The sequence below is a fragment of the Roseovarius sp. MMSF_3298 genome, from assembly GCF_030733705.1.
Classification (GTDB): domain Bacteria; phylum Pseudomonadota; class Alphaproteobacteria; order Rhodobacterales; family Rhodobacteraceae; genus Roseovarius; species Roseovarius confluentis.
The window spans coordinates 164,887-220,391 of the sequence record NZ_JASHIN010000002.1; the positions used below are offsets into that span (position 1 = coordinate 164,887).

At 65.1% G+C, this 55,505-nt stretch carries 58 protein-coding genes (2 of these 58 only partly in view); 30 read left to right on the forward strand and 28 right to left on the reverse strand.

The annotated features are described in order from the left end of the window. The 15 genes from RBB18_RS02855 to RBB18_RS02925 form a co-directional block, all read left to right on the forward strand. On the forward strand, window positions 1-257 hold the 3' portion of the coding sequence (locus RBB18_RS02855) for a hypothetical protein (RefSeq protein WP_103761519.1). Its footprint begins 97 nt before the window's first position; 257 of the gene's 354 nt are visible here — the last part of the coding sequence; its start codon lies off the left edge, out of view; it ends in the stop codon at window positions 255-257. Between the two features lie 121 nt (window positions 258-378). After that, on the forward strand, window positions 379-792 hold the full coding sequence (locus tag RBB18_RS02860; protein ID WP_103761518.1) for a DUF5333 domain-containing protein: 414 nt from the start codon (window positions 379-381) through the stop codon (window positions 790-792). Window positions 793-798: 6 nt separating this feature from the next. After that, a complete protein-coding gene (gene nuoG / locus RBB18_RS02865; protein ID WP_306110598.1) occupies window positions 799-2,808 on the forward strand; it encodes an NADH-quinone oxidoreductase subunit NuoG in 2,010 nt (669 codons plus the stop codon). After that, window positions 2,805-3,212: a hypothetical protein gene (locus RBB18_RS02870; RefSeq protein WP_371931576.1), complete on the forward strand. Its 408-nt coding sequence runs from the start codon at window positions 2,805-2,807 to the stop codon at window positions 3,210-3,212. Before nuoG ends, RBB18_RS02870 begins: the two co-directional genes overlap by 4 nt. Window positions 3,213-3,219: 7 nt before the next feature. Beyond that, window positions 3,220-4,257, forward strand: a complete 1,038-nt coding sequence (nuoH, locus tag RBB18_RS02875) for an NADH-quinone oxidoreductase subunit NuoH (RefSeq protein ID WP_306110597.1) — start codon at window positions 3,220-3,222, stop codon at window positions 4,255-4,257. Window positions 4,258-4,262: 5 nt separating this feature from the next. Beyond that, window positions 4,263-4,757 (forward strand): NADH-quinone oxidoreductase subunit NuoI, encoded by a 495-nt coding sequence (gene nuoI / locus RBB18_RS02880; protein ID WP_103761514.1) that lies wholly within the window; start codon window positions 4,263-4,265, stop codon window positions 4,755-4,757. Further along, window positions 4,754-5,167 (forward strand): carboxymuconolactone decarboxylase family protein, encoded by a 414-nt coding sequence (locus tag RBB18_RS02885; protein WP_103761513.1) that lies wholly within the window; start codon window positions 4,754-4,756, stop codon window positions 5,165-5,167. The genes nuoI and RBB18_RS02885 overlap by 4 nt, the downstream gene beginning before the upstream one ends. Beyond that, a complete protein-coding gene (locus RBB18_RS02890) occupies window positions 5,164-5,772 on the forward strand; it encodes an NADH-quinone oxidoreductase subunit J (RefSeq protein WP_103761512.1) in 609 nt (202 codons plus the stop codon). The genes RBB18_RS02885 and RBB18_RS02890 overlap by 4 nt, the downstream gene beginning before the upstream one ends. A 134-nt stretch (window positions 5,773-5,906) precedes the next feature. Beyond that, the gene (gene nuoK, locus RBB18_RS02895) at window positions 5,907-6,212 is read left to right on the forward strand and encodes an NADH-quinone oxidoreductase subunit NuoK (RefSeq protein ID WP_057789867.1); all 306 of its coding nucleotides are present in this window, start codon (window positions 5,907-5,909) and stop codon (window positions 6,210-6,212) included. A gap of 4 nt (window positions 6,213-6,216) precedes the next feature. Continuing rightward, on the forward strand, window positions 6,217-8,352 hold the full coding sequence (nuoL, locus tag RBB18_RS02900; protein ID WP_274592042.1) for an NADH-quinone oxidoreductase subunit L: 2,136 nt from the start codon (window positions 6,217-6,219) through the stop codon (window positions 8,350-8,352). Continuing rightward, window positions 8,352-9,899, forward strand: coding sequence for an NADH-quinone oxidoreductase subunit M (locus RBB18_RS02905; RefSeq protein ID WP_103761510.1), 1,548 nt, complete (start codon window positions 8,352-8,354; stop codon window positions 9,897-9,899). Before nuoL ends, RBB18_RS02905 begins: the two co-directional genes overlap by 1 nt. Window positions 9,900-9,903: 4 nt before the next feature. Then, on the forward strand, window positions 9,904-11,337 hold the full coding sequence (nuoN, locus tag RBB18_RS02910) for an NADH-quinone oxidoreductase subunit NuoN (protein ID WP_103761509.1): 1,434 nt from the start codon (window positions 9,904-9,906) through the stop codon (window positions 11,335-11,337). Between the two features lie 87 nt (window positions 11,338-11,424). After that, complete coding sequence (locus RBB18_RS02915) at window positions 11,425-12,177, forward strand: biotin--[acetyl-CoA-carboxylase] ligase (RefSeq protein ID WP_103761508.1); 753 nt, start codon at window positions 11,425-11,427, stop codon at window positions 12,175-12,177. A gap of 20 nt (window positions 12,178-12,197) precedes the next feature. Beyond that, entirely contained in the window at window positions 12,198-12,968 is a 771-nt protein-coding gene (locus tag RBB18_RS02920) for a type III pantothenate kinase (RefSeq protein ID WP_306110596.1), read from the forward strand. Window positions 12,969-12,974: 6 nt separating this feature from the next. Continuing rightward, window positions 12,975-14,642, forward strand: a complete 1,668-nt coding sequence (locus RBB18_RS02925) for a ribonuclease J (RefSeq protein ID WP_103761506.1) — start codon at window positions 12,975-12,977, stop codon at window positions 14,640-14,642. Window positions 14,643-14,736: 94 nt separating this feature from the next. On the opposite strand, the gene RBB18_RS02930 is transcribed toward RBB18_RS02925, so the two are convergent. From RBB18_RS02930 to RBB18_RS02950, 5 genes are all read right to left on the reverse strand, one after another. After that, the gene (locus RBB18_RS02930; protein WP_306110595.1) at window positions 14,737-16,209 is read right to left on the reverse strand and encodes a DEAD/DEAH box helicase; all 1,473 of its coding nucleotides are present in this window, start codon (window positions 16,207-16,209) and stop codon (window positions 14,737-14,739) included. Window positions 16,210-16,390: 181 nt separating this feature from the next. Beyond that, window positions 16,391-17,362, reverse strand: a complete 972-nt coding sequence (locus RBB18_RS02935) for a glycosyltransferase family 2 protein (RefSeq protein ID WP_306110594.1) — start codon at window positions 17,360-17,362, stop codon at window positions 16,391-16,393. 78 nt (window positions 17,363-17,440) lie between these two features. Beyond that, complete coding sequence (locus tag RBB18_RS02940) at window positions 17,441-18,058, reverse strand: hypothetical protein (protein WP_306110593.1); 618 nt, start codon at window positions 18,056-18,058, stop codon at window positions 17,441-17,443. Continuing rightward, window positions 18,055-18,807, reverse strand: coding sequence for a hypothetical protein (locus tag RBB18_RS02945; RefSeq protein WP_306110592.1), 753 nt, complete (start codon window positions 18,805-18,807; stop codon window positions 18,055-18,057). Before RBB18_RS02945 ends, RBB18_RS02940 begins: the two co-directional genes overlap by 4 nt. A gap of 27 nt (window positions 18,808-18,834) precedes the next feature. After that, window positions 18,835-20,442 (reverse strand): peptide chain release factor 3, encoded by a 1,608-nt coding sequence (locus tag RBB18_RS02950; protein WP_306110591.1) that lies wholly within the window; start codon window positions 20,440-20,442, stop codon window positions 18,835-18,837. A gap of 229 nt (window positions 20,443-20,671) precedes the next feature. Between RBB18_RS02950 and RBB18_RS02955 the strand changes: the two genes are divergently transcribed. Continuing rightward, the gene (locus RBB18_RS02955) at window positions 20,672-21,040 is read left to right on the forward strand and encodes a nuclear transport factor 2 family protein (protein ID WP_371931577.1); all 369 of its coding nucleotides are present in this window, start codon (window positions 20,672-20,674) and stop codon (window positions 21,038-21,040) included. A gap of 6 nt (window positions 21,041-21,046) precedes the next feature. On the opposite strand, the gene RBB18_RS02960 is transcribed toward RBB18_RS02955, so the two are convergent. Continuing rightward, the gene (locus RBB18_RS02960) at window positions 21,047-22,063 is read right to left on the reverse strand and encodes a Hint domain-containing protein (RefSeq protein WP_306110589.1); all 1,017 of its coding nucleotides are present in this window, start codon (window positions 22,061-22,063) and stop codon (window positions 21,047-21,049) included. 172 nt (window positions 22,064-22,235) lie between these two features. Between RBB18_RS02960 and RBB18_RS02965 the strand changes: the two genes are divergently transcribed. The 6 genes from RBB18_RS02965 (at window position 22,236) to RBB18_RS02990 (ending at window position 27,391) form a co-directional block, all read left to right on the forward strand. Continuing rightward, complete coding sequence (locus RBB18_RS02965) at window positions 22,236-23,015, forward strand: SDR family oxidoreductase (RefSeq protein WP_306110588.1); 780 nt, start codon at window positions 22,236-22,238, stop codon at window positions 23,013-23,015. 110 nt (window positions 23,016-23,125) lie between these two features. Further along, window positions 23,126-24,496, forward strand: coding sequence for a sodium:proline symporter (locus RBB18_RS02970; protein ID WP_306110587.1), 1,371 nt, complete (start codon window positions 23,126-23,128; stop codon window positions 24,494-24,496). 176 nt (window positions 24,497-24,672) lie between these two features. Continuing rightward, on the forward strand, window positions 24,673-24,903 hold the full coding sequence (locus RBB18_RS02975; RefSeq protein WP_103761497.1) for a twin-arginine translocase TatA/TatE family subunit: 231 nt from the start codon (window positions 24,673-24,675) through the stop codon (window positions 24,901-24,903). Window positions 24,904-24,912: 9 nt separating this feature from the next. Continuing rightward, window positions 24,913-25,545 carry a Sec-independent protein translocase protein TatB gene (gene tatB, locus RBB18_RS02980; RefSeq protein WP_274592031.1) on the forward strand — a complete coding sequence of 211 codons (633 nt, stop codon included), beginning with the start codon at window positions 24,913-24,915 and terminating at the stop codon, window positions 25,543-25,545. After that, window positions 25,542-26,555, forward strand: a complete 1,014-nt coding sequence (locus tag RBB18_RS02985) for a twin-arginine translocase subunit TatC (RefSeq protein ID WP_103761495.1) — start codon at window positions 25,542-25,544, stop codon at window positions 26,553-26,555. Before tatB ends, RBB18_RS02985 begins: the two co-directional genes overlap by 4 nt. Then, window positions 26,552-27,391, forward strand: a complete 840-nt coding sequence (locus tag RBB18_RS02990) for an ATP-binding protein (protein ID WP_103761494.1) — start codon at window positions 26,552-26,554, stop codon at window positions 27,389-27,391. The genes RBB18_RS02985 and RBB18_RS02990 overlap by 4 nt, the downstream gene beginning before the upstream one ends. Window positions 27,392-27,566: 175 nt before the next feature. Here the strand turns inward: RBB18_RS02990 and RBB18_RS02995 are convergent, their stop codons facing one another. The 5 genes from RBB18_RS02995 to RBB18_RS03015 all read right to left on the reverse strand — a co-directional run bounded on the left by RBB18_RS02995 (window position 27,567) and on the right by RBB18_RS03015 (window position 31,639). After that, window positions 27,567-28,727, reverse strand: a complete 1,161-nt coding sequence (locus tag RBB18_RS02995; protein WP_306110586.1) for a peptidoglycan DD-metalloendopeptidase family protein — start codon at window positions 28,725-28,727, stop codon at window positions 27,567-27,569. A 91-nt stretch (window positions 28,728-28,818) separates the two neighbouring features. Then, window positions 28,819-29,472: a protein-L-isoaspartate(D-aspartate) O-methyltransferase gene (locus tag RBB18_RS03000; protein WP_103761882.1), complete on the reverse strand. Its 654-nt coding sequence runs from the start codon at window positions 29,470-29,472 to the stop codon at window positions 28,819-28,821. 5 nt (window positions 29,473-29,477) lie between these two features. Next, the gene (surE, locus tag RBB18_RS03005) at window positions 29,478-30,260 is read right to left on the reverse strand and encodes a 5'/3'-nucleotidase SurE (protein WP_103761492.1); all 783 of its coding nucleotides are present in this window, start codon (window positions 30,258-30,260) and stop codon (window positions 29,478-29,480) included. Between the two features lie 349 nt (window positions 30,261-30,609). Beyond that, on the reverse strand, window positions 30,610-30,735 hold the full coding sequence (locus RBB18_RS03010) for a hypothetical protein (RefSeq protein ID WP_274592028.1): 126 nt from the start codon (window positions 30,733-30,735) through the stop codon (window positions 30,610-30,612). Window positions 30,736-30,985: 250 nt separating this feature from the next. After that, on the reverse strand, window positions 30,986-31,639 hold the full coding sequence (locus RBB18_RS03015; RefSeq protein ID WP_306110585.1) for an SDR family oxidoreductase: 654 nt from the start codon (window positions 31,637-31,639) through the stop codon (window positions 30,986-30,988). Between the two features lie 200 nt (window positions 31,640-31,839). Between RBB18_RS03015 and RBB18_RS03020 the strand changes: the two genes are divergently transcribed. Further along, on the forward strand, window positions 31,840-32,409 hold the full coding sequence (locus RBB18_RS03020; protein ID WP_103761490.1) for a biotin transporter BioY: 570 nt from the start codon (window positions 31,840-31,842) through the stop codon (window positions 32,407-32,409). A gap of 134 nt (window positions 32,410-32,543) precedes the next feature. Here the strand turns inward: RBB18_RS03020 and RBB18_RS03025 are convergent, their stop codons facing one another. From RBB18_RS03025 to RBB18_RS03095, 15 genes are all read right to left on the reverse strand, one after another. Then, on the reverse strand, window positions 32,544-33,002 hold the full coding sequence (locus RBB18_RS03025) for a DUF1284 domain-containing protein (protein ID WP_306110584.1): 459 nt from the start codon (window positions 33,000-33,002) through the stop codon (window positions 32,544-32,546). 3 nt (window positions 33,003-33,005) lie between these two features. Further along, window positions 33,006-33,269, reverse strand: a complete 264-nt coding sequence (locus RBB18_RS03030; RefSeq protein WP_103761488.1) for a hypothetical protein — start codon at window positions 33,267-33,269, stop codon at window positions 33,006-33,008. 153 nt (window positions 33,270-33,422) lie between these two features. Beyond that, complete coding sequence (purF, locus tag RBB18_RS03035; protein WP_103761487.1) at window positions 33,423-34,901, reverse strand: amidophosphoribosyltransferase; 1,479 nt, start codon at window positions 34,899-34,901, stop codon at window positions 33,423-33,425. A 218-nt stretch (window positions 34,902-35,119) separates the two neighbouring features. After that, window positions 35,120-35,566 (reverse strand): DMT family transporter, encoded by a 447-nt coding sequence (locus RBB18_RS03040; protein ID WP_245890370.1) that lies wholly within the window; start codon window positions 35,564-35,566, stop codon window positions 35,120-35,122. 7 nt (window positions 35,567-35,573) lie between these two features. Further along, window positions 35,574-36,170, reverse strand: coding sequence for a CvpA family protein (locus RBB18_RS03045; RefSeq protein ID WP_103761486.1), 597 nt, complete (start codon window positions 36,168-36,170; stop codon window positions 35,574-35,576). Window positions 36,171-36,203: 33 nt separating this feature from the next. After that, window positions 36,204-37,568, reverse strand: a complete 1,365-nt coding sequence (radA, locus tag RBB18_RS03050; RefSeq protein WP_103761485.1) for a DNA repair protein RadA — start codon at window positions 37,566-37,568, stop codon at window positions 36,204-36,206. A gap of 66 nt (window positions 37,569-37,634) precedes the next feature. After that, the gene (locus tag RBB18_RS03055; RefSeq protein WP_306110583.1) at window positions 37,635-38,399 is read right to left on the reverse strand and encodes a DNA repair protein; all 765 of its coding nucleotides are present in this window, start codon (window positions 38,397-38,399) and stop codon (window positions 37,635-37,637) included. A gap of 114 nt (window positions 38,400-38,513) precedes the next feature. Continuing rightward, on the reverse strand, window positions 38,514-38,987 hold the full coding sequence (locus RBB18_RS03060) for a paraquat-inducible protein A (RefSeq protein WP_274592025.1): 474 nt from the start codon (window positions 38,985-38,987) through the stop codon (window positions 38,514-38,516). Window positions 38,988-39,151: 164 nt separating this feature from the next. Beyond that, window positions 39,152-39,898, reverse strand: a complete 747-nt coding sequence (locus tag RBB18_RS03065) for an ABC transporter ATP-binding protein (protein WP_103761482.1) — start codon at window positions 39,896-39,898, stop codon at window positions 39,152-39,154. After that, entirely contained in the window at window positions 39,895-40,680 is a 786-nt protein-coding gene (locus RBB18_RS03070; RefSeq protein ID WP_211286102.1) for an ABC transporter permease, read from the reverse strand. The genes RBB18_RS03065 and RBB18_RS03070 overlap by 4 nt, the downstream gene beginning before the upstream one ends. Further along, complete coding sequence (alr, locus tag RBB18_RS03075) at window positions 40,677-41,717, reverse strand: alanine racemase (RefSeq protein WP_274592023.1); 1,041 nt, start codon at window positions 41,715-41,717, stop codon at window positions 40,677-40,679. The genes RBB18_RS03070 and alr overlap by 4 nt, the downstream gene beginning before the upstream one ends. Window positions 41,718-41,778: 61 nt before the next feature. Next, a complete protein-coding gene (locus RBB18_RS03080) occupies window positions 41,779-43,281 on the reverse strand; it encodes a replicative DNA helicase (protein WP_103761480.1) in 1,503 nt (500 codons plus the stop codon). 291 nt (window positions 43,282-43,572) lie between these two features. After that, window positions 43,573-44,247, reverse strand: a complete 675-nt coding sequence (locus RBB18_RS03085; protein ID WP_103761479.1) for an orotate phosphoribosyltransferase — start codon at window positions 44,245-44,247, stop codon at window positions 43,573-43,575. 64 nt (window positions 44,248-44,311) lie between these two features. Continuing rightward, the gene (gene pyrC / locus RBB18_RS03090; RefSeq protein ID WP_306110582.1) at window positions 44,312-45,349 is read right to left on the reverse strand and encodes a dihydroorotase; all 1,038 of its coding nucleotides are present in this window, start codon (window positions 45,347-45,349) and stop codon (window positions 44,312-44,314) included. 54 nt (window positions 45,350-45,403) lie between these two features. Beyond that, window positions 45,404-46,369, reverse strand: coding sequence for a phosphoadenosine phosphosulfate reductase (locus RBB18_RS03095; protein WP_306110581.1), 966 nt, complete (start codon window positions 46,367-46,369; stop codon window positions 45,404-45,406). 190 nt (window positions 46,370-46,559) lie between these two features. Here RBB18_RS03095 and RBB18_RS03100 point away from each other — a divergent pair, with 190 nt between their 5' ends. The 5 genes from RBB18_RS03100 to RBB18_RS03120 all read left to right on the forward strand — a co-directional run bounded on the left by RBB18_RS03100 (window position 46,560) and on the right by RBB18_RS03120 (window position 53,380). After that, window positions 46,560-47,468 carry a MoxR family ATPase gene (locus tag RBB18_RS03100; protein ID WP_103761476.1) on the forward strand — a complete coding sequence of 303 codons (909 nt, stop codon included), beginning with the start codon at window positions 46,560-46,562 and terminating at the stop codon, window positions 47,466-47,468. Between the two features lie 91 nt (window positions 47,469-47,559). After that, on the forward strand, window positions 47,560-48,813 hold the full coding sequence (locus RBB18_RS03105; protein ID WP_371931579.1) for a VWA domain-containing protein: 1,254 nt from the start codon (window positions 47,560-47,562) through the stop codon (window positions 48,811-48,813). Window positions 48,814-48,937: 124 nt separating this feature from the next. After that, on the forward strand, window positions 48,938-51,259 hold the full coding sequence (locus tag RBB18_RS03110; protein ID WP_306110579.1) for an OmpA family protein: 2,322 nt from the start codon (window positions 48,938-48,940) through the stop codon (window positions 51,257-51,259). Between the two features lie 160 nt (window positions 51,260-51,419). Beyond that, entirely contained in the window at window positions 51,420-52,388 is a 969-nt protein-coding gene (locus RBB18_RS03115; protein WP_306110578.1) for an XdhC family protein, read from the forward strand. Next, complete coding sequence (locus RBB18_RS03120; protein WP_306110577.1) at window positions 52,385-53,380, forward strand: molybdopterin-binding protein; 996 nt, start codon at window positions 52,385-52,387, stop codon at window positions 53,378-53,380. Before RBB18_RS03115 ends, RBB18_RS03120 begins: the two co-directional genes overlap by 4 nt. A gap of 39 nt (window positions 53,381-53,419) precedes the next feature. Here the strand turns inward: RBB18_RS03120 and RBB18_RS03125 are convergent, their stop codons facing one another. Continuing rightward, complete coding sequence (locus RBB18_RS03125; RefSeq protein WP_306110576.1) at window positions 53,420-53,851, reverse strand: SRPBCC domain-containing protein; 432 nt, start codon at window positions 53,849-53,851, stop codon at window positions 53,420-53,422. Then, window positions 53,848-54,189: a helix-turn-helix transcriptional regulator gene (locus tag RBB18_RS03130; RefSeq protein ID WP_103761471.1), complete on the reverse strand. Its 342-nt coding sequence runs from the start codon at window positions 54,187-54,189 to the stop codon at window positions 53,848-53,850. The genes RBB18_RS03125 and RBB18_RS03130 overlap by 4 nt, the downstream gene beginning before the upstream one ends. 201 nt (window positions 54,190-54,390) lie before the next feature. Here RBB18_RS03130 and RBB18_RS03135 point away from each other — a divergent pair, with 201 nt between their 5' ends. Together RBB18_RS03135 and RBB18_RS03140 are read left to right on the forward strand one after the other, a co-directional pair. Beyond that, entirely contained in the window at window positions 54,391-54,876 is a 486-nt protein-coding gene (locus tag RBB18_RS03135; RefSeq protein ID WP_306110575.1) for a (2Fe-2S)-binding protein, read from the forward strand. 48 nt (window positions 54,877-54,924) lie between these two features. Beyond that, window positions 54,925-55,505, forward strand: the beginning of a protein-coding gene (locus RBB18_RS03140; protein WP_306110574.1) for a xanthine dehydrogenase family protein molybdopterin-binding subunit. The gene runs 1,783 nt beyond the window's last position; 581 of the gene's 2,364 nt are visible here — the first part of the coding sequence; it begins with the start codon at window positions 54,925-54,927; the stop codon falls past the right edge of the window.

A 55,505-nucleotide genomic window follows, 5' to 3' on the forward strand; every position in this document is an offset into this window, starting at 1 on the left:
TCAACGGGGTGTTCTACAAGCAGAAGTCCAAGGCGGCCTCGCGTGACAACCGCGAGCGGTTCGTCGTGACCGTGCCGCGCGTCAACCGCGGCTATGACGGCGCGCTGGCGGCGGGGGCCTACGAGGGCAAACGGTACTGCGTGCAGAATTTCGGCACCTCGGAGGTGGAGTGGTACATCAGCCCGCTGGCGCCGCGCGGCACGGTACAACCCAATGGCAACAAGCTGACCTTCACGGGGAAATGTGTGCTGTGGTAATTTCCTCTTTCATATCAAAGGCATGGGGCGGCTGTTATTGCATAACAGCGCCGCTGGGGACCATCTGCGCAGCAGATGGCGCGGCGGATGGTCCGGGCGCCCTTGTGAGAGGAAGACAGATATGAAACGTGTATCGAGCAAGATCGTTGGTCTGGCCCTTGGCGCGGCCCTGACGGCGGCAGCACTGCCCGCACAGGCGGGACTGAAGGACGAGGCCGGGATCAACCAGGGGCTGCTCTATCTTGCGGCAGCCGACAAGATCCGCCGCGAGTGCGGCAGCATCGGCGGGCGGCTGTTCCGGGCGCAATCCTATGCCAGCGCGCTGAAGAAAGCGGCGGCGGAGCGCGGTTATAGCGAGGCCGAGATCGATGCGTATATCAACAACGACGCCAACAAGGCGGCCATGCGCGAGCGGCGCAACGCGTATTTCAAATCGAAAGGGGCCAGCAACCTTGACCCCGCCAGCCTGTGTGTTCTGGGCCAAGCCGAAATGGCGAATGGCAGCCAGATCGGGCAGCTACTGAGAGCAAAGTGAGAATTCATGTCTGACCTTCGCAAAATCATCATCGACGATCAGGAAGTGGAAGTGGACGGGGCGATGACCCTGATCCAGGCCTGCGAGCAGGTGGGGATCGAGATCCCGCGGTTCTGCTACCACGAGCGGTTGTCGATCGCGGGCAACTGCCGGATGTGTCTTGTGGAGGTTGTCGGCGGGCCGCCGAAACCGGCGGCCAGCTGCGCCATGCAGGTGCGCGACCTGCGGCCCGGCCCCGAAGGCCAGCCGCCGGTCGTGCGCACCAACAGCCCGATGGTCAAGAAGGCCCGGGAAGGCGTGATGGAGTTCCTGCTGATCAACCACCCGCTGGACTGCCCGATCTGCGACCAGGGCGGCGAGTGCGATTTGCAGGACCAGGCAATGGCTTATGGCGTGGACTTCAGCCGTTATCGCGAGCCGAAGCGGGCCACCGAGGACCTGAACCTGGGCCCGCTGGTGGAAACCCACATGACGCGCTGCATTTCCTGCACCCGCTGCGTGCGCTTCACCACCGAGGTGGCCGGTATCAACCAGATGGGCCAGACCGGCCGGGGCGAGGATGCCGAGATCACCGCCTACCTGGGCGAGACGCTGGACAGCAACATGCAAGGCAACATCATCGACCTGTGCCCGGTCGGGGCGTTGGTCAGCAAGCCTTATGCGTTCACTGCCCGTCCGTGGGAGCTGACCAAGACGGAAACCATCGACGTGATGGATGCGCTGGGGTCCAACATCCGGGTGGACACCAAGGGGCGCGAAGTGATGCGCATCCTGCCGCGCAACCATGACGGCGTGAACGAGGAATGGATCTCGGACAAGACGCGGTTCGTGTGGGACGGGCTGCGCCGTCAGCGGCTGGACAAGCCCTTTATCCGCGAGAACGGCAAGCTGCGTCCGGCCACCTGGCCCGAGGCGTTGGGCAAGGCCGCTGCGGCCATGAAAGGCAAGACCGTGGCCGGCCTCGTGGGCGACCTGGTGCCGATGGAGGCGGCGTTCGCGCTGCGCCAGCTGGTCGAAGGCCAGGGCGGGCGCGTGGAATGCCGCACCGACGGCGCGCACCTGGTGCCGGGCAACCGCTCGGCCTATGTGGGCACGGCGCGCATCGAGGAGATCGACACGGCGAGGAAGATCGTCCTGATCGGAACCGATCCGGGCGTTGAGGCGCCTGTGCTGAACGCGCGCATCCGCAAGGCGTGGCTGCGTGGGGCCGAGGTGGTGCATGCCGGGCAACCTGCGGAGCTGACCTTTGACGCGACCGAGCTGGGAGCGCGCAACCGGGTGCTGCCGCAACTTCTGTCCGAGGCCAAGGAGACCGAGGACGCGATCGTGATCATCGGGCAGGGCGCGTTGATCGGTGATGGCGGGCCTGCGGCGCTGAGCATGGCGATGCAACTGACCGAGAAAATGGGTGCCAAGATGCTGGTCCTGCACACCGCCGCCTCCCGCGTGGGCGCGATGGATGCGGGCTGTGTGACCGACGGCGGGATTACCGCCGCGCTGGACGGCGCTGACGTGATCTATAACCTGGGCGCAGACGAGATCGAGATCGCGGAGGGGCCGCTGGTCATCTACCAGGGCAGCCATGGCGACAGGGGCGCGCATCGCGCCGACATTATCCTGCCCGCCGCGGCCTATCCCGAGGAACAGGGCGTCTTCGTGAACACCGAAGGGCGTCCGCAGCTGGCGCTGCGCGCCGGGCACCCGCCGGGCGAGGCCAAGGAGAACTGGGCGATCCTGCGGGCGCTGTCGGGCGAGATGGGCGCGGTGCTGCCCTTTGACAGCCTGGCGCAGCTGCGCCGCGCGTTGATCGAGGAGGTGCCGCATGTCGCACAGATCGACGCGGTGCCCGAGAACGAATGGACCATGGTGGACAAGGTCGAGCCGTCGTCGGGCTCCATCGGGGCCGCACTGGGCAATCACTATCTGACAAACCCGATTGCCCGGGCCAGCGCGCTGATGGCAGAACTGAGCGCAAACGCCAAGGACCGCCGCGAAGAGCCGGTGGCCGCGGAATGACGCAAGCCGCGCTTGGCATATGGGCGCTGTCGGTCATGGCTTTCGCGGGCCTGGCCGCCTGTGCGGCGCCGGGCGCTGACCCCGAGGAGGCGTTCGACCCAGAGTATCGGGGCATCGAGACGCGCCTTCTGGACGGGGACCTGGTGAATTTCCGTGTGGAAATGGCCGGGGCGCGGACAGCCGAGGACGTCAGCCAATACGCCGAATGCGCGGCGGCGGAGTACACGCTGATCCGGGGATACGGATTTGCGCGCCACGTGCGCACGAATGTGGACGAACGGGGTGGCATCTGGACCGCAGATGCGGTTTACACCATCTCGCCGACGCTGCCCGGTGGCATCATAAGGATCGACGCGGAAGTCGTGGCCGCCAGTTGCGCAGAGAACGGGATACCGACGGTATGAGGGACGAATGGCTGAATTTCTGACAACCCCGCTTGGGACCTTTGTCCTGATCATGGCGCAGTGCCTTGCGGTGGTGGGCTTCGTGATGGTGTCGCTGCTGTTTCTGGTCTATGGCGACCGCAAGATCTGGGCCGCGGTGCAGATGCGGCGAGGGCCGAACGTGGTGGGGGTCTATGGCCTGTTGCAGACGGTGGCCGACGCGCTGAAATACGTGCTCAAGGAAGTCGTCGTGCCAGCGGGCGCGGACCGTACCGTGTTCATGATGGCGCCGATGGCGAGCTTCGTGCTGGCGGTGCTGGCCTGGGCGGTGATTCCGCTCAATGACGGCTGGGTCCTGTCGGATATCAACGTCGCGGTCCTCTTTGTCTTTGCCGTCTCGTCGCTGGAGGTTTACGGCGTGATCATGGGCGGCTGGGCCTCGAACTCGAAATACCCGTTCCTGGGCTCGTTGCGGTCTGCGGCACAGATGATTTCCTACGAGGTCAGCATCGGCCTGATCATCATCGGGGTGATCATCTCGACCGGCTCTTTGAGCTTCGGGTCCATCGTGGCGGCGCAGGACACGAATTTCGGCTTCTTCGGTTGGTACTGGCTGCCGCACCTGCCGATGGTGTTCCTGTTCTTCATCTCGTGCCTGGCGGAAACCAACCGCCCGCCGTTCGACCTGCCGGAGGCGGAATCGGAACTGGTGGCGGGCTACCAGGTGGAATATTCCAGCACACCCTTCCTGCTGTTCATGGCCGGGGAATACATCGCGATCTTCCTGATGTGCGCGCTGACGAGCCTGCTGTTCTTCGGCGGGTGGCTTTCGCCCATTCCGGGGCTGCCGGACGGGGTGTTCTGGATGGTCACGAAGATGGCGTTCTTCTTCTTTCTCTTCGCCATGGTGAAGGCGATCACGCCGCGTTATCGCTATGACCAGCTGATGCGGATCGGCTGGAAAGTGTTCCTGCCGCTGTCGCTCGCCTGGGTCGTGATCGTGTCCTTCCTGGCGAAATTCGAAGTCTTCGGGTCGTTCTGGGCCCGCTACGCAATGGGAGGCTGACGACCATGACGCAGATCGATTACGGACGCGCCGCGGGATACTTCCTGCTGAAGGATGTGTTCAACGGCTTCAAGCTGGGGTTCAAATATTTCTTCGCGCCCAAGGCGACGCTGAACTACCCGCATGAAAAGGGCCCGCTGAGCCCGCGGTTCCGGGGTGAGCACGCGCTGCGGCGCTATCCCAATGGCGAAGAGCGGTGCATTGCCTGCAAGCTGTGCGAGGCGATCTGCCCCGCGCAGGCGATCACCATCGACGCCGAGCCGCGCGACGACGGTAGCCGCCGCACGACGCGCTATGACATCGACATGACCAAGTGCATCTATTGCGGCTTCTGCCAGGAGGCCTGCCCGGTGGATGCCATCGTCGAGGGGCCGAATTTCGAGTTCGCCACCGAGACCCGCGAAGAGCTGTTCTATGACAAGCAGAAACTGCTGGAGAACGGCGAGCGGTGGGAAGCCGAGATCGCCCGCAACCTGGAAATGGACGCGCCTTACAGATGAGTAATCCGACGAACCCGTTCGAGGCCATGATGGCCCAGGCGCAGGAGATGGTGAAGACCATGAATCCGGCGCTTGAGTCGTTCTCGCCCAAGGGGTTCGAGGCGATGTGGCCCACCATGCCGAAGGAATTCATGGAGATGATGTTCGGCCGCGGCATCAGCAAGGACGGTCTGGACGCCAAGACGCGTCTGCTGATCACGCTTGCGGGGTTGACCATGCTGGGCGCGCAGAGCGATACGCAGATCAGGATGACCGTGCGCCACGCGCTGGAAGCGGGCGCCACGAAAGACGAGATTGCCGAGACCATCGCGATGATGGCGATGTTTGCCGGTATCCCGTCCATGAACCGGGCGATGGATTTCGCGCGCGAGGTCATGGACGAGGCCAAGGACGAGGATCAGGACACATGACCATTGCCGCGTTTTCCTTCTATCTCTTTGCGGTCTCGCTGTTGGCGGGGGGGCTGTTCACGGTGGTCAGCCGGAACCCGGTGCACTCGGTCCTGTGGCTGATCCTGGCGTTCCTGTCCGCGGCTGGCCTTTTCGTGCTTTTGGGCGCGGAGTTCGTGGCGATGCTCTTGATCATTGTCTATGTGGGCGCGGTCGCCGTGCTGTTCCTGTTCGTGGTGATGATGCTGGACGTGGATTTCGCCGAGCTGAAGGCGGAGATGGCGAAATACATGCCGCTGGCGCTGCTGATCGGGATCATATTGCTGATGCAATTCGGCGTCGCCTTCGGCAACTGGCAGATGGCCACGGATGCCGAGGGCGCGCGCGCGGCCGTCACGCCGACCGACCTGGAGAATACCAAGGCGCTGGGGATGCTGCTGTATGACCAGTATTTCCTGCTGTTCCAGCTGGCGGGTCTGATCCTGCTGGTGGCGATGATGGGCGCGATCGTGCTGACGCTGCGCCACCGCTCGGACGTCAAGCGGCAGGACGTGCTGGCGCAGATGTACCGCGATCCGGCCAAGGCGATGGAACTGAAGGACGTGAAACCGGGGCAGGGGTTGTAATCCTGCTGTTCGCGCCCCGGACCTGATCCGGGGCCTCCCGGACCGTCGGGCCCGGGCAAGAGACAATGAGGTCCCGGGTCAGGCCCGGGACGGGATGAAAAGACAAACGAACGGGCGCGGCCCGGAGGGACGACATGATTGGACTGGAGCATTACCTGACGGTGGCGGCGGCGCTGTTCGTCATCGGGATTTTCGGGCTTTTCCTGAACAGGAAAAACGTGATCATCCTGCTGATGTCGATCGAGTTGATGCTGCTGTCGGTCAACGTGAACCTCGTGGCATTTTCCAGCTTCCTGGGTGACATGGTGGGGCAGGTCTTTACCCTGTTCGTGCTGACCGTGGCCGCCGCGGAGGCCGCCATCGGGCTTGCCATTCTTGTCTGCTTCTTCCGCAACCGCGGCACGATCGCCGTGGAAGACGTCAACGTGATGAAGGGCTGAGGGCATGGAACAGATCATTCTATTCGGCCCGCTTCTGGGCGCCATCATCGCGGGCTTCGGCTGGCGCGTCATTGGGGACGCGGGCGCGCAGTGGGTGACCACGGGCCTGTTGTTCCTGTCGGCGCTCCTGAGCTGGATCGTGTTTTTCAGCTTCGACGGGACGACGCAGTACATCCACATCCTCGACTGGATCCAGTCGGGCGAACTGGACGTGGCGTGGTCGATCCGGCTGGACCGGCTGACGGCGATCATGCTGATCGTGATCACCACGGTGTCGGCGCTCGTGCACCTGTATTCGATGGGCTACATGGCCCATGACGAGAATTTCCGTGACGACGAGAGCTATCGCCCACGTTTCTTTGCCTATCTGAGCCTCTTTACCTTCGCCATGCTGATGCTGGTGACGGCGGACAACCTGGCGCAGATGTTCTTTGGCTGGGAGGGCGTGGGCCTGGCGTCTTACCTGCTGATCGGGTTCTATTTCCGCAAGCCAAGCGCCAACGCGGCGGCGATCAAGGCGTTCGTGGTGAACCGGGTGGGGGATTTCGGCTTTGCGCTGGGGATCTTTGCACTGTTCTTCCTGACAGGCTCGATCAATTTCGACGACGTGTTCGCGGCGGCGCCCGAGTTGGCGAATACGCAGCTGACGTTCCTCTGGACGGAGTGGAATGCGGCGAACCTGATCGCCTTCCTGCTGTTCGTCGGCGCGATGGGCAAATCGGCGCAGCTGTTCCTGCACACCTGGTTGCCGGACGCGATGGAAGGCCCGACGCCGGTGTCGGCGCTGATCCACGCGGCGACCATGGTGACGGCGGGGGTTTTCCTTGTCTGCCGGATGTCGCCGCTGATGGAGTTCGCGCCCGGCGCGCTGGCCTTCGTCACGGTGCTGGGCGGCATGACGGCGTTCTTTGCGGCCACGGTGGGGCTGGTGCAGAACGACATCAAGCGCGTCATCGCCTATTCGACCTGTTCGCAGCTGGGCTACATGTTCGTGGCCGCGGGTGTGGGGGCCTACAGCGTGGCAATGTTCCACCTGTTCACGCACGCGTTCTTCAAGGCGATGCTGTTCCTTGGCGCGGGCTCGGTCATCCACGGGATGCATCACGAGCAGGACATGCGGAACTATGGCGGGCTGCGCAAGAAGTTTCCCTATACGTTCTGGGCCATGCTGATCGGGACGCTGGCGATTACCGGCGTGGGCATCCCGCTGACCACGATCGGCTTTGCCGGCTTCCTGTCGAAGGACGCGATCATCGAGAGTGCCTATGCGGGCACCAGTGGTGGCTTTGCCTTCTGGGCGCTGGTCATCGCGGCGCTGTTCACCAGCTTCTACAGCTGGCGGCTGATGTTCCTGACCTTCTGGGGCGAGCCGCGCGGCGACAAGCACACGCATGAGCACGCGCACGAAAGCCCGATGGTGATGGTGGCGCCGCTGGGCGTGCTGGCGCTCGGGTCGATCTTTGCCGGCATGATCTGGTACAACAGCTTCTTCGGGCATACGGACACGGTGGCGAAGTTCTTTGGCGTGCCTTACGCGGAAGAGCAGCACCACGAAGAAGGCGCCGAGGAGCACGGTGAAGAGACCGCGGCGGCCGACGAGAGCCATGCCGAAGAGGGTGAGGCCCATGCCGAGACCGAAGAAGGCGGTTACGGCGAGGAGCATCACTATGTGTTCACCGGCGAGCCGGGCGAGGGCGCGATCTATGCCGCCGAGGGCAACACGATCCTGAACGACGCGCACGCGGTGCCGAAATGGGTCAAGGTCAGCCCCTTCGTGGCGATGATCGTCGGCTTCCTGACGGCGTTCTGGTTCTACATCCTGAACCCGTCGATCCCCGGACGGCTGGCCGAGAACCAGCGCCCGCTGTACCTGTTCCTGCTGAACAAGTGGTATTTCGACGAGATCTACGACTTTGTCTTCGTTCGGCCCGCCAAGCGGCTGGGCAGCCTGTTGTGGAAGAAGGGCGATGGCAACGTCATCGACGGGACCATCAACGGGGTCGCGATGGGGATCATCCCGTTCTTCACCCGCCTCGCCGGACGGGCCCAGTCGGGATACATCTTCACCTATGCCTTTGCCATGGTCATCGGGATCGCGGTGCTTGTCACATGGGTGAGCCTTAGCGGGGGAGCGAACTAATGGATAACCTGCTTTCCATCACCACCTTCATTCCCGCCATCGCGGCTTTCATCCTGGCGGTGTTCCTGCGGGGCGACGACGAAGCGGCGCAGCGCAATGCCAAGTGGGTGGCGCTGATCGCGACCGGGCTGACCTTTCTGGTCTCGCTGTTCATCCTGTTCGATTTTGATCCGAACAACACCGGCTTTCAGTTCGTGGAAGAACGCGAGTGGCTTCTGGGGCTGCAATACAAGATGGGCGTGGACGGGATCAGCATCCTGTTTGTCATCCTGACGACCTTCATGATGCCGATCACCATTGCCGCGTCGTGGAACGTGACGCACCGGGTGAAGGAATACATGATCGCCTTCCTGCTGCTGGAAACGCTCATGTTGGGCGTGTTCATGGCGCTGGACCTGGTGCTCTTTTACCTGTTCTTCGAGGCAGGGCTGATCCCGATGTTCCTGATCATCGGGATCTGGGGCGGCAAGGAACGCATTTATGCGTCGTTCAAGTTCTTCCTCTACACGTTTCTTGGCTCGGTCCTGATGCTGGTGGCGATGGTCGCCATGTTCGCCGAGGCGGGCACGACGGATATCCCGACGCTGATGACGCACAGTTTCGGGTCGGAGACGTTCAGCCTGCTGGGCATCCAGATCGTGGGCGGCATGCAGACGCTGCTGTTCATCGCGTTCTTCGCAAGTTTCGCGGTGAAGATGCCGATGTGGCCGGTGCATACCTGGCTGCCGGATGCGCACGTGCAGGCGCCGACGGCGGGCTCGGTCGTGCTGGCGGCGATCCTGTTGAAGATGGGCGGCTATGGCTTCCTGCGATTCAGCCTGCCGATGTTCCCGGTGGGGTCCGAAGTGCTGACGCCGCTGGTCTTGTGGATGTCGGCCATCGCCATCGTCTATACCTCGCTGGTCGCCCTGGCGCAGGAAGACATGAAGAAGCTGATCGCCTATTCGTCCGTGGCGCACATGGGCTACGTCACCATGGGGATCTTCGCGGCGAACCAGCAGGGGATCGACGGGGCGATCTTCCAGATGCTGAGCCACGGCTTCATCTCGGGTGCGCTGTTCCTGTGCGTGGGCGTGATCTATGACCGGATGCACACGCGCGAGATCGACGCCTATGGCGGCCTGGTGAACCGGATGCCGGCCTATGCTCTGATCTTCATGCTGTTCACGATGGCCAATGTGGGTCTGCCGGGCACGTCGGGCTTCATCGGGGAATTCCTGACGCTGATGGGGATATTCAAGGTCAACACCTGGGTGGCGCTGGTGGCCACGTCTGGCGTGATCCTGTCGGCGGCCTATGCGCTGTGGCTCTATCGCCGGGTGGTGCTGGGCGACCTGATCAAGGAAAGCCTGAAGTCGATCAAGGACATGACGCAGCGCGAGAAGGCGATCTTTGCCCCGCTGGTGGTGATGACCTTGCTGCTGGGCGTCTATCCTAGCCTTGTGACCGACATCATCGGCCCCTCGGTCGAGGCGCTGATTTCCAATTATGAAACGGCCCTGGTCGACGCGGACAGCGCGACCAAGCTGGCCGCTGCGACGGAGTAGTCCCATGCAGGCTGATCTGAATGTAATCCTGCCGGAGATCCTGATCTCGGTATACGCGATGGCGGCGCTTCTGGGCGTGGCCTATACCGGCAAGGATCGGTACGCGCCGCTGCTGGTGTGGATCACGGCGGCGGTCTTCGTGGTGATGGCGGCCTGGATCGGGTTCTCGGGCGATGGCACGCGCACGGCGTTCGGCGGCATGTTCAACGATGACGGGTTCGCGCGGTTCGCCAAGGTGGCGGTGCTGCTGTCGGCAGCGGCCGTGCTGCTGATGGGGCAGGACTACATGGCGCAGCGCGACATGCTGCGGTTCGAGTATCCGCTGCTGGTGGCGCTGGCGGCCGTGGGCATGATGATGATGGTCAGTGCCGGTGACCTGATGGCGCTTTACATGGGGCTGGAGTTGCAGTCGCTGGCGCTTTACGTCGTCGCCTCGCTGCGGCGCGACAGCGTGAAATCGACCGAAGCGGGCCTGAAATACTTCGTGCTGGGCGCGCTCAGCTCGGGCATCCTGCTGTACGGGGCCTCGCTGGTCTATGGCTATACCGGCACGACGCTGTTTTCCGGGATCATCGCATCGGCGGAAGGACAGGCGCCGCTCGGATTGCTGATCGGGCTGGTGTTCGTGCTGGCGGGGCTGGCCTTCAAGGTCTCGGCGGTTCCGTTCCACATGTGGACGCCGGACGTCTACGAGGGCGCGCCGACACCGATCACGGCGTTCTTTGCCACCGCGCCCAAGATGGCGGCGATGGCGCTTTTCGCCCGCGTGGCGCATGACGCGTTCGGCGGCGTGGTGGGCGACTGGCAGCAGGTGATCGCGGTGCTGTCGCTGTTGTCGATGTTCCTGGGCGGGATCGCCGCGATCGGGCAGACCGATATCAAGCGGCTGATGGCCTATTCGTCGATCGCGCATATGGGATACGCCCTGATGGGGCTGGCGGCGGGCACGGCGTTCGGCGTGCAGGCGATGCTGGTCTACATGGCGATCTACGTGACCATGAACGTCGGCACCTTCGCTTTTGTCCTGTCGATGGAACGCGACGGGCGGCCGGTGACGGATATCGCCAGCCTGAACCTTTATTCCCGGGCGCATCCGGGCCGGGCGCTGGCGGTGTTGATCCTGATGTTCAGCCTTGCGGGCGTGCCGCCTTTCCTGGGGTTCTTCGGCAAGCTTTACGTACTGCGGGCCGCTTACGATGGCGGGCTTGTCTGGCTGGCGGTGGCCGGGGTGATCGCGTCGGTGATCGGGGCGTTCTATTACCTGCGCATCGTCTTCTTCATGTATTTCGGCGAAGAGGGCGAGCCGCTGGAAGCGCGCAAATCGCCGGTGCTGTGGGGGTTCCTGATGGCGTCGGCGGCGATCATGGTCGTGGGGATGCTGAACATGTTCGGCGTCGAGGCCATGGCGCAGGCGGCGGCGGCGACGCTTGTCGACTGAACCGCATCGCAGTCTGGAAAAAGGTGACGCGCCCTTGGCGCGTCGCTTTGTTTTTCGGGCGCCTCCGGCGGGAGTATATTTTGAACAATGAAAGAGCCGTGGCCAGAAGGATACGGGCGGCGGGTGCTGGACGAGGTGGACAGCACCAACGCCGAGGCGGCGCGAATTGCGCCCGGCCTGAGCGGTCCGGAATGGATAATGGCGCGGCACCAGACGGCGGCGCGGGGGCGGCGCGGGCGACCCTGGGCCAACCCGGCGGGCAACTTCGCGGCGACGCTGGTGATGCGGCCCACGGAAAGCCCGGACCAGGTGGCGCTGCGGTCTTTCGTGGCCTCGCTGGCGCTTTTTGATGCGTTCGTGGCAGTGACGGGACGGCCTACGGGCTTTTCGCTGAAATGGCCGAATGACGTGCTGTTGAACGGCGGCAAGCTGGCCGGGATACTCTTGGAAAGCGCGGGCGCGGGTGGCGGGCTAAGCCATTTCGCCATCGGAATCGGGGTGAACCTGCGCGACGCACCCGAGGCGGACGCGGTGGAGCCGGGGGCTGTGCGGCCCGTATCGCTCATGTCCGAGACCGGGGTGGAGGTTGCAGCGGAGGAGTTCCTTGACCTGCTTGCTCCGGCCTATGCCAAGCTGGAGACACAGTTCGCGACGTATGGATTTGCGCCCATTCGCGCGGCCTGGATGGACCGGGCGGCGCGCTTGGGCGAAGTAATAACCGCAAGGACGGGCCGCGAGGAATTTACCGGCACGTTCGAGACGGTGGACGCGGGCGGCAATCTTGTTCTAACAGATGCCAAATCGCGCCACGTCATCCCGGCGGCGGACGTGTTTTTCTGACGAAAGAGAGGGGCGCCAAGATGCTTCTGGCGATCGACTGCGGCAACACCAACACGGTTTTCGCGATCTGGGACGGGTCGAAGTTTCTGTGCACCCTGCGCACCTCGACCCACCATGCGCGGACGGCGGATGCCTATTTCACGTGGTTCTCGACGCTTGTGAAGCATTACGAGATCGACCTCGATATCACCGATGTCATCATCTCGTCCACGGTGCCGCGCGTGGTGTTCAACCTGCGCGTCTTTGCGGACCGTTTCTTTGGCTGCCGGCCCATCGTGGTGGGCAAGCCGGAATGCGCGGTGCCGCGCCAGCCGCGGGTGGACGAGGGCACGCAGGTGGGGCCGGACCGGCTGGTGAATGCCGCCGGGGCCTACGACCTTTATGGCGGCAACCTGATCGTGGTGGATTTCGGCACAGCAACGACCTTTGACGTTGTGGCCGAGGATGGCGCCTATGTCGGGGGCGTGATTTCCCCCGGCGTCAACCTGAGCCTCGAGGCCTTGCACATGGCGGCGGCGGCCTTACCTCATATCGACGTGACGAAGCCCCAGAAGGTGATCGGCACCAACACGGTGGACTGTATGCAGTCGGGCGTGTTCTGGGGCTATGTCGGGCTGGTCAGCGGTGTGACAGAGCGGATCCGGGCCGAGTACGAGACGCCGATGAAGATCATCGGCACGGGTGGCCTTGCGCCGCTTTTCGCGCAGGGCGACCTGCTGTTCGACGAAATTCGAGAAGATTTGACGATGCATGGGCTGACCGTGATCCATGCCCATAACAAGGAAGGCTGATCGGGGATGAGCAGTGAGAGATTGACGTACCTTGCCCTTGGCGGGGCGGGGGAAATTGGCATGAACGCCTATGTCTACGGATACGGCGCGCCCGGCAAGGAAAGGTATATCCTTGTGGACCTCGGCGTGACGTTTCCGGACATGGATGGCACGCCGGGGGTGGACCTGATTTTCCCCGACATCGCGTGGCTGGAAGAGCGGCGCGACCAGTTGGAGGCGGTGTTCATCACCCACGCGCACGAAGACCACGTGGGTGCGGTGGCGCATTACTATGACCAGCTGGGCGCGCCGATTTACGCGCGGGCGTTCACCGCCAATATCGCGCGGCGGAAGATGGACGAGCATGGCCACCCGGAGAAGGCGGTGCAGACCGTGTCGCCCTGGCCCGAGACGACCCAAGCGGGACCGTTCACCGTGGGGTTCGCGCCGATCTCGCATTCGATCCCGGAAAGTTCCGGCCTCGTGATCGACACGCCGGCGGGGCGGATCGTGCATTCGGGCGATTTCAAGATCGACATGGACCCGGTGGTGGGCGAGGCCTTTGACGAGGCGATGTGGGCCGAGATCGCCAAGCCGGGGGTGAAGGCGCTGGTCTGCGACTCGACCAACGTGTTCAACGCCCATGAGGGGCGCAGCGAAAGCACCGTGGGCCCCGAGATCGAGAAGCTTGTCGCAGGCGCAAAGGGCATGGTCGTGGCGACGACATTCGCCAGCAACGTGGCACGGGTGAAGACGCTGGCCCAGGCCGGGGAACGGGCCGGGCGGTCGATCTGTCTGCTGGGCCGGGCGATGCGGCGGATGATCGAAGCCTCGGTCGAGACCGGCGTGCTGACCGATTTCCCGCGCACGATCAGCCCCGAGGACACGCGGGACATTCCGCGCGAGAACGTGATGCTGATCGTCACCGGCAGCCAGGGGGAACGGCGCGCGGCCAGTGCGCAGTTGGCGCAGGGCAAGTATAACGGGATTACGCTGAAGCCCGGGGACACGTTCCTGTTCTCGTCCAAGACGATTCCGGGCAACGAGCGCGGTGTCATTCGCATCATCAACCAGTTCAGCGAACAGGGCGTGGACGTTGTGGATGACAGCAGCGGCCTTTACCACGTGTCGGGGCACGCCAACCGGCCCGACCTGAAGAAGCTGCACCAGATTGTCCAACCGCAATTCGTGATTCCGATGCATGGCGAGCACCGGCACCTGCGCGAGCATGTGAAGTTGGCGGGCGAAAGCAAGCTGCACGGGGTTCTGGCGCCGAACGGCACGATGATCGATCTGAGCGGCAACCGTGCAGAGGTGGCCGAGTATGTCGACACCGGGCGGACCTACCTTGACGGGTCGGTGAAGGTCGGAGCACTTGACGGTATCGTGCGCGATCGGATCCGCATGGCGCTGAACGGGCACGTGACGATCAACGTGATCCTGGACGAGAGTGACGAACCGCTGGGCGAGCCCTGGTGCGAGATCATGGGGCTGGCCGAGACCGGCAGCAGCCGCGCGCCGCTGGTGGACGTTCTGGAAGAGGACCTGAGCCAGTTCATGGGGCGTGCGAAGCCCAAGACGCTGAGCGACGATGACGCGCTGGAGGACGGACTGCGCAAGGTGGCGCGTCAGAGCGCGCAGGGCGAGATCGGCAAGAAGCCCGAGGTGACGGTGATTATCAGCCGGTTGTCATAACGCTTGGGGCGGGGGCGCGAGGGCTTTCGCCCACCCTACGGAATCGGTTTGACGCGTGCGGAAGGTGGGTTCTCACCCACCCTACGAGGCCGGTTCAGGACACCATCCGCTCGTCGAAGCTCTTGGCGATGAAGCTGGGCAGGTGGTCGCCCATGCCGACGGGGCCGGACTTGTCCTTGTTGTCCTGCTTCTTGCCGCTGCTGCCACTGCGGCCGCGCGAAGGTTTCTCGCTTTCGTCCTGCGACTTGGATTCGGATTTCGCGTCGGCTGTCGGCTCGGACTTGGCGTCCTCGGTTTTCTGCGGTGCGGTGTCCTGCGCCTCTTGCGCCTCATCCGACTTGCGGCGGCTGCGCGAGCGGCGTGGCTTCTTCGGCGTGTCCTCGGTGGCTGCGTCGGCCTCGGGCTCGGGCGCGGCGTTACCCAGCGGGTTGTCGAGCTTGGGGATCTCTTTCTGGATCAGGTTCTCGACCGCGCTGAGAGCTTTCTCGTCGCGCGGGTTGCAGAGCGTGATCGCCTTGCCGTCGCGCCCGGCACGGCCGGTGCGGCCGATGCGGTGGACGTAATCCTCGGGGTGGCCGGGGACGTCGAAGTTGAACACATGGCTTACCGAGGGCACGTCAAGGCCGCGGGCGGCCACGTCGGAGGCCACGAGAATACGCAGATCGCCGGCGCGGAAGCCGTCGAGCGTGCGGGTGCGCTGGCTTTGGTCGAGGTCGCCGTGAATGGGCGCAGCGTCGTAGCCGTATTTCTTGAGCGACTTGGCTACGATATCCACATCCGTCTTGCGGTTGCAGAAGATGATCGCGTTGGTCAGCTTCTCGCCCTCGGCGTCGATCAGCGCGCGCAGCAGCTTGCGTTTCTCGCTGTCTGCCCGGTCGCGGCGCGAGGGTTTGAACATCGCCACGCCCTGTTCGATCGTCTCGGAGGCCGTCGCCTGACGGGCCACCTCGATGCGTTCGGGGCTGGAGAGGAACGTGTTGGTGATGCGCTCGATCTCGGGCGCCATGGTGGCGGAAAAGAAAAGCGTCTGGCGGGTGAAGGGCGTCAGGCCGAAGATGCGCTCGATATCGGGGATGAAGCCCATGTCGAGCATCCGGTCGGCCTCGTCCACGACCATGACTTTCACGTCCGAAAGGATCAGCTTGCCGCGCTCGAAATGGTCGAGCAGGCGTCCGGGCGTGGCGATCAGGACGTCGACGCCCTTGTCGATGATCTGTTCCTGCTCCTTGAAGCTTACGCCGCCGATCAGCAGCGCCTTGGTCAGCTTGAGGTACTTGGAATAGGTGTCGAAATTCTCGGCCACCTGCGCGGCGAGTTCGCGCGTGGGGCAAAGCACCAGGCTGCGCGGCATGCGCGCGCGGGCACGGCCCCGGGCCAGAAGCGACAGCATGGGCAGGGTAAACCCGGCGGTCTTGCCGGTGCCGGTCTGGGCGATGCCCAAGACGTCGCGGCCTTCGAGCGCGGGAGGTATGGCGCCCGCCTGGATGGGGGTGGGGGTTTCGTAGCCGGCTTCTTCGACGGCTTTCAGAACCTTGGGGTTCAGGCTCAGGTCAGAAAATTTTGTCATGTATGTCCACAGGTTTGCGGACACGATTCTGGCCCGCCATCTCGAATTGGCCCGTAAGTGCAGGGCCTTGGTGCACTTCCCCTATCTGAAGGCCGGGCGTTGGTCAATGTGCGACGCCACGGGACGGACAAAGTGTGTATGTCGTGTGAATTGTGTGCGTTGCGGCAACAATCAAGGGCGATCAGGTGAAATTCGGGAAATGCCGGGCGCGTTTGGCGTCCAGATCGAGGGAGACCGCGTGCAGGTGGCCGAGCGCGTCGAGCCGGGTGCGCAGGTCCGGCGTGGCCACACAGACCTCGGTGAAGAAGGCGCGCAGGGCGTCTTCGCCCCCCTCGGACTCGAGCATCGAGAACAGCTGGTGCATCGTCAGGGCCGTTTCCGAGTGCCGGGCGTTGGCTTTGAGGTCGGGCCGGTAGGAGCCTCGGGTGAGCCGGTAGCGGAACCGCGCCTGCCAGTCGTCCCAGGTGGGGGCATGAAGATGCACGAGGCGACAGTCGTGGAGGTCGAAGAGGTTGGAATCGCGTGTCTTTCCGACGAACGCGTTATGGATACGGATGCTGACATCGGGCTGCCCGGTGCGCACGAATAACTTCCCGGCGACGTGGCTGAGAAAGCCGCCATTCAGATGCTCGCCGTAGCAGGGGTAAAGCCTGGCGGTCTGTTCACGGCGGATCCGCAGCATCGGATCGAAGCCCTTGCACCAGATTGTGCCGGGCGGCGGCGGGTCGGCGGGATCGGGCTGCATTGCCTCGATCGGGCGCACGCGGGCAGACAGGATGCCGGGCGGGATCGCAGCCAGTTGGGCGGTGAGCGGCGACAGGGGCTGCAAGAATTCATCGACGTCGACATGCAGGAGCCAGTCGACCTGCGGATCGCGTGTATAGCAATGCGTGGCGTTGAGCGACTGGCGGTGCTGGTGCGCGTCCGGCCGCCCCTTGTCGCGGCGGCGGCGTTTCCAGTAATTGGCATCCGTCAGGATCACGCGGCATTTGGGGTGCCGCTTGAGCGCCGAGCGGGCCTGCGCCGTGTCCTCGTCCAGGTAGACAAACACCCGGTGGGCGCCCAGGTCGAGGTAGTGCGCGGCAAAATTCAGGATGTCTTGGGCGGGCGCATTGATTGTGGCGACCACGCCCCATGTGGGGTCACTGCTCATGGCCTGAGCATGTGACAGGGGCGCTGTGCGCGCAAGAGGTCGGTACCTCTGGCAGGGATATTTGAGGCCAGGAGAAGGTCAGGGGTGCGTTTGCGTGGCCGAGTGGTGCGGTGAAGGGCGGTACCCGGCGGCCAGTGTGGCGACGGTCGAGGCCGGTGTGAGCACGGTCGCGGGTCTCGTGGTGCGGGGCAGGGCGGCGGTGTAGCCGCCGGGGGTGTAGCGCAGGAGGCGGTCGCCCCATACCAGATGCGGCGCGTCGTCGTGCAGGATGAAGGCGCCATCGGGCAGCGTTTCGAGGGCTGCCGTGTGGCGGACCTGCGCGCGCGTGCGCGTGACGCGATCGCGGTGCATCAGGCGGTCGATTTCGGCCAGCGTCGCGGTGCCGTTGGCGGCGCGGAAAAGCGAAACGAAGCGTTTAAACTCCGGGCGACGGCATTCGCCGCAGGGGCGGTGACCGGCGGCGAGCGCCGTGGGCTCGTCGAGGAAGAAAAGTTCGGTGTAGGCTCCGGGCTGCATCAGGGCACGGCGGCGGCCCTTGAAGCTCAGCTGACAGGTGACCCAGTGAGCGTGCCGCCAGCGCGCCTTGCCCAGTCGTTGATCGGCGTCGTGCAGGATGCCCCGGTTTCCCATGAGGGTGCCGCGTTCCGGCGTGGCCGCGATCTCGCCCGTGGGCATGACTCGGTTCTGCAGGGTCACGGTTGCTTCCTGGCGCGACGCTCTGCCCGTGCCGCCTTCATTCGCTGGACGCGGGAGAAGACGGTACGCGTGTCGGTGACGACAAGGCGCAGCATCGCGCGGGCAAGAGGGGCGATGGTCGCGTCGGCCTCGGACAGCAGCCAGAGCCGGGCGAGCATGTTCTTGTCGAGGTCGCCAGACTTGAAGGAATAGCGGGTGACCCCGAAAGGCATACTGTGGTGCTTTTCACCGGGCCGAAGGCTGAAGAGCTTTCGCCCGGAGAGCCCGCTGTAGCTGCGTTCGCTCTCGTAGAGCTTGATCGTGTCGAAGAGCACTGAAAGCCCCATCCCGCAGGCGCGTTGGTCGCCGGTCCGGCCATGATCCGCAAAGGTGGTGGCGGAGGACACCATCCAGCGCACGGGCATGTCCTTGACCAGGCGTGCACCATGCTCGGACCACAGGCGGAAAAACAGGGTCAGGGCCTCATCCGGCGGATCACGCCGGCGCAGCACCGCGATGAGGATCGCGTTCAGCACATGCGCCTCGCTGTAGCCGGCCAGTTGAACGCTGAAATCCTCGTGCTTTTCGTGGATGTCGCGCGTTTTCCGGCGCGGTGGCACGGGGCCGGGGGAAACGGTCGCGTGGAAGAAGCGCGAGAGGTCCGCATCGATTGGCGGCAGCAGGTCTTGCCAATTGGTGAATTGGGTGCGCTTGTCCTCGAACCGCTTTACGAGAGAGGCAAATCCGCCGGGGTATACCTGGTCATCCATTGCGCCAGAATGATGCGAAGAGGCCCGTCACACCATCATTTCCTTGGTCGCCGACAGATTGACGTCCGGGTAGTCGCGTTCGATGCGGTCGATGTCCCATTGCAGGCGGGTGAGGTAGACCGTGTCGCCGTCGTTATCGAGCGCGATGTGCTGCTTGTTGGCGTTGACGAGTTTCTCGACCGCCTCTTTCGGGCCGTGGACCCAGCGGGCGGAGGTGAACTGCGACTGCTCGAAGCGGACGGGCAGACCGTATTCCTGCTCGATCCTGCTGCCCAGAACCTCGAACTGCAGTTGCCCCACGACGCCGACGATGAAGCCCGCGCCCATGGTGGGCTTGAACACCTTGGCGGCGCCTTCCTCGGCGAATTGCATGAGGGCCTTTTCCAGGTGCTTGGCCTTCATCGGATCGCCTGCGCGGCAGTTTTGCAGCAGTTCCGGCGCGAAGGACGGGATGCCGGTGACGCGCAGGGCCTCGCCCTCGGTCAGGGTGTCGCCGATGCGCAGCTGGCCGTGGTTGGGGATGCCGATGATGTCGCCGGCCCAGGCCTCTTCGGCCAGTTCGCGGTCGGAAGCGAGAAAGAGCACGGGCGCGGAAACCGTCATGGGTTTCTTGGAGCGCACATGGGTGAGTTTCATGCCGCGCTTGAAGTGGCCGGACGCCATGCGCACGAAGGCGACGCGGTCGCGGTGCTTGGGGTCCATGTTGGCTTGCACCTTGAAGACGAATCCGGAAACCTTTGATTCCTCTGGTGAAATCTGGCGTGGCTCGGCCGATTGGGGCTGCGGCTCGGGGCCGTAAGTGCCGATGCCGTCCATCAATTCCTTGACGCCGAAAGAGTTGATGGCGGAGCCGAACCAGATCGGGGTCATATGGCCTTCGAGTACCGATTGCGGGTTGAGATCCGGCAGCAATTCGCGGGCCATTTCAACGTCTTCGCGCAGTTTCTCGACCAGATGCGCGGGGACGTGGTCCTCCAGCTTGGGGTCGTCCAGACCGTCGATCTTGATGCTTTCCGCCACCTTGTTGCGGTCGGCGCGGTCCATCAGTTCCAGCCGGTTGCGCAGCATGTCGTAGCAGCCGATGAAATCGCGGCCGACGCCGATGGGCCAAGAGGCCGGGGTCACGTCGATCGCCAGCATCTCCTGTATTTCGTCAATGATCTCAAAGGTATCGCGGCTTTCGCGGTCCATCTTGTTGCAGAAGGTCAGGATCGGTAGGTCGCGCAGTCGGCAGACCTCGAACAGCTTCTGCGTCTGGCTTTCCACGCCCTTGGCACCGTCGATCACCATGACGGCGGCGTCGACCGCGGTGAGGGTGCGATAGGTATCCTCTGAGAAGTCCGAGTGGCCGGGCGTGTCAACGAGGTTGAAGCGGAAGTCGTTGAAATCGAACGACATTGCGGAGGCCGAGACGGAAATGCCCCGGTCTTTCTCCATCTGCATGTAGTCCGAGCGGGTACGCCGTGCCTCGCCCTTGGCGCGGACCTGACCGGCCATCTGGATGGCGCCGCCGTAGAGCAAGAACTTCTCGGTCAGGGTGGTCTTGCCGGCATCGGGGTGGCTGATGATGGCAAAGGTGCGCCGCCGCGCGATTTCGGGCGGCAGATCGGGGCGATTTGGGACGGTATCCAACATGAGCGACGCTATAGAGGCGGCGCGGGGCGGGTGCAAGATTCGGGCGTCGGTATCGCGTCGGTATTCGAGTGGCATCGCGTCGGTGTCATCTTGGTGTGCCAGGGTGATGCTGTCAGGATGTGGCCAGAGACCGCCTGCGGCATCGAAACGCCAGTGGACCGGAACGCTGCGGCGTGGCAGCATTGGAACATTACGTGAACGTCAGAAATGGGAGTTTCGACAGATGGGCATGATGGAGATTGCAAATGAACTGGTCGCCGGGTGCCGCGAGGGCCGGGCGAAGGAAAACCTGGGCCGGCTTTACGCCGCCGATGCGGTGTCGGTTGAGGCCGTCGACATGGGGCAGGGCCGAGAGACGCACGGGCTGGACGGGATCCGGGCAAAACACGAGCGGTGGGAAGGCGCGATGGAGATGCTGGAGGCCGAGGTCGCCGGACCGATGTGGCACGGCGACGACCGGTTCGCGGTGATCTTCCGCTCGAAGGTCAAGGAGACGGAGACCGGCAAGGTGTCGGACATGGAGGAGGTCGGCATTTACACCGTGGCGGATGGCAAGATCGTGCGCGAGGAGTTCTTTTACACCTACTCGGAGGTGTGAGGCGGATCAGCGCGTCGAGGCGTCCTTGAGTAGCCGGGCCATGTCGGGCTGGATGTCGGCCTCGTTCACCTCGAATTCCAGGTGGGCGCGGTTGCCGTGCCCGCCCAGGGGCAGGGCGCGGGCGAGTTCGTCGTTGAGATCCTGCGGCAGGACGGCGCGGGTGCGCGGGTCGACCAGCAGGGTCTCGGCGGCGATGCCTTCGGCATAGATGATCTGGTGGGTGTCGAAGAGCAGCTGGTAGTATTCGACGAAGCCGCCATCCTCCTGCACCACGGTGTCGCCGTTCACCAGATGGCGGGCGCGGATCAGCACCTCGGACCGGCCGGCGCCGAGCGCGTCGGAGCGTTGATAGACGAACAATCGGTGATCGGGGCTGACCAGCAGGTCGCCGGTGTTGTTCATGGCGCCCGCGCGGATGCGGATGGGGGAGAACTCGCCCACGGCGCGCACGGTGGACTGACCGATCCAGCGCACTGGCTGGGGGCCGTCGTCGCGGGTGAGGACGCGGTCGCCGATCTTGAGATCCTCGATCGCGGTCTGGGCGCCGGAGGCCATGGTGATATGCGTGCCCTTGGAAAACGAAACGCAGGCCACTTCGGCGAATTTCTGGCGGGCGTTGACGGTGTCGATGCCCACGAGGCTGTAGCCGGTGCGCGGTTTCAGCTGGGCCAGCGGGTGAGCATAGACCTGGGCCACGTCGCCGGCGGCGTCGACCTCGACCAGGATCAGGATCTCGGAGGTCTGGCCGTTGGCGGACATCATTGTCAGGCAGCTGTCGAGATGGACGGTGGCGCCGGGTGTGCCAAGGCGGGAGCCGTCCATGATGGTGAGCGCATTGCCGCCGCCGGGGGCCAGCGACATGCGGTGCAGGCGGGCGCCGACGCGCAGGTCATAGGTGTCGTCGAGGTCGAGTTCGTGCGCGAAGGAAATGGAATCGCCCAGGTTGGCCCCGTTGATGACAGTGAAATCCGCCGCCCGAAGGACGGGGATGGCGTAGGCCGGACGCTCTGGGCCCTTGGTCATGCTGTTCCTTTGTCCTGTTGCGGTCCGTTGGCGGACCTGCGCTGCCTGCTTGGGTGGCGTAGCGTAGGATTATGGCGTCATGTGGTCAACATGGCGACGCGAACAGGGGATTTGCTGGTCCTTTGGCGGGAGGGAGTGCTAACTGGGGTCGAAAATATCGGGAGTTTGTATCATGGACCTTGGAATAAAAGGTAAACGCGCGTTGGTCTGCGCGTCGTCGAAAGGGTTGGGGTTGGGCTGTGCCCGGGCGCTGGCCGAGGCGGGCGTGGACCTGGTGATGAACGCCCGCGGGGAAGAGGCGCTGGAGGTGTCGGCGCAGGCCATTCGCGACGAGTTCGACGTAAAGGTGACCACCGTGGCCTGTGACGTGACCACGCCGGAAGGGCAGAAGAAGGTGATAAGCGCCGCGGAAGGCGTTGATATCCTTGTGACAAACGCAGGTGGCCCGCCACCGGGAAAGTGGACGGATTGGGACCGGGAGGATTTCATCAAGGCGCTGGATGCCAACATGCTGACGCCCATCGCGTTCATCAAGGCGTTGGTGCCGGGGATGATGGAGCGCGGCTGGGGCCGGGTCGTGAACATCACCTCGCAAAGCGTGAAGGCGCCGATCCCGGTGCTGGGGCTGAGCAATTCGGCGCGTGCGGGGCTGACCGGGTACGTTGCGGGCACGGCGCGGCAGGTTGCGGGAAAAGGTGTGAATATCAATAACCTGCAGCCTGGCATTCATGCAACGGACCGGGCTGATTCGCTGGACAAGGGCGTGAGCGAGGCGCAGTCGATCAGCATCGACGAAGCCCGTGCGCAGCGGGCGGCGACGATCCCGGCCGGGCGCTATGGCACGGCCGAGGAATTCGGCGCAAGCTGCGCGTTCCTGTGCAGCCAGCACGCTGGGTTCATCGTGGGGCAGAACATCCTGCTGGATGGCGGCGCGATCAACGCCACGATGTAATAGTCGCGCACACGGGCGATCACGTTCGCGTCGGGATGCGCGAAGAGTCTGGCGCGGGTGCAGGGGCGCTGCTATCGGTTCGAGACTTGGACCGAAGAGGAGCGGCGCCCATGCAAACCACTGCCATCATTGCCATTTTCGGGCTCGTTCTGGTGGCGAGCCTATTGGTAACCCCGCGCCGCGCGACGGTCGAAGGGTTCTTCGGGGGCGCAAGCGTGGCCGGGCGGGCGCCGACGCTGTGGGTGCTGGTGCTGAGCCAGGTGACGACGTGGATCTTTGCCCGGTCGCTGATGAACTCGGCCATCCTGGGGTATTTCTACGGGATCTGGGGCGTGCTGGCCTATGCGGCCTACTATGGCTCGTTCCTGACCGGCGGCTTCGTCGTGGCGCGCCTGCGGCGCGAGGGGGCCGGCTCGGTGCAGGACTGGTTGCGCGGGCGGTTCGGCGGCACGGGCACGACGCTTTACAACATCGTCATCGCACTGCGGCTTTTGTCGGAGGTGTTCGCAAACCTGCTGGTTGTCGGCCTGATCTTTGCCGCGGCCCTGCCGGAGGTCGGCATGGCGCGCGAGGCGTCGATCCTGCTGGTGGCGGGGCTGGGCCTGGCCTACAGCGCCTGGGGCGGGTTGAGCGCGGCGCTGCGCACGGACGTGGTGCAGATGCTTGTTTTCATAGTGGTTTTCGGCGTGGCCTTCGTGGCGTTGGTAGCTGCACCGGGGTTCGATATCGGCGCGGTGCTGACGTCCGAGGGCGCGAGCGGGGCGTGGAATGGGCAGGTGTTGCTGCTGGTCGCGTTCCTGCAGGTGTTTTCCTACCCGGTGCATGACCCGGTGATGATGGATCGCGGATTCCTTGCCGATGAGAAAACGACTCGCGCGTCGTTCCTGCACGCCTTCTGGATCTCGTTTCTCTGCATCGTGGGCTTCGGTTTTTTCGGGATCGAGGCGGCGCTGCGGGGCGCGGAATACGAAGGTGAACTGCTGGGGACTTGGGCGCGGATGTTCCCGGTCTGGGTCTATGTGGCGCTGCTGGTTTCGCTGCTGGTCAGTGCGCTGTCGACGCTCGATTCCGCGCTGGCCAGTGCGGCGCGGTTGATGGTGGACGAGCTGGGGCTTGCGCCGCGCACGCTGGCCGGCGGGCGCATGGCGATGGTGGGCTTCATGCTGGCGGGGGCCGCGCTGACGCTGTGGGACAATCAGAGCCTCTTTGACGCGGTGGCGGTCAGCGGTACCGCGAGCCTGTTCCTGACGCCCGTTCTGCTGGCGGGACTGGTGATGGGGCGCCGGGTGCCTGTCTGGGCCTTCTCGGTCAGTTTCGCGGCGGCGATGGCAGGAGCGATGACCTATTTCGCAAGGGGCGCGGTGTTCGCGCCGACGCCGCTGGCGGAGTGGCACAAGTACGAACAGTTGCTGGCGATCTGCGTGGTCGTGCTGTTGGTCGGATGTGCCACGGTCTTCGCTTCGGCGCGGCGGGCAGGCTAGGCGTCAATTTTTGCGCAAAAATTGAGCCAGAAGATTCGAATTTTCTGGCTCTGCTGTGGAAAAACCCGGACTCTGCGGCGGATTGGTTCTTCCAACCGGCGGCGCAACCGCTTAGATACGGTTGACGTACATCCTGCGGGACCTCAGAAACGGGGCCGGGATAAGGGAGACATATCATGCTGAACAACATCGGCCTTCCGGGGCTCTTGCTGATTGCGGTGGTCGTGCTGGTCCTTTTCGGACGCGGCAAGATCTCGTCGCTGATGGGTGAGGTGGGCAAGGGCATCACCTCGTTCAAGAAGGGCGTCGCGGAAGGAAACAAGGAAGTCGAGGACGCCAGCAACGACGCTGCGGATTCGGCCCGGGACGTCACGCCCGAAGACGGCAAAGAAAAAGACAAGGTTTAACGCTTCAGAATGTTCGACCTGGGCTGGACCGAGCTCATGGTGATCGGCATCGTCGCGCTGATCGTCGTGGGGCCAAAGGATTTGCCGGGCATGTTCCGGACCGTGGGACGGTTCGTGGGCAAGGCCAAGCAGATGGCACGCGAATTCAGCCGGGCGATGAACGACGCGGCGGATGAGGCGGGCGTCAACGAGGTGTCCAAGTCCCTGAAATCGGCCACGAACCCGATGGGCGCGGCGATGGACGAGGTCAAGAAATCGACCGACAGCTTCACCGCCAAGACCATGGCCGGGCCCGAGCCCAAGCGGGCCGAGTTCGACGACGACCGCAAGGCGATGGTCGACAAGATCTCGAAGCGTTCGGCCGAGATGGCCGAGGAACGCAAGGCGGCGGAAGAAGCGGCCAAGGCCAAGGCCGAGGACGACACTGCGAAGCCGACGCCTGCGGCGGCGAAGACGGACAGCACGGCCAAGGCAGCGCAGCCCAAGAAGGCGCCGGTGAAAAAGGCAGCGCCGAAATCCGGGGCCAAACCCGCGCCCAAGAAGGCGGCGCCGAAAAAGGCGGCTGCAAGCAAGGCGCCGGCGAAAAAACCGGCTGCGAAGAAACCGGCTGCGAAGAAGCCCGCCTCGGATAAACCTGCATGAGCGCCACCGACGACGACGACATCGAGATGAGCTCGGCCCCGCTGATCGAGCATCTGGCGGAGTTGCGCACGCGGCTTATCCGCTCTGTGCTGGCGTTCCTGGTGGGGATCATCCTGGCTTTCGCGGTGGCCGAGCCGATCCTGCAATTCCTGCTTGGCCCGATCGAGGCGACGCTGCGGACGCTGGGCGACCCGTCGCCGACGCTGCAATACACCAGCCCGCAGGAATACCTGTTCACGCTTTTCCGTATCTCGATGGTGTTCGGCTTCATGCTGGCGTTTCCGGTGATCGCGGCGCAGATGTGGCGGTTCGTGGCGCCGGGGCTGTACCGGAACGAGAAGGCGGCGTTTTTGCCCTTCATCATCGCCTCGCCGATCATGTTCCTGCTGGGCGCGGCCTTCGCGCATTTCGTGGTGACGCCGCTGGCGATGAACTTTTTCCTAGGGTTCGCGGATGTCAGTTCGATCTTTGCCAACCTGCTGACCGGATCGGTTAGCGAGGTGGAGACGGTGGCCGACCCGAACCTGCCCGTGGTGCCCGAAAACCTGGGCGCGGTCGTGCCCGAGACGGATAACGGTCTGCGCATCACCTTCTTCGGTAAGGTGAACGAGAGCCTTGATATCACGCTGAAATTCATCATGGCCTTTGGCATCTGTTTCCAGTTGCCGGTGCTTCTGACCCTGATGGGCAAGGCCGGGCTGGTGAGCGCCGAAGGGCTGGGCGCGGTGCGCAAATACGCGATGGTCGGTATCCTGCTTCTGGCCGCCCTCGTGACGCCGCCGGACGTGGTGACGCAGCTGATCCTGTTCACCGTGGTTTACGGACTTTACGAGATTTCCATCTTCCTTGTGCGCCGGGTTGAGAAGACCCGTGAAGAGAAGCTGCGCGCCGAGGGCGTATGGTTCGAGGATGACGACGAGGTCGATCCGATGGAGGCCGAGTTCGACGCGGATGACGAGGACGACGCGGGCGACCTCGACGATCTGGATGAAGACCGGAGCAAGACATGACCACAGACCCGATGGAACGGATCGCCGCCGCGCTGGAGCGGATGCGCCCGGCACCGATGGAGGCGCCGGATTTCGACGCCGCAGATGCCTTTGTCTGGCATGTGGAGCCCGACCGGCTGCACCCCGTGCCGGACGTGAACCGGGTGGACATGGACCTGCTGGTGGGGATCAACCGCTCGCGCGACACGCTTCTGGACAACACGCGCCATTTCGCCAAGGGGCTGCCGGCCAACAATGCGCTCTTGTGGGGCGCGCGGGGGATGGGCAAATCGAGCCTGGTGAAGGCGGTGCATGCCGCCGTGCGAGCCGAGGGGCCGGACCTGAAGATCGTGGAGTTGCAGCGCGAGGACCTGCCCAGCGTAGGGCGGTTGTTGAACATCCTGCGGCAGAGCGACGCGCGGTTCATCCTGTTCTGCGACGACCTGAGCTTTGGCCATGATGACCAGCATTACAAGTCGCTGAAAGCGGTTCTGGATGGCGGGATCGAGGGGCGGCCGGAGAACGTGGTGTTCTATGCCACGTCGAACCGCCGACACCTGATGCCGCGCGACATGATCGAGAACGAGCGGTCGAGCGCGATCAGCCCCAGCGAGGCCACGGAAGAAAAGGTGTCGCTGTCGGACCGGTTCGGGCTGTGGCTGGGGTTCCACCCCTGCGACCAGGACGAGTACCTGTCGATGATCCGGGGCTATTGCGACGCCTACGGGGTCGAGATCGACGACGCCACGCTGCGGGCCGAGGCCATCGAGTGGCAGGCGACGCGCGGGTCGCGCTCGGGCCGGGTGGCGTGGCAGTATTTCACTGATCTGGCCGGACGGCGGGGCGTGAGCCTGTAGGATTTTCCTGAGTATTTTTGGAACTGTGAAACGGGCCGGAAGCTGTGCCTGTTTTGATCTGTTTCGCGATGGTGGGGTGGAACCCCACCCTACGGTGGGGGCCTGTTGTTGCGAGTGGCGCAATAATATCTCGGAAATTATTGCTCTATCTGAGGCGCGACCGGGCGTAATGCGCCTATTGCAGGTAGGGCAGCGGATCGACGCTTTCGAAGCCTTCGCGCACCTCGAAATGGAGGGCTGCGGAGCCGTCGGTGCGGATTGAAGCCAGCTGGCCGCCACGGGAGATCCTGTCCCCCTTGGATACCCTCACCTTGTCGACGTTGGAATAGACCGTCAGCAGGTTCTGGTCGTGCTTGACCACGATGATCGGCACGCCGTTGGTGTCCTTGGTGATGGCCGCCACGGTGCCGGACCGGGCGGCGCGGACGGGCGTGCCGGCCGGTGCCGCGATGTCGATGCCGTCATTCTTGCCCTTGGAATACTCGCGGATGATGTCACCCTTCACCGGATAGCTCATGCGGGCATTGCTGCTGGCGCTGGCGGTGTTGCCGCCTAGATCGGGGGCGGCGGTGCTTTCCACGGGCTTGGCGGCAGCAACGGTCTCTTCCTCGGGCAGGGGCTGGGCCGCCGAGGGCGGCGTGGGGGTGGGGCTGCCCTGGCCGGGAGAGGTGGTTTCCAGAGCCGTGGTCTGGACCTGCGCGGGCTTGGCGTCGGGCACGGCGACGGGGATCAGCAGGTACTGGCCTTCGCGGACGGCGAAATCGGTGCCGAGGCCGTTCCAGTCGGCCAGGCTGCGCACGGAAACGTCGTAGAGCCGCGCGATGGTGAAGGCGGTCTCGCCGCGCTGGACCTGGTGGCGGACGGGCTCGACGCCGGACTGGCCACGGTCGAGGGTGCGGTTGGAACTGGTGCGGCCCGAGCTTGCATTCTCGATCGCGTTCCCGGCCACCGAGGCGATGTCGACGCCGGGGCGCGGCGTGAGCGGGCCACCGGCGGGTTCGGCAACGCGGCCGGGCAGGGCGATGATTTCGCCGTCGCGCAGGGTGTCGCCCGGTTGAATGCCGTTGTAGCGGGACAACTCGCCCACGTCGACGCCGATGCGGCGCGCGAGGCTTTGCAGCGTGTCGCCACGGCGGGCCACGGCCACCTGGTAATTCGGGTAGGAGATGATGCCGCGACTGTCGGGGGTTGGCCGGTTTGCGCTGGCGTTGCGCGCGGCCTCGGCGGTGCCCGGGCCGCCGTCGCGCATGTCGATGTCGAAATTGTCGCATCCGGCCACGGCGAGCAGCGCCACGGCGCAAACGAAGGGTCGCATGGGGGTCTTGAAGTGGCTCATCTCGATCTTGTCCTCATCTCGGTCCCCTTGTTGCCCGGGGATCAAAGCGGTGACCGGGGCGGTCCCGGCCTTGTGGTTCTGTCCTGTCCTGTCAGTCCCGGCCCAACCCTTCGAGCAGGGGCACGAAACGCACCGGGCGCAGTTCGTCGTAATCGAAGCCCGTCTCGGATCTTGTGACCCGGATCAGGCTTTGTACCGCGTCGGACTGCCCCACGGGTACCACCATGATACCCCCGATTTTCAACTGCGCCAAGAGCGGCCCGGGCGGATCCTCGGCCGCGGCCGTCACCAAGATGCGGTCGAAGGGGGCCTGTTCGGGCAGGCCGAAGCTGCCATCGGCGGTCAGGGCGGTGATGTTGGTCAGGTCCAGCGCCTGGAATATGGTGCTGGCGTCGGCCACCAGCGCCTTGTGCCGGTCGATGGTATAGACGCGGCGGGCAATCTGGCTGAGGATCGCGGCCTGGTAGCCGGAGCCGGTGCCGACCTCCAGCACCTTGTCGCGGGGCGTGACCTTGAGCGCCTGCGTCATCAGGCCGACGACGGAGGGCTGCGATATGGTCTGGCCGCAGGCGATCGGCAGCGGCATGTCCTCGTACGCGCGGGTGGCGAAATGGCCGCGCACGAAGGCGCCGCGGTCGATCTTTTCCATCGCCAACAGGACGCGCTTGTCGGTCACCCCGCGCGAGCGCAGCGCGAAGAGAAACTGCATCTTGCGTTCGGCGATATCGTCGGCATCCTCGGTCATCAGCGTCATTCGATCGCCTTGAGCGCGTCGAGGGCGTCATGGGCGGTGAGGTCGGCGCGCATGGGCGTGACCGAGATGTAGCCCTTGAGGTTCCAGTCGGCATCGGTGCCGTCGGCGGTGGGCTCGCCCTGCGGTGCGCCGGTGACCCACAGGAAACGGCGCCCGGACGGCGAGGTGGTAGGCTGCACGCCGAAGCCCATGTCGCGGCGAAAGCCCTGGCGGCAGGCGCGGACGCCCTGCACCTCGGCGCCGGGGATGGGCGGGAAGTTCACGTTGTAGAAGATGCCGTAATCGTCCTGCGTCCAGACGCCCTTGTCCAGAAGGGTGCGCAGGGTGGCAAGGCCATGCTGGCGGCTTGATTCGAACTTGTCGTCGAGATCGCGGTTGCGGGGGCCGTAATACTGGCTGAGGGCGACGGCGGGAAAGCCTTGCAGCGCCGCCTCCATGGCGGCGCCGACGGTGCCGGAATAGACCGCGTTCTCGGCCGCGTTGTTGCCGCGGTTCACGCCCGACAGGATCAGGTCGGGGGGCGCGTCCTTCATCACGTCATGCACGGCGGCCAGCACGCAGTCGGCGGGCGAGCCTTGTGCGGCAAAGCGGCGCTCGTCCATCTGGCTGACCATCATCGGGGTGGTGTAGGAAATGCAGTGCCCGACGCCCGATTGCTCGAACGCCGGTGCCACGGTCCAGACCTCGCCCGAGGGGCCGGCAAGGTCGGTCGCGATCTCTTCCAGAACGGCGAGGCCGGGGGCCGAGATACCGTCGTCATTGGTGATGAGAATGCGCAAGGGGCTGCTCCTGCCGGTGTGTCGGATTGGCGGCGTTTCGCCTTGTGTAGCGGGGCTGTGGTCAGGGAGCAAGCGCTGCAGGCTGTGCGGGATATGGGCTGTACGGGGCCGCGTCCGGAGGGCAACAGAACGTCCGGGCGTGGCATCAGGTGGCGGGTGTTGGAGGGAGTATTTTTGGCAAGAAAAAGCCGGGGCGGGGCGGATGCAACTGTAAATACATTCGACCGGAAAAAGCCTGCAATTACCGGGACGCCACGCATCCTGACGCGCGTGTTCCAAGGCTTAATCGGATCGAATGTTGTGTCTATGCCTTCGCCGCGTCAGGACTGTGAGAGGCAGGCCGCCGACCTCAGTAGCTGAGCTCTGCGGCGAAAAGGCTGGCGATCTCGTCGCGTGTGATCCGCGACGATGCTTCTTCGGCCGGTGCTTCAGCCTGTCGGCTGCGTTTTGTCAGAACACTGATAAGAATGCGCATCCGTGGTTTCCTGTCTTTCTGCGCCCCCGCGAACGAACAGACGGAACGGGCTGGCGGAAAGTTTCAGGGAAACGCAGTAATTTCCGCAAGAAACAGGCAAGTCGTGGTTTTTATGATGTATCTGTTTGGGGCGCAATGGGGCTGCCGCCCGTGCTACAGGGCTATCTGGCGTGTTTGCGCACCGGTTTTCCAAGGAGACAGGCCCGTGTGCCGGCACTTGCCGGATGGGCGCGACCAAGCCTGTCGGGTGCTACAGGATCTCGGGCAGTAGCCGCGCGGCCACGTCGGGGGCGGTGGGCAGGGCGTCGCGGTCCTCGCCGGGGAAGAACCGGGCACGGGTCGCGGTGGCGATGGGGCCGGGGTCGAGCACCTGCACCTTCGGCCCGAGTTTGACGGTCTCGGCCTGCCAACTGCGGGCCAGCGCGATCTGGGCGGCCTTGGTGGCGCCATAGGTGCCGAAGAATTTCTGTCCGGCACGGGGGTCGTCGAAGAAGACGGCGCGGCCGGTCTCGCCCAGAAGCGGGCTGACAAAGCCGATCAGGCGGGCGACAGCGTCGACATTGGTGTTGAGCGAATTGCGCCAGTCCTTGGCGTCGATCTGGTGCGTGGGCGTCATCGGGGCGGCGTGAACGGCCGTGTGCACCCAGAGGTCGAGCGCGCCCCAGCGGTCGTAGATCGACCGGCAGAGCTGGGCCATGGCGGCCTCGGTGTTGATGTCCATGGGCGCCAGCGTCGCGTCGCCGCCCTGCGCCTTTATGCGGTCGTCGAGCTCTTCCAGCGCGCCGGTGGTGCGGGCCACGGCGACGATGTGGTGGGTCGGGGCAAGCGTCTGGGCGAGGGCCGCGCCGAGGCCGCGGGAGGCGCCGGTCACCAGGGCCAGTTTGCGAGAGGGTGCGTTTTCCATGCCCTGCCAAATCTCATCCCGGCCGGGCAATATCAAGTGTAAAGCGTCGGGCCGACGCCTGGCGTCGGGGATGGTGCCGCGGGCGCGCGCCCAGCCTTTCGTCGATGTGTCATAGGGAGAGCCGGGCGTTATAATGTCTTGACACTTGGTGCCGCGGCGCCAAGAAAGGCGGGTGAAACGAGACAGGAAAGGACAGCGCCATGGCGGATACCGTTTTGAGCAAGGCCGTGATCGGCCACGAAGGTCTGACGAAAAAACTGGGGCTGGTGATCGGCGGATCGCTGTTCATCGCGATGGCCGCGCAGGTGAGCATCCCGTTCTTCCCGGTACCGATGACATTGCAGACGCTGGCGATCCTGATCGTCGGGCTGACCTTCGGCTCGCAGCTGGGGCTGGCGACGCTGGTCACCTACCTGGGTTATGGCGCGATGGGCCTGCCGGTCTTTGCCAACGGTGCCTCGGTTGCGGCGCTGATGGGGCCGACGGCTGGTTTCCTTTTTGGCTTTGCAGCGATGGCGTTCCTGGCCGGTCTGGCCGTGGAAAAGGGTCTGGCGCGGGGTGTCGTGTCGACTGCGGTGATCGCCATGGCGATCTCGGCGCTTCTGTATGTGCCCGGGCTGGCATGGCCGGCAATGGTGATGGGCACGACGATGCCCGACCTTTGGGCCGGCTGGATGGCGCCGTTCTTGCTGGGTGACGCGGTCAAGGCCGTGATCGCGGCGATGGTCGTCTGGGGCGGCTGGAAGGCGTTGCAGGCGCGCAAGGGCTAAGATCCGACGGACAAGAGTTTTCTAGCGCCGTCCCGGATCGGGGCGGCGCTTTGCGTTTGGGCGGGGCAGAATTTGCGCAAATTCTGTGCCGGAAAATGCGTATTTTCCGGGGTGTTTCCTGAGTAGAAAACGGCTCAGGCGCTTTCGTGAAGCTTTTTCAGAGCGGCTTCGCACAGCCCGAGGTCGAGCCATTGGCAGCCTGCGCAGAGCTGCGTCAGGGCGCCGGACAGGACGTTTGCCTTGATACGCTGCTTGGCTTCGCCCCACGTGAGGCAAGTGCCCACGGAAAGGCCGAGCGCGCCGGCGTGGCGGGTGTCGAGCGTGGCGATCTTGGCTTGCGAGGTGCAGAGCGTGCCGCGCCGCTTGGGGCAGGGCGCGCAGATGTCGTCGGTGGCGCCGACGACCTCGATCGCCACGTCATTGCCGCCGGGCGCGCGCAGGCGGTCGTCGACGATGCGGGCCATGTTGGCGGTGAACGCGTCGGAATAGCCCTTGCCCTGGAATCCCAGCGAGCAGAGAAAATGATGCGGGCGGTAGCGAAGCGGCGTATCGTCCATGTCGGGCGTGTGCCCTGTCGGACCGGGTGCGGTCAAGCCTCAGCCGCGCGGCATTTCCAGCGTCGTGGTGTTGGTGCCGCGCATGAGCACGAGCCTGCCCTCCTCGATGGCGATCACCTTGGCGTTGCCGATCGTGGTGCCCTTGGTGACGGTCGCGATCTTGCCCGAGGCGGTGCGGATGAGCGCGCGGTCGCCATCGGGTTTCATGAAGGTTCCGAGCAGCGCGAGGCGCCCCGAGGGGAGCGCGTTCTTGTCGGTCGCCGTCTCGAGTGTTTCGCGGGGTGTGTCGGTCTCGGATGCCATTTCTTGCCTGCTTGCGTTGCACGGGTGAACGCGCAGGCCCTAAGGGCGACTCGGGGCAATGAAAACCCAGGTTTTCAAGCATCGGCGGAATGGCGCTGCGTTGCAGCATCAGACTGGCGGAGGGACGCTTACAAGCCGGTGCAGGCGGCCTCGTTATTCCGCCGCCTTCAGTTCGAAGCCCTTTTCAATCTGGTCGGAAGGTTCCACCGGGTAGTCGCCCGAGAAGCAGGCGTCGCAATATTGCGGACAGCCTGTGTCGCGGCCCTTGGCCTCGCCCACGGCGCGGTAGAGACCGTCAAGCGAGATGAACTTGAGGCTGTCCACGGCGAGGTGGTCGCGCATCTCGTCCTCGGACATGGTGGCGGCCAGCAATTTCTCGCGGTTGGGGGTGTCGACACCGTAGAAGCAGGGCCAGGCCGTGGGGGGCGACGCGATGCGGAAATGCACCTCGGCCGCGCCGGCGTCGAGGATCATCTCCTTGATCTTGCGCGAGGTGGTGCCGCGCACCACGCTGTCGTCGACGAGGATCACGCGCTTGCCCTCGATCAGGGCGCGGTTGACGTTGAGCTTGAGCCGGACGCCCATGTTGCGGATCTGCTCTGTCGGCTCAATGAAGGTGCGGCCCATGTACTGATTGCGGATGATGCCCATGGCGTAGGGGATGCCGCTTTCCTGGCTATAGCCGATGGCGGCGGGGGTGCCGGAATCGGGCACCGGGCAGACGAGATCGGCGTCGACCGGGCTTTCCTTGGCCAGCTCCACGCCGATCTGGCGGCGGGTTTCATAGACCGATCGGCCACCGATGATGGAATCGGGGCGCGAGAAATAGACATGTTCGAAGATGCAGAAGCGCGAGCGGCGCGGGCGGAAGGGGCGGTGGCTTTCGACGCCGTTCTCGTTGATGACGACCATCTCGCCCGGTTCAATTTCGCGCACGAAACGGGCGCCGATGATGTCGAGCGCACAGGTTTCGGAACTGAGCACCCAGCCGTCGCCGACTTGGCCGAGGACCAGCGGGCGGACGCCCAGCGGGTCGCGCACGCCGATGAGCTTGGTGCGGGTCATGGCGACGATGGAAAACGCGCCCTCGACGCGGCGCAGGGCGTCTTCCATGCGTTCTGGAATATTGCGTTGCAGCGAGCGGGCCATCAGGTGGATGATGCACTCGGTGTCGGAATTCGACTGGAAGATCGAGCCGCGCTCGATCAGTTCGCGCCGCAGCGCGTTCGCGTTGGTGATGTTGCCGTTATGGGCAATCGCCGCGCCACCCATGGCGAATTCACCGAAGAAAGGCTGCACGTCGCGGATCACCGGGTTCTTGCCGCCCGCGGTGGAATACCGGACGTGCCCGATCGAAAGCGGGCCGGGCAAGGTTTCCATCAGGCTTTGCCGGGTGAAGTTGTCGCGCACGTAGCCGAATCGACGGGCGGAGTTGAAGCCTTCCTCGGCATCGTGGCTGACGATGCCGCCGGCCTCCTGGCCGCGGTGTTGCAGGGCGTGCAGGCCGAGGGCGACGAAATTGGCGGCGTCGGTGACGCCGATCACCCCGAAGACGCCGCACTCCTCGCGCAGTTTGTCCTCGTCGCCGGTGTCGCGCACCGCGTCGAAGTCGAAAGGATGGGCAGGGGGCATTTGCTTGTCGGACAAGGGGCAGCTCCGAATCCGTGGACGCTTGAGCCTCTAGATAGTGGCTCGCGGGGGATATGTCACGAAACTATCATGTAAAATCTGATGTCGTGACGTGACGTGTTGATTGGGCGACGGTTTTTCGGGGCGATGGCCTGATCCCGGCCGGGCAATTTTGAGTATTTGAAGAACGATGAAAGGGCGCCGCACGGGATTGGGGGGCGTCAATACCGCGACAGGATCGCACCGGCGGCGACCAGAAGGGCCGCGACCACGCGTTGCAGCGACACGTCGCGCGGGGCGAGGCCGAAGGCGCCGAAATAGTCCAGCAGCAGGGCTGCGACCATCTGGCCGAGGATCAGGGCCGTCGTGGTTGTCAGCACGCCCAGAAGGGGCACGGCCCAAAGCGCCGCCCAAACGTAGACGGCGCCGAGCGCACCGCCGATCAGCAGGACTTTCGGCACCGAGGGGATGCGGGCCAGACCGGGACCTTCGCCGGAGAGGAGCGTGATCACGAGCAGGATGAAAAAGCCCACGCCGAAGGAGATGGTCGCCGCCGCCAGCGTGCTGTCGATGCTTTTGCTGAGCGCCGCGTTGATGGGCGCCTGCATCGCGATGAAGGAGCCGCAGACGGCGATCAGGATCGCCGCGAAGAGGGGGGCGGAAGGCAAGCGGCGCCTATTGCCCGGTCTCGGTGGGCTGCGGGTCGACGGGATCCGCCGGGGCGTCGCAGGCGCTGACCAGGTCCTCGTATTTCTGGGTGATCCAGCCCAGGGCCTGTTCGGGGTTGCCGTCCTCGACCTTTGAGGTGAGCTGGGCAAAGACGCGGGCCGAGCGGCTGTCGTCGATCATCTCGATATCCTGGCTGGTGACGACCGTTTCGTAGACGAAATAGGCGATGGCCACCAGGAGGATGCCGCGCGCCACGCCGAAGAGAAACCCGAGGCCCTGGTCGATGCCGCCCAGGGCAGAGCGTTGCACGACAGAGGAGAAGAGCGGGGTGATGAGCGAGGTCACGATGAGGGTGACGGCGAAGATCGCCGCCGCGGCGGCCAGCATGGAGAGCGCACAGGTGTCGGCGAGGAAATCGCCCACCACGGGGACTTCCTTGACCAGCGGTTCGACCTGCGGTGCGAAGAGGAAAGCGAGGATGGCGGCGACGATCCAGCCGGCGATGGCCAGAAGCTCGCGCACGATGCCGCGCGAATACGCGAGGAGTGCCGACAGCACGATGATCAGCGCGACGATCCCGTCGATGATGGTGAAGCCTTCCATGAGCGCGTCCTGTTTTACCTTTGGTTGGGCGCGCTACCCGGCGCCGAAAATCTCACCTACGAAGCTGGTCAGGTCGCTGATCTGGTTGAGCGACAGACCCCCCGTTCCGCCGGTCTTGCCCCCGGCGGGAATGATTGCGGAGCTAAAACCAAGTTTTGCGGCTTCTTTCAACCTGTTTTCTGTCTGGGACACCGGGCGGAGGGCGCCGGACAGAGAGATTTCGCCGAAAAGGACACAGTCGGCGGGCAAAGCGGTGTCTTCGCGCGCGCTGAGAAGGGCCGCGGCGACGGCAAGGTCGGCGGCGGGTTCGGAAATGCGGATGCCGCCGGCGACGTTGAGATAGACATCGAGCCCCGCGAAGGGCACGGCGCAGCGGGCCTCGAGCACGGCGAGGATCATGGCGAGGCGGGCGCCGTCCCAGCCCACCACGGCGCGGCGCGGCTGGGAATGGGGCGTGGGGGCGACGAGCGCCTGCATTTCCACCAGCACGGGGCGGGTGCCCTCGATGCCGGCGAAGACGACCGAGCCGGGCGACGGGTCGCCGCGGCCCGACAAAAAGAGCGCGGAGGGGTTGGGGACCTCGGCGAGGCCGCTGCCCGTCATCTCGAACACGCCGATCTCGTCGGCGGGGCCGAAGCGGTTCTTGACCGCGCGCAGGATGCGGAACTGGTGGCCGCGCTCGCCTTCGAAATAAAGCACCGAATCGACCATGTGTTCGACGACGCGCGGGCCGGCGATCTGGCCTTCCTTGGTGACGTGGCCCACCAGGATGACGGAACAGCCCTTGCGCTTGGCGAAGGTGACAAGCTCGTGCGCGGCGGCGCGGACCTGCGCGACCGAGCCGGGCGCGCTGTCGACATTGTCGGCCCACATGGTCTGGATCGAATCGATGATGACCAGCTGGGGCGTGTCGCGGTCGAGCGTGGTGATGATGTCGCGCAGGGCGGTGGCGGTGGCCAGTTTCACGGGCGCGTCGCCAAGGCCGAGGCGCTGGGCACGCATGCGGACCTGGGCGCTGGCCTCTTCGCCCGAAACATAGACGGTTTGCAGGCCGGCCTGGGCGAAACGAGCGGCGGCCTGCAGCAGCAGCGTGGACTTGCCGATGCCGGGATCGCCGCCCACCAGCGTGGCCGAGCCGGGCACGAGACCGCCGCCGAGGACGCGGTCAAGCTCTGCGATGCCGGAATGGGTGCGCGGCGGGGGCGCTTCGGCGGTGGAGAGGTCACTGAGCGCGATGGCGTTGCCGCGTTTGGCGCCGAGCGACTTGGAGGCCGGGCCGGCGGACAGGGGGGCCTCTTCGATGATCGTGTTCCATTCGCCGCAGGCGTCGCAGCGGCCGGACCACTTGGAGTGGACGGCGCCGCAGGCTGTGCAGGTGAAGGAGGCGGTTTTTCCCATGGCGGGGTCATGCCCCAAGCGCGGGGCGCGGTCAAACGCCTTCGCGTTGCGGCGCCCGCGCGGCGGTTACTCGGCGGCGCGCTGGGGCAGGCCGACCACGGTGCCGTCCATGCCCGAGACCTCCTCGTAGCCCAGTTCGGGCAGGATCGGGCGCAGGTCGTCGCGCAGGCGTTCAAGCTGGCTGACCGCGACGCTTTCCTCCATATCGACATCCTGGGCCCATTGCTTGAGCCGGACGCCGACGGCCTTGGCGTGGTCGAGACGCTTGTTGAACTGCTCAACCTCCTGCTGGCGCTGCTTGAGGAAGGCGCGGGCGCGGTCGACCTTGTCGTCGGAATAGACCTCGGCCAAGTCGCGGCTGATGTAGGACATCTGGGCCGCGACCTCCATGATCTGCGGCTCCAGCGATTCCAGGTCGGGATGCTCGCGCATGTAGGCGAGGCGTTCTCGTACGGCGTCGAACTCGGACTGGATCCGGAACATGCCGGCCCGGTCGGCGGCATGCGCGGCGGAATAGGCCTGCGTGACGTCATGCATGTTCATGTGAAAGCGGCGGTGCGAGTTTTCCAGCGCCATGACGCGGGCGTTGGTGGGCAGGTAAAAGCACAGGAGAACGGCGAGAACGGTCAAGCCGATCTGTGCAATTTGTCCGGCGTTTTCATAGATCTGCCCGCCGAAGCTGACCTGAAACTCAAGCCAGGGCAGAATGCCGAACGCGGCGAGGATGGTCGCTAGGGCCAGTGCAAGCGCGGCCAGGGCGAAAACGGCCACGGCAAGGCGGTTGAGAAAGACTTGGGCGATTAAAAAAATCGAACGAATGGTGTCGGTCATCACTTCCCCCCAGAAAGTGTTGCCAATGCAATATCGGCAAGTTTACGCCGATTTTTGCAAATCGCCTACTGAAATTTTCGGGAAATCAGGACAGGCATGGACCTGCAACGGCCTTTATTCATCGGGCAACGCCCTGGAATTCGTATTGGTTCCCGCACGCTTAGCACCTTTTTCGGTGAAATGTCCGATGGCGATGGAGGCGAGGATGCAGGCTGTGAAGAGGTAAAGCCCCCAGGCGGTCTCGATCCGGCCAACCCCGATGCCCTTGGTCAGCGTGATGTAGAGGGCCACGAGAAAGACGTCGGCCATGGCGAGTTTGCCGAGGATTTGCAGCGCCGGCAGGGTCTTGCGGCGCAGGAGGCCGAAATGGATCAGGGCGAGACCGATGGTTTTCACGTAGGGCGCGAAGAGCGCGAAGAAGGTGACCATGAGGGCGAGAAAGACGTCGCTGTCCCAGAGGGACTGAAGCCCGGTGATGACGGAAATCTCGGAAAGGCCGAAGAGCGGCAGAAGACCGGCGCGCATCAGCGGGGCGAACCAGGCGACGGGAAAAAGGACCAGCAGGGTCAGGTTGAGGTATTTGAGCATGAATGGCCTTTTACTGGAATGGTCCAGAGCTAAGAGGGCCGGGTCGCTATGGCAAGCGCGGTGTAAGGGGAAAACGGAATGGAGCGTGGCGGGCTCTGCGTCGATGCACCAAAAGTCTTGAAAAGACTTTTGCCAAAACTTTTCAGAAAAGTTTTGCCGGGCGGTTAGCGGACCGCTTCGATCGGACCCTCGGCGGAGCCGGTGATGAACTGCTCCAGATAGGGATCGCCGGAATTGTCCATGCTGGAGACCGGTCCGGTCCAGCGGATCTTGCCGCCGTGGAGCATGGCCACGTTGTCGGCTATGGCGCGCACCGACGTCATGTCGTGGGTGATGGTCATGGCGGTCGCGCCCATCTCGACCACGATCTCGCGGATCAGCTCGTTGATGACGCCCGACATGATCGGGTCGAGGCCGGTGGTGGGCTCGTCAAAGAAGATGATTTCCGGCTCGGCGCAGATGGCGCGGGCCAATCCGACGCGTTTCTGCATGCCGCCAGAGAGTTCGGCGGGGTACTTGTCGGCCTGCTCGGGGGTGAGGCCGACGCGGCGCAGTTTTTCGATGGCGATCTCGCGCGCCTCCGCCCAGGGGCGCTTGAGCGAGCCGCGCAAAAGGCGGAAGGCGACGTTCTGCCAGACGGGCAGCGAGTCGAAGAGCGCGCCGCCCTGAAAGAGCATGCCGAAGCGGGCGAGGAAGGCGTCGCGGTCGCCCTTGGTGACGTCCTGGCCGTCGAGGGTGATCAGGCCGCTGTCATGCTGGATGAGGCCGAGGATACATTTCAGGACCACGGATTTGCCGGTGCCGGAGCCGCCGATGATGACCATCGACGTGCCCTTGGGAATCGACAGGTTCACGCCGCGCAGGACGTGGTTGTCGCCGAAGGACTTATGAACATCCGAAAGCTCGATCATACCGAGAAGAACACCCCCGTCAGCAGGAAGTTGGCGGCGAGGATGAGGATGGCGGCGGCCTGGACCGAGCCCTTTGTGGCGCGGCCGACGCCCTGCGCGCCGCGGCCCGAGTTCATGCCGTAGTAGCAGCCCATGACGGCGGCAATGACGCCGAAAACCGCGCCCTTGACGAGGGACGAGACGATATCGAGCGGTTCGAGGAAATCCACGGTGTTCTGGATATAGGTGGCGGCGTTGAAGCCGAGGTTCTGCACGCCCACGGTGTAGCCGCCCAGGATGCCGATGATGTCGCCCACGCCGACCAGCAGCGGGACGGTGACGAGGGCGGCCAGCACGCGGGGGCCGACCAGGTATTTCATCGGGTGGGTCGATAGGGTGACGAGCGCGTCGATCTGCTCGGTCACCTTCATGGTGGCGATTTCGGCGGCGATCGAGGACGTGACGCGGGCGGCGATCATCAGGCCGACCAAGACGGGGCCCAGTTCGCGCACCATGCCGATGGCGACGATCTGGGGCACCACGGCCTCGGCGTTGAAACGCGCGCCGCCGGAGTAGATCTGCAAGGCCAGCGCGCCGCCGGTGAAGATGGCCGTGAGGCCCACCACGGGCAGCGACAGCCAGCCCACCTGCATCAGCGCGTTGAACACCTCTCGCGGGTAGTAGGGCGGGCGCAGGATGTGGCTGAAGGTCGAGAGGGCGAAGAGCGTGATCCGCCCCAGCATCGCCAGCGCCGCCAGCGTGTTGCGCCCGAGCGCGGCGAGGGGCGACAGGACCAGGCTCATCCGCCGGTATAGAGCCGGTCGTAGCGCGCGCCCATCGCGGTCAGGATCTCGTAGCCGATGGTGCCGGCGTTGTCGGCGAGGTCGTCGACGGTCTGCTCCGCGCCCAGGATACGGAGCCACTTGGGATCAAAGCCGAGATCCGTGATGTCGACCGAGATCGAGTCCATCGAGATACGGCCCGCCACCGGGCAGGGCGTGTCGTCGGCGTAAAGCACGGTCTTGGGGCCCATGATGCGGTGAATGCCGTCGCCATAGCCCGCGGACACGGTGGCGATGCGGGTTTCGCGCGTGGCCGTGAAGGTGTTGCCGTAGCCCACGGTCTCGCCCGGTTCCAGGTGGCGGGTCTGGATCACCGGCAGGTCGAGCGTGACGACAGGCTGCGCGTCGGCAAAGGGCAGACCGCCGTAAAGGCCAATGCCCGGACGGGTCATGTCGAAGTGGAAGTCCGGCCCCATCAGCACGCCGCCCGTCGCGCCAAGGCAGCGCGGCACGCCGGTGCCGTCGGTCATCTCCCTGAAGCAGGCAAGCTGTTGCGCGTTCATCGGGTGGTCGGGCTCGTCCGCGCAGGCAAGGTGCGATATCAGCAGCACCGGGTTCGCGGCCAGTACCGTGTCGCGCACGGCGGCCCATTCGGCGGGCTCCATCCCCAGCCGGTTCATGCCGGAATCGAGCTGGATGCCGAAGGGGTGGCCGGGCAGCGCCTCGAGATGGCGGATCAGCTGATCGGTGGTGTTCAGCATGGGCGTGAGGCCCAGGTCCGAGATCATGTCGGTGTCGCCGGCCATGTGGCCGGAAAAGACGTGAATGTCGGGTTTCGGGCCGAGCGCCTGGCGTAGTTCCACGCCTTCCTTGGGTATGGCGACGAAGAAAGTGTTGGCCCCCGCGCGGGCCAGGGCGCGGGCGACGCGGGCCATGCCGAGGCCGTAGCCGTCGGCCTTGACCACGGCGGCGGTTTCCACGGCGGTCTGCGCGTCGAGCGCGCGCCAGTTGCCTGTCAGCGCGTCGAGGTCGATGGTAAGCTTGCCGGAACTACTCATGGGCTGTGGTTTTGACTGGATGGGCCGGGGGGTCAAGCCCTAAGGCGGACCAGGCGCCGGCTCAGAATTCGGTGCCGTCCTGCTGCCACGGTTTGGCGAGGTTGCCGAAGCGGGTGAACTGGCCTTCGAAGCTGAGTTCGACGGTGCCGATGGGGCCGTGACGCTGTTTGCCGATGACGACCTCGGCGCGGCCGTGCAGGCGCTCCATGCGTTCCTGCCAGGCGGCGATCTCTTCCAGCTTGTCGTCGGAGGGTTTCTCGCGCTCGGCGTAGTATTCCTCGCGGAAAACGAACATCACGACGTCGGCGTCCTGTTCGATCGAGCCGGATTCGCGCAGGTCGGAAAGCTGCGGGCGCTTGTCCTCGCGGGATTCGACCTGGCGCGACAGCTGCGACAGGGCGATCACGGGGATGTCGAGTTCCTTGGCGATGGCCTTGAGGCCTTGCGTGATCTCGGAGACCTCGTTCACACGGCTGTCCTTTGCGGACGCGGGGCGGACAAGCTGAAGGTAGTCGACGATCAGCACGTCCAGCCCGTGCGTCCGCTTCAGCCGACGGGCCCGCGCGGCCAGCTGGGAGATGGGCAGGGCGGGCGTGTCGTCGATGTAGAGAGGGCAGGATTCGAGGGTCTTGGCGGCCTCGACGAAGCGGCGGAATTCGGTTTCCGTCATGTCGCCGCGGCGGATCTGTTCGGATGGCACCTCGGCGGCCTCGGACAGGACACGGGCGGCCAGCTGTTCGGCGCTCATTTCCAGCGAGTAGAAGCCCACGACGCCGCCCTCGACCGCGCCTTCGGAGCCGTCGGGCAGCGTGCCGCGATTGTAGGCCTTGGCGATGTTGAAGGCGATGTTGGTGGCCAGCGAGGTTTTCCCCATCGAGGGGCGCCCGGCGAGAATGAGAAGGTCCGACTTGTGCAGGCCGCCCAGTTTCTTGTCCATGTCGACAAGCCCGGTGGAGATGCCGGCAAGGCCGCCGTCGCGCTGATAGGCGGCGTTCGCGACATTAACAGCGTCGGTTACGGCCCTGAGAAAGCTTTGAAATCCGGTTTCGGACTGGCCTTGTTCGCTGAGCTTGTAGAGCTTTTGTTCGGCCTCGACGATCTGGTCGCGGGGTTCGAGATCGACCTCGGCGCGCTGGGCCTTGCCGGCGATGTCGTTGCCAAGACCGATCAGCTCGCGGCGGATGGCCATGTCATAGATCATCTGGGCGTAGTCGCGGGCGGCGAAGGCCGAGATGGCGGCACCGGCGAGGCGGGCGAGATAGGCGGGGCCGCCCAGTTCCTTCAGGCCCTCGTCGTCTTCGAGGAAGGTCTTCAGCGTGACCGGCGAGGCGAGGTTGCCCTTGGCGATGCGGGCGGCGGCGGTCTCATAGATGCGAGCGTGGACCGGATCGTAGAAATGCTGCGGGCCGATCAGGTTGGCGACACGGTCGTAAATGTCGTTGTTGGTCAGGATCGCGCCCAGAAGCTGCTGTTCGGCCTCGGTGGAATGCGGCAGGGCTTCCGGTGTCTGCGCATCCGGGGCGGCCGGTGTGCCGGACGCATTGAAGGTCGCAACTTCGCTCATTTTATCCCCCGTACTGCTCTGATCCCGGGTTGCGGTGCGGTGTCGCTGCCGTGCCTGTCCCCGTAGGCTGGTCTCTTAGCGAGCGGGCCTGCGCGGTGGCAACTGGTATGTTTATGTGGATACGCTGTGGATATCCAGACCCTACAATATATTGCCCCCAGGCAAGGCGTTGCGTCAAGATATCGTTCGGCTCGTGTGACGGAGGCGAGTTACCGTTGCGTCAGCACAACGATAAAAAATTTTCACAAACCGGCGTCTGCGGCGGCCGCACAGGGGCGACTCAGGCGTGCGTCAGCTTCGGGCGGCCTGCCAGGCGCGGGGATCGTCGAGGAACGATTCGACGCCGTCGAGCGTGGCGGCGTCAAAGCTGCCCTGGGCGCGCGCCTCGGCCAGCACGTCGCGCCAGGTGCAGAGGTAATGCAGCGCCACGCCGTGGTCGCCCAGCGTCTGTTCAGTTTCGGGGAAGATGCCGTAATAGAAGATGACGGCGGTGTGCCCGCAGGTGGCACCGGTGTCGCGGATGGCGTCGACGAAGCTGAGCTTGGAGCCGCCATCGGTGGTCAGATCCTCGACCAGGAGCACGCGATCGCTATCGGTCATCGCGCCCTCGATCCGGGCGTTGCGGCCATAGCCCTTGGGCTTTTTGCGCACGTAGGTCATGGGCAGGGCCATGCGTTCCGCCACCAGCGCGGCGAAGGGGATGCCGGCGGTCTCTCCCCCGGCGATGTTGGTGAAGGCCTCGAAGCCCGCATTGCGCATCACGGTGATGGTCAGGAAATCCATCAGGGTGGAGCGGATGCGCGGGAAGGAGATGAGCTTGCGGCAATCGATATAGGTGGGGCTGGGCAGGCCCGACGCTAGCGTGAAGGGCTCATCGGCATTGAAGTGCACGGCCTCGATCTCCAGCAGCATCCGGGCGGTTAGGCGGGCGATCTCGGCTTGGTCGGGATAGGTCGAGGGGATCATGCGGTTGGTCCTTGGTGGAAAGCGCCGGAGCCTCCGGCGGGGTTATTTGGGGCCAGAGGAAGGATCAGATGACGCGCCAATGCAGCGGCATTTGCGCATCGAACAGGGTGACGGGGCCGTCTCCGGTGTCGATCTTGGGCGGATAGGCGACAGGGTCGCCCTTGGTCAGCGTGATCGTGTCGGTGCTGACGGGCAGGCCGTAGAAGGCGGGGCCGTGTTCGGATGTAAAACCGGCGAGGCGATCCAGCGCGCCTTCCTGTTCGAACACCTCGGCGAGGATCGAGAGCGTGTTGGTGGCGGTGAAGCAGCCCGCGCAGCCGCAGGCCGATTCCTTGTTCGGGTCGGTGTGCGGGGCGCTGTCGGTTCCAAGGAAGAAGCGAGTGTCGCCCGAGGTGGCGGCGGCGCGCAGGGCGAGGCGGTGTTCCTCGCGCTTGGCGACGGGCAGGCAGTAATAATGCGGTTTGATGCCGCCCACGAGGATGTGGTTGCGGTTGATCACGAGGTGATGCGTGGTGATGGTGGCGCCGAGGTTTTCGGCGTTCGATTTGACGTAGTCCACGCCTTGCTGCGTGGTGATGTGTTCCATGACGATGCGCAGGCCGGGCGTGGCGCGGCGGAGCGGATCGAGCACGCGGTCGATGAACACCGCCTCGCGGTCGAAGATGTCGATGTCGGCGTCGGTCACCTCTCCATGTACGCAGAGTGGCATGCCGATCTCGGCCATCTTTTCCAGCACCGGGCGCACGCGGTCGAAATCGCGCACGCCGGAAGCGGAGTTGGTGGTGGCACCGGCCGGGTAGAGCTTGACCGACGTCACAAGGCCCGAGGCGTGGGCGGCGGCAACATCCTCGGGATCGGTTTCCTCGGTCAGGTAGAGGGTCATCAGCGGCGTGAAATCCATGCCGGCGGGCAGCGCATTCATGATCCGGTCGCGGTAGGCGGCGGCGTCGGCCCCGGTGACCACGGGCGGCACGAGGTTGGGCATGATGATGGCGCGCCCGAAATGGCGTGCCGTCTCGGGCAGAACGGCCCGCAGCACCGCGCCGTCGCGCAGGTGCAGGTGCCAGTCGTCGGGGCGGGGGATGGTCAGGGTCCGGCTCATGGCCCGAGGGCTTACAACAGCCCGCGCGGCTGCGCCAGTGGCTCAGACGGTGGATCAGTCGATTTCGCGCGGCGGCATCGGCATGCCCTGTTCCTCGGCTTTGTCGTAGGCGGCGCGGACAGCGCGTCGGAAGCGCGGCCCGGGCGTGGTGCGCATTACGTGCTGGGCCAGGCGGGCGGTCAGGTAGTGACGGCCGTCATCTTCGAGCCGGGTCACCAGCGCCTTGAGATAGGGGACATCCGTGCGCCGCGCCCGGTAGAGCCGGGCGAGGCTGGCGGTGTCGAGCTTGCCGGCGCTGAGTTGGGCGATGAAGCGCAGGAGGATGTTCATGCGCATCAGACCGCGATCGAGGCGCGGCCCCATGTACCGCATCCGGTAGCGGCTGACGTTGCTGCGGGCGAAGAGGGCCGCATGCATCGCGTCTTCCTCGATGTCGGGGTCGTAGAGGATCACGGCGCGGTCAGCGGCGTCCAGCATGTCGGGTGCATAGCCGTAACGGGACGTGAAATCGAGCTTGCGGCTACGGCGGAACCGTTCGTCCCACTCGCTCATGCGTGGGTCGAGCGTGGCCTGGGGCTGAATCGCCAGCACACGGGCACCGGGAGCCGCCACGGAAAACGCGGCGGCGGCATAGCCGGCAGGGCCGGCCCCGTAAAAGATCACCTGGTCGAACTCTTCGAAGAAGCCGTCGTCGATCAGCCGGTCGAAAAATCCGAAGACGCGGCCCTCGCGGAACCAGCTGTCGGTCTGGCTGGCCAGGCAGAGGTGTGACCAGCCAAGCGCGCGGCCCAGTTGCCACCCCAGCGGCTGGGCCTCGGGTGACGTCACGCGCAGGGCGGGGAAGGCCTCGAAGGTGACCAGTAGCGTCGGCGTGTGCTCGATGAAGATGGCGGCATGGGCACCACCCAGGCGCTCGACATAGCCGTCGGCATCGGCGGCGTCGTCCAGCTTGTCCAGCCAGTCTTCCCAGTCCAGCCCGGACAGGGATGTATCCAGCGCCTTGGGATAATCTGCGCTCATGCTCGGACCTCGAAGCTCGGAGTTTCCCCGCTTGGCACGGGTTATTGGAATGTATGCTAGGGGGCAATAAGGGCAAAACTTTGGAAAATTAATGGGGTTTGTGCGGGGCGGCGGCGTGCCGCGCCCGGGGGGCTGGGCCTTGACGACGCGCGGATGCCGTGCAGTTCTGCATGGGCAAGGGAGGCCGTGCATGAGTGAACTGACATCCATCGACGACGTGGAGGCGATGCTGGCCGGGCAGGATTATGTCTGCGGGCGCAGCCTTGCGACGGTTGTTTTCCTGGGGCTGCGCCTGGGCCGGCCACTGTTCCTGGAAGGCGAGGCGGGCGTCGGCAAGACCGAGATCGCCAAGGCGCTGGCGGCGGGGCTGGGGCGCAGGCTGATCCGGCTGCAGTGCTACGAGGGGCTGGATGCGTCGAGTGCTGTCTACGAGTGGAATTTCGCCGAGCAGATGATTGCCATTCGCGCCGCCGAGGCCAGTGGCGGCGTGGACCGCGAGCGGCTGACAGACGAGTTGTTCACCGAGGATTTCCTGATCGAACGCCCTCTTTTGCAGGCGATGCGCCCGCAGGAGGGCGGGGCGCCGGTGCTGCTGATCGACGAACTCGACCGCACCGACGCGCCTTTCGAGGCGTTCCTGCTGGAGGCGCTGAGCGATTTCCAGGTGACGATTCCGGAACTGGGCACGATCCGCGCGCCCGAGCCGCCCATCGTGGTGCTGACCTCGAACCGCACGCGCGAGGTACATGATGCGCTGAAGCGGCGCTGTCTCTATCATTGGGTCGACTATCCCAGTTTCGATCGCGAGATCGAGATTTTGCAGGCCCGCGCCCCTGAGGCGGCGGAAATGCTGAGCCGCGAGGTGGTGGCGTTTGTCCAGAAACTGCGCACGGAAGACCTGTTCAAGAAACCCGGCGTGGCCGAGACGATCGACTGGGCGAAGTGCCTGCTGGCGCTGGACGTGATGTCGCTGAGCCCCGAGGTGATCGCCGACACGCTGGGCGCGATTCTGAAATACCAGGACGACATCCAGAAAATGCAGGGGTCCGAGGCCAAGCGTATCCTCGACGAGGCCAAGGCAGGGTTGGAGCCGGCATGAGTCTTCCTCTGGCCGGAAATATCCCGGGGGTTTGGGGGCTGGCCCCCAATTTGACGAGTGTTTGGGGGCTGGCCCCCAACCGGGACGGTTGATGGAATACCCCGACCTCGACCTGCCGGAGCATCCCAAGCTCGGCCACAACATCACCCATTTTGCCCGTGCCTTGCGCAAGGCCGGGGTTCCGGTGGGGCCGGGTCGGGTTATTGATGCCATCCGGGCGGTCGAGGCGGCGGGGTTCACCTCGCGCTCGGACTTCTTCTACACACTGCGCGCCTGTTTCGTGTCGCGGCCCGAACACCGGGCGGTCTTTGCCCAGGTCTTCCGCCTTTACTGGCGCGACCCGCGCTACATGGAGCACATGATGGCGATGATGCTGCCCGCCATCCGCGGCGTGCAGGAGGACCGCAGCGCGCAGGCGGCCGAGAAGCGCGCGGCCGAGGCGCTCTTGGACGGTATAGAGCCCGAGATGCCCGAGGCGGACAGCCAAGAGGCCGACGAGGAAACGCAGATCGATATCGACGCGTCCCTGACCATGAGCCGCGAGGAACGGCTGCGGACCCTGGATTTCGAACAGATGAGCACCGCCGAGATCGCCCAGGCCAAGCGGATGCTGGCCAGGCTGAGCCTGCCGGTGAAACCCTTCGCCTCGCGCCGGGGGATGCCTGCCACGACCGGCACGCGGATCGACGCGCGCAAGACCCTGCGCGCGGCTATGCGGAAGGGGGGCGAGATGCGGCGCATCCACGTGCAAAAGCCGCGTCCGCGCTGGCCCAACCTGGTGGTGCTGTGCGATATTTCCGGCTCGATGAGCCAGTACAGCCGGATGGTTCTGCATTTCCTTCATGCCGTGGCGAACGAGAAAGGCGCGGGCTGGGCGGCGGTGCATGCCTTCACCTTCGGGACACGGTTGACCAACATCACGCGCCATTTGGCGTCGCGTGACGTGGATGCCGCGCTGGCCGCGGCCGGGGCCGAGGCGCAGGACTGGGAGGGTGGCACGCGGATCGCGGCCTGCCTGCACGCGTTCAACCGCGACTGGTCGCGGCGGGTGACCGGGCAGGGGGCGGTCGTCCTGCTGATCACCGACGGGCTGGACCGTGACGACAGCTTTGACCTGGGCCGCGAGATGCAACGTCTGCACCTGTCGTCGCGACGCCTGATCTGGCTGAACCCGCTGTTGCGCTGGGACGGGTTCGCCCCGCGCGCCACCGGCATCCGGGCCATGCTGCCCCATGTGGACGCGTTTCGGGCCGGTCATTCCATCGCGACTCTGGAAGATCTGGCGGCTGCGATCAGTGCGCCGCACGATAGCGGCGAGAAGGCACGGTTGATGGCGCTTCTCTGACTCCTGCGAACCGGCGGGGTTCCGCCGATGCCGCACCCTCCTTATCGGAACACTCTGGCATGCCGGGCGTTGGGCCGTGACGCCGCACGAGTTCGCGGTATCCGTATCTAGGGAGAGAAGAGATATGCGCCGACTGACGCTGACATCCACCACCGCCGCCATCGCGCTTGCGATCGGCCAGACCGCGCCGCTTCCGCTTGCGGCTCAGACCGCCGCAGGCGACTTGCCCACTTGTTCGGGAAGCTCCGAATTGCCCTGCGCCGTGCCGGGCCTCGACGTCGTGGTCGAAAACGAAGTTGATCGCCAGACGCTGGCCCTCTGCGGGGCGATCGAAGCCAGTGGCTCTCAGGGCACGGAGGCGTGCAGCGACGCGCAGATCAACGAAGTCGTGGCAGACTTGTCTCCAATCGGAGCGGCTGCGGAATCGGAGATGGACGCCGCATCGGAGCAGGCCGAAGAAACGATGCAAACCGCCCAGGCGGATGTCGAGGAAGTCCAGCCGGACGTCAATGCAGAAGCAGAAGCCGAGGCCGCCGCCGAAGCCGAAGCCCAGGCCGCCGCAGAAGCCGAAGCCGCGGCCCAAGCTGCCGAACAGCAAGCCGCAGAGCAGCAGGCAGCTGAAGCCGAAGCCCAGGCCGAGGCGGAAGCCCAGGCCGCCGCCGAGGCAGAAGCGCAGGCCGCTGAGGAGCAGGCTGCTGCCGAGGCCGCCGAAGAACAGGCCGCCGAAGAACAGGCCGCTGCCGAGGCCGAAGCGCAGGCTGCGGACGAAGAGGCCGCGCAAGCCGAGGCTGCGCAGCAGCAACAGGACGAAGAGGCCGCCGCCGCGGCTGAGGCCGAGAGCCAGACCGAGGCGCCCGCTGCGTCGGACACTGCCACCGAAGAGACAGAGGAACTGGAGCAGGCGCTCGAGGCCGAGCAGGCCGAGACGGATGCGAACGCTCAGGCCGAAGTTGAGGCCGAGACGCAGGACGCCCCCGCGAGTGCAGAGACCGAACAGGCCGAGAGCGATGCGCCTGCTGACACGGCCCAGACCGAAGAAGATGAGCTGCAGCAGGCGCTTGAGGCGGAAGGGGCCGAGGCGGAATCGCAGGACGCCCCCGCGACCGCGGAGACCGAACAGGCCGAGAGCGATGCGCCGGCCGACACGGCCCAGACCGAAGAAGATGAGCTGCAGCAGGCGCTCGAGGCCGAACAGGCCGAGGGTGAAGCTGAACCCAACGCCCAGCAGACCGGCGAAGCAACCGATTCCGCGACAGACGAACAGCCGACGGAACAGGCCACGACCGATTTGCCTGAACCGCAGATCGATGAAGACCCGGAAGCGCAGGCCCAGGCACAGGCCGAAGCCGCCGCCCAGGTCGAGGAGCAGGCCGCAGCCGCCGCTGCTGCCAACGACGATGCCGAGGCCGTCAGTAGCGAAGAGGTGACGCTTACCGAGGAGAACACGCGCTCGTCCGACGAGGAATTCGAGACGACCGTTGGCGGCGATGCGCAAAACGCGACCAACACCGAGACGGCCCCGGCCGCCGGAACGCCGCGGACCAGCGATGACCGCGACGAGAACCTGCGCGATATCCTGACCGCCGCCGCGGCGATCGGGCTTGGTGCCTATGCGATCGGGCAGGTGACTGACGATGGCGGCACCGTGGTCTCGAACAGCGGTGACCGCGTCGTGGTGGAAAACAACGGTCGGTATCGCATCATCAAGGACGACGACGCGCTTCTGCGCCGTCCGGGTAGCGATGTGCGCGTGCAGACTTTCGACGACGGCTCGACCCGCAACACCGTGACGGCACAGGACGGCACGCAGACCATCACCATCCGCTCCGCAGATGGCCGTGTGCTGCGCCGGACGCAGGTTTATCCCAACGGGGACCAGGTGGTGCTGTTTGACGATACGCGCCAGGTCGAGGCGGTGAACGTGCAGCAATTGGCCGACACCCGTGCACAGGAGTACGACTACACCAACGCGTCGGAAGACGAGCTGCGTACGGCCATCCTGGCCACCCGGGACGCGCCTGCGACACGCCGCTATTCGCTGAACCAGGTGCGGTTCGTGGATGCGGTGCGCCACCAGGTGCCGGTGATCGCACTTGATACGGTCAACTTCGAGACCGGCAGCGCGGTGATCCGCCCCGAAGAGGCCAGGGACCTTTCGGTGCTGGGCAACGCCATGCGCGACGCCATCGCCGAAGACCCGCGCCAGGTGTTCCTGATCGAAGGTCACACCGACACGGTCGGTCCGGCCAGCAACAACCTGGCGCTGTCCGACCGCCGCGCGGAATCGGTGGCGCTGGCCCTGACCGAGTATTTCGACGTGCCCCCGGCGAACATGATCGTGCAGGGGTATGGCGAAGCGGACCTGAAAATCCGCCAAGCCGGTGACATCCGCGAGAACCGCCGCGCCGCGGTCCGCAATATCACCGGACTGCTGAACGACAGCTGACGTTTGCACTGATCAAACGGAGTGGCCCCTCGCCGATTGGCGGGGGGCTTTTTCGTTGCGGGAGGTGCAGGCCCAGGATTCTTCGTACGAAGACTCCTGGGCGTTGACCGCAGCGGAAATTGCGTTTGTGAAAGCCGGGCACCCGGCCCATATTGGGGCCATGACCGACCGGTTCGACACGATCCCCGAGACAGCACTGGCCTGGCACGAGGCCGGCATAGGCGCGGCGCTGGCCACCGTGGTGGAAACCTGGGGCAGTGCGCCCCGGCGCGTGGGAAGCCAGTTGGCGATTTCCGGCGCAGGCGAGATCGAGGGATCGGTCTCGGGCGGCTGTGTCGAGGGCGCGGTGGTGGCCGAAGCGCTGGATGCCATCGAGGACGGCACGCCCGTGATGCTGGAATACGGGGTCAGCGACGGCGACGCCTTTGCCGTGGGGCTGGCCTGTGGCGGCACGATCCGGGTCCTGGTGGAGCCGGTGGGCACGGTGATGCCGGTGGAACTTCTGAAGGATCTGGTGCTGGCGCGCGAGGCGCGGGTGCCGGTGGCTTATATCACCGGCATGGAGGCCGAGCGCAGGCTGGTGCGCGAGGGGTACGCAGACCGCTTTCGCGCCGACCGATCGGGGTTCGAGGAGGATGGGACGACCTTCGTGGCGATCCACAATCCGCCGTTGCGGATGATCATCGTCGGCGCCGTGCATATCGCCCAGGCGCTGGTGCCGATGGCGCGGGTGGCGGGATACGACCCGCTGCTGATCGACCCGCGCGAAAGTTTCGGCAGCGAGGCGCGGTTCCCGGGCGAGGTGATCCTGCACGACTGGCCCGACGAGGCCGTGGCGGCCCATGGCCTGGACAGCCGCACGGCATTGGTGCTGCTGACCCATGACCCCAAGCTCGATGATCCGGCGCTGGAAGCGGCGTTGGCGTCGGATGTTTTCTATATCGGCGCGCTGGGTTCGACCCGGACCCATGCCAAGCGGGTGGCGCGGTTGGAGGAGAAAGGCTTCGGGCCTGACCAGATCGCGCGCATCCACGGGCCGGTGGGGCTGGATATCGGCGCGGCGGGACCGTCCGAGATTGCCGTGGCGATCCTGGCCGAGGTGACGCAAGTGCTCAGGAAAGGCGGATGAAGTTCGGACCGGTCGCGATGGCGGAGGCGGCGGGCGCGATCCTGGCGCATAGCGAGCATTTGCCGGACGGTCGCCTGCGCAAGGGGCAGGTTCTGACCGAAGCGGATATCGCACGTTTGCGCGCGGCGGGTTTTACCGAGGTAGTGGTCGCCACGCTGGACCCGGAGGACCTGCACGAGGATGCCGCCGCCGCGCGGTTGGCCGAGGCGGTTCTGGACGGCGCCACGGGAATGTCCCTCAGCCGGGCGTTCACGGGTCGGGTCAACCTGGTGGCCGAGGCGCCCGGCGTGGTCGCGGTGGATGCCGCCAAGGTCACGGCGGCCAACATGCTGGACCCGATGATCACGCTGGCCACGGTTGCGCCGTGGTTCCAGACCCATCCCGGCGGGATGGTGGCGACGGTCAAGATCATCTCTTACGGGGTGGCGGCAGAGGCGCTGGCCCGCGCGGCGGAGGCGGCGCGCGGCGCGATCCGGCTGCACCCTCCGCAATACGAGAGCGCCAGCCTTATCGTGAGCGACACGGCGGACGGTCCTGGCCTGCGCGGGGTCGAGGCGATCCGCACGCGGCTTGCGGGCCTTGGAATGCGCCTGAAACAGACGCTGAGTTGCCCGCATGAGGGGCCTGCTCTGGCCGAGGCAATGTCGTCGGCGACGGGGGAGGTGGTGCTGATCCTGACCGGGTCGGCAACATCGGACCCGCGCGACACCGGACCCGAGGCGTTGCGGCGCGCGGGCGGTACGGTGGAACGGTTCGGCATCCCGGTCGACCCGGGGAACCTGCTGTTCACAGGGCGGCTGGGCGCGAGACCCGTGATCGGGTTGCCCAACAGCGCGCGCTCGCCGGTTCTGCACGGGGCGGACTGGGTGCTGGCGCGGGTCGCCTGCGGGGTGCCGATCGGTGCGGCGGATTTCGCGGCGATGGGCGTCGGCGGCCTGCTGAAGGAAATCCCGACGCGTCCGCAGCCGCGCCAGCGGAAACAGGCCGGGTAGGGACGCCGGGCAGGGGCAGGGCCCGCCCGGCGCCCGGGTTCAGCCGTCCAGTTGCGACAGCTTTTCGAGGATGCCGGTCCAGCCCCAGCGATGGCCTTCGCGCTGCTCTTCGCTGACGAAGCGGACCTGGGTCAGTTGCACGCGCGTGCCGCCCGGACCGGGGGTGAAGGTGATGGTGACCTCGCTGTCATCGCGTGACGCGTGGCTTTCCCAGGTGAAGACCAGCCGGTTGGGCCGGTCAATTTCCTTGTAGGTGCCGGTGTGGGGCAGGTCCTTGTCGCCGTTGCGCATGATGATCTCGAACCGTCCGCCCTCGACCGGGTCCGAGGACGCGCGGGGCACCACGGTCTCGCCGGGGCAGATGAAGCGTTTCATGGTGTCGGGGTCGAGCCAGGCATCGAAAAGGCGCTCGGGCGTGGCGTCGATCACGCGTTCGACGGTGAGGGTGAGGTCATTTTCGGTGGCAGTCATGGGTCGGTCTCCTGTGTGAGCAGATGGTCGAGCGCCTCCAGCCGGAGGGCCCAGATCGAACGCAAGTCACGGAACCAGCGGTCGACATGGGCAAGTTCCTCGACCCGCAATTCGATCATGTGCTCGCGCCATTCGGTGCGGCGCGTGACCAGCCCCGCGCCTTCGAGCACCTTGATGTGCTTGGAGACGGAATTGAGGCTTATGTCGAACCGTGCGGCGATGTCGGTCACCCGAAGCGGTCCATGCTGCGCCAGAAGCGTCAGGATGGCGCGGCGGGTGGGGTCGCCTGCGGCCTTGAGGATGTCGGTCAGTCGTTGCTGTGAGTCTTGTTCATCCATATGGGTGAATAACATCGTGCGGGATATTAGTCAACCATTTGGGTGAACGATAGGGCGGCGTCTTCTGCCGCCCGAGCCGATCCGCGAGCGCGCAAGTAAGACGAAGGCAGGGGGGTGGCGCGACAGAAAGTGCCTTCTCAAGTCTGGGGCGGCGTGTTTAACTCGGACCCAGCCAATTAGAAAAGCCAATGGGAGGAGCCGATGGCACAGGTCAAGATGACCGTGAACGGCAAGCCTGCGTCCGGCGAGGTGGAAGGACGCACGCTACTTGTCGATTTTATCCGTGATACGCTGGGCCTGACCGGCACGCATGTGGGCTGTGACACAAGCCAGTGCGGCGCCTGCGTGGTGCATGTGGACGGCAAGGCCGTGAAGGCCTGCTCGATGTTCGCGGCCGAGGCCGAGGGGACGGAAGTGACCACGATCGAGGGGATGGCCGCGGAGGACGGCACCATGACCCCGGTTCAGCAGGCGTTCCAGGAATTCCACGGGCTGCAATGCGGGTTCTGCACGCCGGGCATGGTGATGTCGGCGGAGGCGATGCTGAAGGACAACCCGAGCCCGACCGAGGCGGAGGTGCGCGAGTACCTCAAGGGCAATATCTGCCGCTGCACCGGGTATCACAACATCGTCAAGGCGATCCTGGCGGCGTCGGGACAAGACGTCAGCAATATCGCGGCCGAGTAAGGCGTAGGGTGCGTGCGTGCACGCACCGTTTTCAGGGAGGACTAACACATGCCCAAAGATGGTGGCATCGGCGCCAGTTCCAAGCGGCGCGAGGACGTACGGTTCCTGACGGGGGCCGGCAATTATACCGACGACATCAACCTGCGTGGACAGGCCTATGTGCATTTCCTGCGCTCGGACGTGGCGCATGGCACGCTGGACAACGTGGACACCAGCGCCGCCGAGGGCATGCCCGGGGTGCTCAAGGTTTTCACCGGCGCGGATTTCGCCGAGGTGGGAGGCATTCCCTGCGGCTGGCAGGTGACGGACCGGCATGGTGAGCCCATGCAGGAGCCGCCGCATCCGGTGCTGGCACAATGCAAGGTGCGCCATGTGGGCGACCCCATTGCCGCCGTGGTGGCCGAGACGCGCGAACAGGCGCGGGACGCGGCCGAGGCGATCGAGGTGGACATCAGTGATCTGCCGGCCGTCATGGACATGAAGGAGGCGCTGAAGGATGGCGCCACCAAGGTACATGACGATCTGACGAGCAACCTGTGCTACGACTGGGGCTTCGTCGAGGAGAACAAGGGCGCGGTGGACGAGGCGATCAAGAACGCCGCGCATGTCACGACGCTGGAGCTGGTGAA

Coding starts and splice junctions, on each gene's coding strand:
- RBB18_RS02860 (WP_103761518.1), top strand. CDS start 379: ATGAAACGTGTATCGAGCAAGATCGTTGGTCTGGCCCTTGGCGCGGCC.
- nuoG (WP_306110598.1), top strand. CDS start 799: ATGTCTGACCTTCGCAAAATCATCATCGACGATCAGGAAGTGGAAGTG.
- RBB18_RS02870 (WP_371931576.1), top strand. CDS start 2,805: ATGACGCAAGCCGCGCTTGGCATATGGGCGCTGTCGGTCATGGCTTTC.
- nuoH (WP_306110597.1), top strand. CDS start 3,220: ATGGCTGAATTTCTGACAACCCCGCTTGGGACCTTTGTCCTGATCATG.
- nuoI (WP_103761514.1), top strand. CDS start 4,263: ATGACGCAGATCGATTACGGACGCGCCGCGGGATACTTCCTGCTGAAG.
- RBB18_RS02885 (WP_103761513.1), top strand. CDS start 4,754: ATGAGTAATCCGACGAACCCGTTCGAGGCCATGATGGCCCAGGCGCAG.
- RBB18_RS02890 (WP_103761512.1), top strand. CDS start 5,164: ATGACCATTGCCGCGTTTTCCTTCTATCTCTTTGCGGTCTCGCTGTTG.
- nuoK (WP_057789867.1), top strand. CDS start 5,907: ATGATTGGACTGGAGCATTACCTGACGGTGGCGGCGGCGCTGTTCGTC.
- nuoL (WP_274592042.1), top strand. CDS start 6,217: ATGGAACAGATCATTCTATTCGGCCCGCTTCTGGGCGCCATCATCGCG.
- RBB18_RS02905 (WP_103761510.1), top strand. CDS start 8,352: ATGGATAACCTGCTTTCCATCACCACCTTCATTCCCGCCATCGCGGCT.
- nuoN (WP_103761509.1), top strand. CDS start 9,904: ATGCAGGCTGATCTGAATGTAATCCTGCCGGAGATCCTGATCTCGGTA.
- RBB18_RS02915 (WP_103761508.1), top strand. CDS start 11,425: ATGAAAGAGCCGTGGCCAGAAGGATACGGGCGGCGGGTGCTGGACGAG.
- RBB18_RS02920 (WP_306110596.1), top strand. CDS start 12,198: ATGCTTCTGGCGATCGACTGCGGCAACACCAACACGGTTTTCGCGATC.
- RBB18_RS02925 (WP_103761506.1), top strand. CDS start 12,975: ATGAGCAGTGAGAGATTGACGTACCTTGCCCTTGGCGGGGCGGGGGAA.
- RBB18_RS02930 (WP_306110595.1), bottom strand. CDS start 16,209: ATGACAAAATTTTCTGACCTGAGCCTGAACCCCAAGGTTCTGAAAGCC.
- RBB18_RS02935 (WP_306110594.1), bottom strand. CDS start 17,362: ATGAGCAGTGACCCCACATGGGGCGTGGTCGCCACAATCAATGCGCCC.
- RBB18_RS02945 (WP_306110592.1), bottom strand. CDS start 18,807: ATGGATGACCAGGTATACCCCGGCGGATTTGCCTCTCTCGTAAAGCGG.
- RBB18_RS02950 (WP_306110591.1), bottom strand. CDS start 20,442: ATGTTGGATACCGTCCCAAATCGCCCCGATCTGCCGCCCGAAATCGCG.
- RBB18_RS02955 (WP_371931577.1), top strand. CDS start 20,672: ATGATGGAGATTGCAAATGAACTGGTCGCCGGGTGCCGCGAGGGCCGG.
- RBB18_RS02960 (WP_306110589.1), bottom strand. CDS start 22,063: ATGACCAAGGGCCCAGAGCGTCCGGCCTACGCCATCCCCGTCCTTCGG.
- RBB18_RS02965 (WP_306110588.1), top strand. CDS start 22,236: ATGGACCTTGGAATAAAAGGTAAACGCGCGTTGGTCTGCGCGTCGTCG.
- RBB18_RS02970 (WP_306110587.1), top strand. CDS start 23,126: ATGCAAACCACTGCCATCATTGCCATTTTCGGGCTCGTTCTGGTGGCG.
- RBB18_RS02975 (WP_103761497.1), top strand. CDS start 24,673: ATGCTGAACAACATCGGCCTTCCGGGGCTCTTGCTGATTGCGGTGGTC.
- tatB (WP_274592031.1), top strand. CDS start 24,913: ATGTTCGACCTGGGCTGGACCGAGCTCATGGTGATCGGCATCGTCGCG.
- RBB18_RS02985 (WP_103761495.1), top strand. CDS start 25,542: ATGAGCGCCACCGACGACGACGACATCGAGATGAGCTCGGCCCCGCTG.
- RBB18_RS02990 (WP_103761494.1), top strand. CDS start 26,552: ATGACCACAGACCCGATGGAACGGATCGCCGCCGCGCTGGAGCGGATG.
- RBB18_RS02995 (WP_306110586.1), bottom strand. CDS start 28,727: ATGAGCCACTTCAAGACCCCCATGCGACCCTTCGTTTGCGCCGTGGCG.
- RBB18_RS03000 (WP_103761882.1), bottom strand. CDS start 29,472: ATGACCGAGGATGCCGACGATATCGCCGAACGCAAGATGCAGTTTCTC.
- RBB18_RS03010 (WP_274592028.1), bottom strand. CDS start 30,735: ATGCGCATTCTTATCAGTGTTCTGACAAAACGCAGCCGACAGGCTGAA.
- RBB18_RS03015 (WP_306110585.1), bottom strand. CDS start 31,639: ATGGAAAACGCACCCTCTCGCAAACTGGCCCTGGTGACCGGCGCCTCC.
- RBB18_RS03020 (WP_103761490.1), top strand. CDS start 31,840: ATGGCGGATACCGTTTTGAGCAAGGCCGTGATCGGCCACGAAGGTCTG.
- RBB18_RS03030 (WP_103761488.1), bottom strand. CDS start 33,269: ATGGCATCCGAGACCGACACACCCCGCGAAACACTCGAGACGGCGACC.
- purF (WP_103761487.1), bottom strand. CDS start 34,901: ATGCCCCCTGCCCATCCTTTCGACTTCGACGCGGTGCGCGACACCGGC.
- RBB18_RS03045 (WP_103761486.1), bottom strand. CDS start 36,170: ATGGAAGGCTTCACCATCATCGACGGGATCGTCGCGCTGATCATCGTG.
- radA (WP_103761485.1), bottom strand. CDS start 37,568: ATGGGAAAAACCGCCTCCTTCACCTGCACAGCCTGCGGCGCCGTCCAC.
- RBB18_RS03055 (WP_306110583.1), bottom strand. CDS start 38,399: ATGACCGACACCATTCGTTCGATTTTTTTAATCGCCCAAGTCTTTCTC.
- RBB18_RS03060 (WP_274592025.1), bottom strand. CDS start 38,987: ATGCTCAAATACCTCAACCTGACCCTGCTGGTCCTTTTTCCCGTCGCC.
- RBB18_RS03065 (WP_103761482.1), bottom strand. CDS start 39,898: ATGATCGAGCTTTCGGATGTTCATAAGTCCTTCGGCGACAACCACGTC.
- RBB18_RS03070 (WP_211286102.1), bottom strand. CDS start 40,680: ATGAGCCTGGTCCTGTCGCCCCTCGCCGCGCTCGGGCGCAACACGCTG.
- alr (WP_274592023.1), bottom strand. CDS start 41,717: ATGAGTAGTTCCGGCAAGCTTACCATCGACCTCGACGCGCTGACAGGC.
- RBB18_RS03080 (WP_103761480.1), bottom strand. CDS start 43,281: ATGAGCGAAGTTGCGACCTTCAATGCGTCCGGCACACCGGCCGCCCCG.
- RBB18_RS03085 (WP_103761479.1), bottom strand. CDS start 44,247: ATGATCCCCTCGACCTATCCCGACCAAGCCGAGATCGCCCGCCTAACC.
- pyrC (WP_306110582.1), bottom strand. CDS start 45,349: ATGAGCCGGACCCTGACCATCCCCCGCCCCGACGACTGGCACCTGCAC.
- RBB18_RS03095 (WP_306110581.1), bottom strand. CDS start 46,369: ATGAGCGCAGATTATCCCAAGGCGCTGGATACATCCCTGTCCGGGCTG.
- RBB18_RS03100 (WP_103761476.1), top strand. CDS start 46,560: ATGAGTGAACTGACATCCATCGACGACGTGGAGGCGATGCTGGCCGGG.
- RBB18_RS03105 (WP_371931579.1), top strand. CDS start 47,560: ATGGAATACCCCGACCTCGACCTGCCGGAGCATCCCAAGCTCGGCCAC.
- RBB18_RS03110 (WP_306110579.1), top strand. CDS start 48,938: ATGCGCCGACTGACGCTGACATCCACCACCGCCGCCATCGCGCTTGCG.
- RBB18_RS03115 (WP_306110578.1), top strand. CDS start 51,420: ATGACCGACCGGTTCGACACGATCCCCGAGACAGCACTGGCCTGGCAC.
- RBB18_RS03120 (WP_306110577.1), top strand. CDS start 52,385: ATGAAGTTCGGACCGGTCGCGATGGCGGAGGCGGCGGGCGCGATCCTG.
- RBB18_RS03125 (WP_306110576.1), bottom strand. CDS start 53,851: ATGACTGCCACCGAAAATGACCTCACCCTCACCGTCGAACGCGTGATC.
- RBB18_RS03130 (WP_103761471.1), bottom strand. CDS start 54,189: ATGGATGAACAAGACTCACAGCAACGACTGACCGACATCCTCAAGGCC.
- RBB18_RS03135 (WP_306110575.1), top strand. CDS start 54,391: ATGGCACAGGTCAAGATGACCGTGAACGGCAAGCCTGCGTCCGGCGAG.